The sequence below is a fragment of the Vibrio sp. 2134-1 genome (genome assembly GCF_033339495.1).
In genome coordinates this window covers 296,612-354,282 of record NZ_JAWOUS010000003.1, presented here as the reverse complement: position 1 = coordinate 354,282, position 57,671 = coordinate 296,612, and the positions used below count along the sequence as shown (strand labels likewise).

General features: G+C 45.7%; 37 protein-coding genes and 1 pseudogene (2 of these 38 running past the window's edge). 22 read left to right on the top strand and 16 right to left on the bottom strand.

Annotated features, from left to right (window positions below):
• Positions 1-447, bottom strand: a pseudogene (locus R7R78_RS06210) (hypothetical protein) (it extends 404 nt beyond the left edge of the window).
• Between the two features lie 991 nt (positions 448-1,438).
• Here R7R78_RS06210 and R7R78_RS06205 point away from each other — a divergent pair.
• Positions 1,439-2,833 carry a BspA family leucine-rich repeat surface protein gene (locus R7R78_RS06205; protein WP_053303747.1) on the top strand — a complete coding sequence of 465 codons (1,395 nt, stop codon included), beginning with the start codon at positions 1,439-1,441 and terminating at the stop codon, positions 2,831-2,833.
• Positions 2,834-3,073: 240 nt separating this feature from the next.
• On the opposite strand, the gene R7R78_RS06200 is transcribed toward R7R78_RS06205, so the two are convergent.
• Positions 3,074-3,319 (bottom strand): hypothetical protein, encoded by a 246-nt coding sequence (locus tag R7R78_RS06200; protein WP_033906842.1) that lies wholly within the window; start codon positions 3,317-3,319, stop codon positions 3,074-3,076.
• Between the two features lie 40 nt (positions 3,320-3,359).
• Positions 3,360-3,575, bottom strand: a complete 216-nt coding sequence (locus R7R78_RS06195; RefSeq protein WP_206952771.1) for a DUF3820 family protein — start codon at positions 3,573-3,575, stop codon at positions 3,360-3,362.
• A gap of 144 nt (positions 3,576-3,719) precedes the next feature.
• Between R7R78_RS06195 and R7R78_RS06190 the strand changes: the two genes are divergently transcribed.
• Positions 3,720-4,028, top strand: coding sequence for a cysteine-rich CWC family protein (locus R7R78_RS06190; RefSeq protein ID WP_080276966.1), 309 nt, complete (start codon positions 3,720-3,722; stop codon positions 4,026-4,028).
• A 38-nt stretch (positions 4,029-4,066) separates the two neighbouring features.
• Here R7R78_RS06190 and R7R78_RS06185 read toward each other — a convergent pair whose 3' ends face one another.
• Positions 4,067-4,411 (bottom strand): HopJ type III effector protein, encoded by a 345-nt coding sequence (locus tag R7R78_RS06185; RefSeq protein WP_005375560.1) that lies wholly within the window; start codon positions 4,409-4,411, stop codon positions 4,067-4,069.
• A gap of 199 nt (positions 4,412-4,610) precedes the next feature.
• On the opposite strand from R7R78_RS06185, the gene R7R78_RS06180 reads away from it, so the two are divergent.
• Complete coding sequence (locus R7R78_RS06180) at positions 4,611-6,380, top strand: choice-of-anchor I family protein (protein ID WP_225473278.1); 1,770 nt, start codon at positions 4,611-4,613, stop codon at positions 6,378-6,380.
• A 70-nt stretch (positions 6,381-6,450) separates the two neighbouring features.
• Here the strand turns inward: R7R78_RS06180 and R7R78_RS06175 are convergent, their stop codons facing one another.
• Positions 6,451-6,789 (bottom strand): 4a-hydroxytetrahydrobiopterin dehydratase, encoded by a 339-nt coding sequence (locus tag R7R78_RS06175; RefSeq protein WP_005375563.1) that lies wholly within the window; start codon positions 6,787-6,789, stop codon positions 6,451-6,453.
• Entirely contained in the window at positions 6,779-7,573 is a 795-nt protein-coding gene (gene phhA / locus R7R78_RS06170) for a phenylalanine 4-monooxygenase (RefSeq protein WP_005375564.1), read from the bottom strand. Before phhA ends, R7R78_RS06175 begins: the two co-directional genes overlap by 11 nt.
• A 222-nt stretch (positions 7,574-7,795) precedes the next feature.
• On the opposite strand from phhA, the gene R7R78_RS06165 reads away from it, so the two are divergent.
• Positions 7,796-9,769, top strand: a complete 1,974-nt coding sequence (locus R7R78_RS06165; RefSeq protein ID WP_225473277.1) for an acetoacetate--CoA ligase — start codon at positions 7,796-7,798, stop codon at positions 9,767-9,769.
• Positions 9,770-9,917: 148 nt separating this feature from the next.
• On the opposite strand, the gene R7R78_RS06160 is transcribed toward R7R78_RS06165, so the two are convergent.
• Positions 9,918-10,493, bottom strand: a complete 576-nt coding sequence (locus R7R78_RS06160) for a class I SAM-dependent DNA methyltransferase (protein WP_017821100.1) — start codon at positions 10,491-10,493, stop codon at positions 9,918-9,920.
• Positions 10,494-10,664: 171 nt separating this feature from the next.
• Here R7R78_RS06160 and R7R78_RS06155 point away from each other — a divergent pair, with 171 nt between their 5' ends.
• Both R7R78_RS06155 and R7R78_RS06150 read left to right on the top strand, forming a co-directional pair.
• Entirely contained in the window at positions 10,665-11,543 is an 879-nt protein-coding gene (locus R7R78_RS06155) for a LysR family transcriptional regulator (RefSeq protein ID WP_005375568.1), read from the top strand.
• Positions 11,544-11,719: 176 nt separating this feature from the next.
• Positions 11,720-12,613 (top strand): cation diffusion facilitator family transporter, encoded by an 894-nt coding sequence (locus tag R7R78_RS06150; protein ID WP_053303754.1) that lies wholly within the window; start codon positions 11,720-11,722, stop codon positions 12,611-12,613.
• 151 nt (positions 12,614-12,764) lie between these two features.
• Here the strand turns inward: R7R78_RS06150 and yddG are convergent, their stop codons facing one another.
• Complete coding sequence (gene yddG, locus R7R78_RS06145) at positions 12,765-13,667, bottom strand: aromatic amino acid DMT transporter YddG (protein WP_005389394.1); 903 nt, start codon at positions 13,665-13,667, stop codon at positions 12,765-12,767.
• A gap of 120 nt (positions 13,668-13,787) precedes the next feature.
• Here yddG and R7R78_RS06140 point away from each other — a divergent pair, with 120 nt between their 5' ends.
• The 5 genes from R7R78_RS06140 (at position 13,788) to R7R78_RS06120 (ending at position 18,065) form a co-directional block, all read left to right on the top strand.
• On the top strand, positions 13,788-13,937 hold the full coding sequence (locus R7R78_RS06140; RefSeq protein WP_017634379.1) for a hypothetical protein: 150 nt from the start codon (positions 13,788-13,790) through the stop codon (positions 13,935-13,937).
• Positions 13,938-13,949: 12 nt separating this feature from the next.
• A complete protein-coding gene (elbB, locus tag R7R78_RS06135) occupies positions 13,950-14,600 on the top strand; it encodes an isoprenoid biosynthesis glyoxalase ElbB (protein WP_017634378.1) in 651 nt (216 codons plus the stop codon).
• A gap of 333 nt (positions 14,601-14,933) precedes the next feature.
• The gene (yiaY, locus tag R7R78_RS06130; RefSeq protein ID WP_005442614.1) at positions 14,934-16,082 is read left to right on the top strand and encodes an L-threonine dehydrogenase; all 1,149 of its coding nucleotides are present in this window, start codon (positions 14,934-14,936) and stop codon (positions 16,080-16,082) included.
• Between the two features lie 149 nt (positions 16,083-16,231).
• Complete coding sequence (locus R7R78_RS06125; RefSeq protein WP_053303757.1) at positions 16,232-17,308, top strand: PQQ-dependent sugar dehydrogenase; 1,077 nt, start codon at positions 16,232-16,234, stop codon at positions 17,306-17,308.
• Between the two features lie 142 nt (positions 17,309-17,450).
• Entirely contained in the window at positions 17,451-18,065 is a 615-nt protein-coding gene (locus tag R7R78_RS06120; protein WP_017634376.1) for an HAD family hydrolase, read from the top strand.
• Between the two features lie 108 nt (positions 18,066-18,173).
• Here R7R78_RS06120 and R7R78_RS06115 read toward each other — a convergent pair whose 3' ends face one another.
• The 4 genes from R7R78_RS06115 to R7R78_RS06100 form a co-directional block, all read right to left on the bottom strand.
• The gene (locus R7R78_RS06115) at positions 18,174-18,653 is read right to left on the bottom strand and encodes a Dps family protein (protein ID WP_005388254.1); all 480 of its coding nucleotides are present in this window, start codon (positions 18,651-18,653) and stop codon (positions 18,174-18,176) included.
• Between the two features lie 300 nt (positions 18,654-18,953).
• Positions 18,954-20,954: a methyl-accepting chemotaxis protein gene (locus tag R7R78_RS06110; protein ID WP_054577124.1), complete on the bottom strand. Its 2,001-nt coding sequence runs from the start codon at positions 20,952-20,954 to the stop codon at positions 18,954-18,956.
• 121 nt (positions 20,955-21,075) lie between these two features.
• Complete coding sequence (locus tag R7R78_RS06105; RefSeq protein ID WP_005453713.1) at positions 21,076-21,429, bottom strand: hypothetical protein; 354 nt, start codon at positions 21,427-21,429, stop codon at positions 21,076-21,078.
• 432 nt (positions 21,430-21,861) lie between these two features.
• On the bottom strand, positions 21,862-42,261 hold the full coding sequence (locus R7R78_RS06100; RefSeq protein ID WP_225473276.1) for a tandem-95 repeat protein: 20,400 nt from the start codon (positions 42,259-42,261) through the stop codon (positions 21,862-21,864).
• Between the two features lie 182 nt (positions 42,262-42,443).
• On the opposite strand from R7R78_RS06100, the gene R7R78_RS06095 reads away from it, so the two are divergent.
• The 7 genes from R7R78_RS06095 (at position 42,444) to R7R78_RS06065 (ending at position 51,996) form a co-directional block, all read left to right on the top strand.
• Entirely contained in the window at positions 42,444-42,812 is a 369-nt protein-coding gene (locus R7R78_RS06095) for a hypothetical protein (protein ID WP_031777210.1), read from the top strand.
• A 9-nt stretch (positions 42,813-42,821) separates the two neighbouring features.
• Positions 42,822-44,171, top strand: coding sequence for an HlyD family type I secretion periplasmic adaptor subunit (locus R7R78_RS06090; RefSeq protein ID WP_033906830.1), 1,350 nt, complete (start codon positions 42,822-42,824; stop codon positions 44,169-44,171).
• A gap of 3 nt (positions 44,172-44,174) precedes the next feature.
• On the top strand, positions 44,175-46,406 hold the full coding sequence (locus R7R78_RS06085; protein ID WP_213897608.1) for a response regulator: 2,232 nt from the start codon (positions 44,175-44,177) through the stop codon (positions 46,404-46,406).
• Positions 46,381-47,805: a TolC family protein gene (locus R7R78_RS06080; RefSeq protein WP_062730940.1), complete on the top strand. Its 1,425-nt coding sequence runs from the start codon at positions 46,381-46,383 to the stop codon at positions 47,803-47,805. The genes R7R78_RS06085 and R7R78_RS06080 overlap by 26 nt, the downstream gene beginning before the upstream one ends.
• The gene (locus tag R7R78_RS06075) at positions 47,795-49,381 is read left to right on the top strand and encodes an ABC transporter transmembrane domain-containing protein (protein ID WP_213876058.1); all 1,587 of its coding nucleotides are present in this window, start codon (positions 47,795-47,797) and stop codon (positions 49,379-49,381) included. Before R7R78_RS06080 ends, R7R78_RS06075 begins: the two co-directional genes overlap by 11 nt.
• Positions 49,378-51,516: an ATP-binding cassette domain-containing protein gene (locus R7R78_RS06070; protein ID WP_053350479.1), complete on the top strand. Its 2,139-nt coding sequence runs from the start codon at positions 49,378-49,380 to the stop codon at positions 51,514-51,516. Before R7R78_RS06075 ends, R7R78_RS06070 begins: the two co-directional genes overlap by 4 nt.
• A 105-nt stretch (positions 51,517-51,621) precedes the next feature.
• Positions 51,622-51,996 (top strand): hypothetical protein, encoded by a 375-nt coding sequence (locus tag R7R78_RS06065; RefSeq protein WP_005375619.1) that lies wholly within the window; start codon positions 51,622-51,624, stop codon positions 51,994-51,996.
• A 26-nt stretch (positions 51,997-52,022) separates the two neighbouring features.
• Here the strand turns inward: R7R78_RS06065 and R7R78_RS06060 are convergent, their stop codons facing one another.
• The 3 genes from R7R78_RS06060 to R7R78_RS06050 all read right to left on the bottom strand — a co-directional run bounded on the left by R7R78_RS06060 (position 52,023) and on the right by R7R78_RS06050 (position 55,215).
• Positions 52,023-52,913 (bottom strand): RNA polymerase sigma factor RpoD/SigA, encoded by an 891-nt coding sequence (locus R7R78_RS06060; RefSeq protein WP_017635872.1) that lies wholly within the window; start codon positions 52,911-52,913, stop codon positions 52,023-52,025.
• 333 nt (positions 52,914-53,246) lie between these two features.
• Positions 53,247-54,689 (bottom strand): diguanylate cyclase domain-containing protein, encoded by a 1,443-nt coding sequence (locus R7R78_RS06055; protein ID WP_225473275.1) that lies wholly within the window; start codon positions 54,687-54,689, stop codon positions 53,247-53,249.
• A gap of 238 nt (positions 54,690-54,927) precedes the next feature.
• The gene (locus tag R7R78_RS06050; RefSeq protein ID WP_031781276.1) at positions 54,928-55,215 is read right to left on the bottom strand and encodes an alternative ribosome-rescue factor A; all 288 of its coding nucleotides are present in this window, start codon (positions 55,213-55,215) and stop codon (positions 54,928-54,930) included.
• A 365-nt stretch (positions 55,216-55,580) separates the two neighbouring features.
• Here R7R78_RS06050 and R7R78_RS06045 point away from each other — a divergent pair, with 365 nt between their 5' ends.
• The 4 genes from R7R78_RS06045 (at position 55,581) to R7R78_RS06030 (ending at position 57,425) form a co-directional block, all read left to right on the top strand.
• Entirely contained in the window at positions 55,581-55,790 is a 210-nt protein-coding gene (locus R7R78_RS06045; protein ID WP_005375625.1) for a cold-shock protein, read from the top strand.
• Between the two features lie 89 nt (positions 55,791-55,879).
• Positions 55,880-56,425, top strand: a complete 546-nt coding sequence (locus R7R78_RS06040; protein ID WP_005375627.1) for a YaeQ family protein — start codon at positions 55,880-55,882, stop codon at positions 56,423-56,425.
• Positions 56,412-56,954, top strand: a complete 543-nt coding sequence (locus R7R78_RS06035; RefSeq protein ID WP_005375629.1) for a hypothetical protein — start codon at positions 56,412-56,414, stop codon at positions 56,952-56,954. The genes R7R78_RS06040 and R7R78_RS06035 overlap by 14 nt, the downstream gene beginning before the upstream one ends.
• Positions 56,955-57,065: 111 nt before the next feature.
• On the top strand, positions 57,066-57,425 hold the full coding sequence (locus tag R7R78_RS06030; protein WP_005375631.1) for a glutaredoxin family protein: 360 nt from the start codon (positions 57,066-57,068) through the stop codon (positions 57,423-57,425).
• A 191-nt stretch (positions 57,426-57,616) separates the two neighbouring features.
• Here R7R78_RS06030 and R7R78_RS06025 read toward each other — a convergent pair whose 3' ends face one another.
• Positions 57,617-57,671, bottom strand: the final stretch of a protein-coding gene (locus R7R78_RS06025) for an OmpA family protein (RefSeq protein WP_213903491.1). It continues 572 nt past the right edge of the window; the window shows 55 of its 627 coding nt (coding positions 573-627); the start codon falls outside the window, past its right edge; its stop codon occupies positions 57,617-57,619.

Genomic DNA, 57,671 nt, shown 5'->3' with positions numbered 1-57,671 from the left:
AAGATCCGCCTTAATGTTCATATCCCCGAATTGCTTAGCAATAGACGCGGCGTCAAACATCGGCTCTGTGTGGTTGAACCATGATTTTGCTGCATTAATACTCGCAACCAGAATCGAGCCAAACGTTATGCAATATCTTGTGCGCATCTTCTAAATCAGTAATAAGTATATGTTGATGATTTTTAGCCATTTCATCTTCAAGTGAACACTGTTGCCCGGTAGAATCGCTCAGAATTTGAGGCGTTTTTAAACCTTGAGAGATTTGACCTAATCCAGCCTCTTGTCTATCTCTAAGAACCCTCTCTCTAATTTCTGTCCTTCGCTTTTCATCGCTCGCGGTATACCTCAACTCTTCCCTCTTCCTGCGCTCTCGACGTTGGCGAGCTACTCGTTCTCTAGTTGTTTCTTGTCTTTCTTTTTGGGCTACGGAGCGGATTCATATCTCATGGGAGTCGGTTTTACTGATAAATAAAAAGGATAATAACAATATTTTCAGTTATTTATCATCCTCAAAAAGATTACCTGATGATTTAACCAGTTAAATAGACAATTTGACAGACCAAACAGGCACAATGAAGGCTCAATAGTGTTGGGTTACATTCTATCGGATAACTTTTCGTAGGGTAAAATGAACGACACAGATCTTCTAGAGTGTTTGGTCTAGCGAGTTTTGGGGCACTTTTGCGTTAGAAGTTGCCCACGGTAAAATTTCTGGACAAAAGCGTTTTAGTTCACATGCTCCGCCTGACGTTACTTAATTTTGGCCTATAAAAAATTTTTATTCATTGCAAATGAATGAGCAATGACAATCATTCAGTTTTCCCTTAAAGCCAATCACACCAATATCTAGATCACTGATTTCTTAGCTTGCCACTGCTAGCGTGTGTGTTTCTTGATGTAAAACAGGAAATAACACACATGGCACTACCCACGCTCACCGAGGATAAAGGCAAAGCTTGACTCTTCAAGGTCATTACCTAAATACCAGAGCTAAATGCTTGTCTAATGAGGTTATTCTTGGATAGTGGAATGACAACACTAGAGATATACCGCATCCAAGTTCGTGATATTGTGAAGAAGAATGGACAGTTAACAAAATTCTTTGCGGTTAAAAGATGGTGAGCATCCTAGCATACTAATCGGTAGAAGCACTTTTGCAGTATGACTGGAACATAATGACGTGAACGTACCAATCATTCATTTGATGATTGGGGATAAGTCATTAGAAACAACATTGAGGCTAATATAAACAGATACTGTAAGTATGTTAGCCATTGCTGATATGGAGTTTAAAAATAAAACATATGCTGAACAGTTGTGTTGTAGTGGTCAACTAAAATTTAGAGGGGCACCTTGTATATGGAAAGCTTCGTCTGTTTTTTATAGTAGAATAGACATAATATACAACAGGTTAAGTTTTATTGAATAAGGGAAGATAATGCAGAAGTTACAGCCAATTCTTTTGATAGGATTATTTTTACTGGCAGGCTGCGAAAAAGAAGCTACCCCAACACATCCGCTTATGCGGCAAGAATTGGTTGAAATGATCAAAGCAGGTAGAGATGTAACTCAGGTAGATGTTTCTAAAATTAAAGATATGAGTAGACTTTTTGCTCATAGGCATACATTTAACCAAGATATCTCTAGATGGGATGTTAGTAACGTTACTAACATGTCCTATATGTTTCATGATGCTAAAGCGTTTAATCAGGATATCTCTGGATGGGATGTTAGTAACGTTACCAATATGACCAATATGTTTAGCCATACTCATTCTTTCAACCAGAACATATCGGGGTGGAATGTTAGTAATGTGACGGATATGACAGCCATGTTCTTTGCGGCTAGGACCTTTAATCAGGACTTGAGTGCTTGGAATGTCTTGAATGTGGCCAACTATATGACTTTCAATTACGATGATGATGAAATGACTTCAGCGCTGACGGATGAGCATAGACCCAAATTTCTTCCAATGAAGGTTACTGTCGATGATATTAAGGCGATGCTCTACTTCAAGGAGGATATATCAAACGTTGATACTTCTGAAATAACAGATATGAGTAAGCTTTTTTATGAAATGCATTCCTTTAACCAGGATATTTCTAATTGGGATGTTAGTAATGTAACCAACATGGCGGGAATGTTTTGGAAAGCAGACTCTTTTAATCAAGACCTATCAAAATGGAATGTCTCCAATGTGACCAATATGAGAACTATGTTCGGTGGTGCTAGCTCTTTTAACCAAGATATTTCAAACTGGAACGTTGGCAAGGTTGAGGATATGAATGGAATGTTTGCTAAGGCAAAGTCTTTCGATCAGGATATCTCAAGCTGGAATGTAAGCAAAGTCAAGACTATGGAAGGTATGTTTGCTAATGCTGTATCATTCGATCATAGCATAAATCTCTGGGATGTAAGTAATGTTGAAAATATGTCCTACATGTTTTATCTGGCGAGAAAATTCAACCAAGACTTATCAGAATGGGATACAACTAGTGTACGATATATGTCGTATATGTTTCATGGAGCGAGTAAATTTAATGGAGATATCTCATCTTGGAACACGGGTTCTGTGCACTACATGAAAGGTATGTTTTATCAAGCAGAGAATTTTAATCAAGACATCTCCAACTGGGATGTTACTGGAGTGAATAGTACTTATATTATGTTCTACGGAGCCAAATCTTTTAATCAGGACATAAGCAATTGGGATATAAGAAATATTAACTCAATGTGGGGAATGCTTCATGGTACAGAGTCCTTCTCTTATGATTTATCCGATTGGGCTCTTGATTCTATTTTATACGCAGATCCTGAAGAATCTACTCTTTAATCCTTTCTCTAGATTTCCTATAGTTAAATCACTGATAAAGCATGTACATTTGCGTGGATACTTATTTCTCTAAATAAGCGTTCTCAATTGTAAACGGTATAATCTAATTGGTACACACACCAAAAGGATACAGTGCTAGGACTGAATGGCCCAAAAAGAGTCAGCCTAACGGTCTGGCTCTTTTGAATGAAAAAATAGTCTGGTGGGAGAACTTGTAAGGCTGTGGCAGGTTACACTCACTTACTCCTTAGGCAGGTGACCAGTTTCCTTCGCAAGCTTTTGCATCGCCTCGGCAAACGTTGTTGTCCCGCCTTTAGCTTTAAGCTGTATTACCTTATATCCCAACTTTTCCAACGCTTGGCGCTCTGCCAAAACAGCTTTGTCATTGTGTTGGCTACCTTGAGCTGGCTGATGAATGTAGCATCCCTCTAGTTTACCATCTTCGACCAATTGGTGATGTTTCAGTGCATCGATATCAAAATTCATAATAAGTCTTTTCATTAAGAGTGGGAGTTTCTGTGGCTAGTTACATACGCTTCAAAGGCTTCACGACACCATCTAAGCCTTCAATTTTGAGCGCTAAACATAGCTTGAGCAAATCCCCTAGCTCGCCGCTTGGCCAGCCCTTTTTATCAAACCACAGTAAGTATTCTTCAGGCAGGTCGATTAACACTCGCCCTGCATATTTCCCAAATGGCATTTGCATTCTAGCGAGTTTAATGAGGTTTTCTTTTTCTAACATAAGTGACAGAGAGTTAAGGTAACTCGCCCAAGGGTAACACTGGTTCTCCCTCCTCACCAGCAAATCGCAGTCACGTTTATTTTTGGCGGCCTTGACTCGCTTTATGCTAGAGTACGCGGCATAAAAAATGAGAACGAGAAAGCAATGAAGTCACCTTGTCGAGCAGCATGTAAAAATAACGCCGGAATATGCTCTGGTTGTCACCGAACGATGGATGAAATCATCCAATGGAAAGACAAAACCGATCTCCAACGAGATGCGATTATCGAACAAATCGCAGGAGAAGATTCAACACACAGTTGTCCTGAATGCGGGACTCAAGCCCATTGTGATATCGCCGCAGGCAAAGAGACATGCTGGTGCTTTACTATTGAAACCCGTGATTTACCCAAGCCAAGCGCCAACCAGCTGTGTTTGTGCCGAAAATGTCTAGAAAAAAAGCCAGTCGCGTAATACGACTGGCTTACTGATCATCGTTTTCTGACTGGTGTTTATTTAGCGGTTAAAGCGGACGCTTCAAACTTAATGCCTTCCCACCCTGTCACCATAAAATTACGAATATTCTGGTGATCGCTGTTCTCTGGATGCTGCAATACATCTTCACGATAAAAACGGCCAAAGCAGGCTAGCGTCGCTTCTTTGTCTAGGTTGTTTAGCAAACCGAAAGCGAAGATCTTACACGAACCGTTGTTCTCGCCTGCATTGTTTTGTGTCTCACCATTTACAAAAGCGGTTGGCTCAAACGTATAGTTATCTTCGATCACCGCCATCGTTGCTTCAAATTCGACCTGCTCTGGTGACGCTGCCAATAAATCTAAAAACGATTTTAATTCCATTATTCCTCTATCCCTACCTCATCATATTGATGACACATTAGTTTCATAAAAAGCCAATATAAGAGTCATCAATCATACATATATTCAGAGCCTTACCAAATCACACGTCATTCAGCGCTCTATCATTCCAGTTGCGGAAATGGACAGCAGCATAAAACCCATGCTGATTGACAACCTATCGGATTGATAAGGAGATATCATGATCACCCCTTTAAAGGCAATCGGTGCACTCGCATTGTCATCACTTGCCATCGCGTGTTCATCACAACCCGAAGATACCGTGGCTTCATTCGCTACACAATGCAAACCTACCACTGCGCCCGTTGCTGGGGAAACTTCAATTCAAGGGTTAACGTTTATCGGGACATCCGTTGCTGATGCTCCATTCGACACATCGGCAGCTGAAATCGTCAGTTATGACGCCTGTACAGATAAGCTCTATGTGGTGAATGCTCAAGCAAAACGTATCGATGTAATGTCTATGGATGACAACGGCGTACCAACGCAAAGCGCATTCATTGATCTCAACAGCGCTGGCGAAGCAGCGGGCATTGAAATTGGCGCAGCAAACAGTGTCGCTGTATTCAATGGTTTGGTAGCAGTTGCGATTGAAAACAGTAATAAACAAGCGAATGGTATTGTTGGCTTGTACCGCTCCGGCGATTTGTCATTAGTCACGACTTTCCCAACAGGCGCATTGCCAGAAATGGTTGGCTTCTCAAAAGATGGCCGATACATCGCAACCGCTAATGAAGGAGAACCAAACAGCGATTACAGCATTGACCCTGAAGGTAGTATCACTTTGATCGATCTGAGCCTTGGTGTTACTCAAGCAGAAGTGACACAAATTGGCTTTAACGAATTTGATGGTTCACGAAAAGCAGAGCTCCCAATGAATGTGCGTATTTCGGGGCCAAACGCCACCGTCGCACAAGATCTAGAGCCTGAATACCTCACTTTTGCAGATAACGGTAAAATCTATGTCGCGCTACAAGAAAATAACGCCATGGCAATCGTCAATCCAGAGAGCAAATCGGTAGAAAAAATTGTTGGCTTAGGTGAGAAGTCTTGGTCGGGCGCTAAACTCGATGCATCCAACAAAGACAAAATCATTGGGAACTTGAAAAGCTACCCACAACTGGTTGGCTTATTTATGCCTGACACCATCGACAGCTACTCAGTGAATGGGAGTACTTACATCGTATCGGCAAATGAAGGCGACGGGCGTGAGTACGGATTCAAAACCACTCAAGAACTGTGCGACAAAGCTGGCTTTATGTGGGATGAAGACGATTACCTCGGTACAGATGAATATACATCTGAGCAAGGAACCTGTTTAAGCCATATTGATGAAGTGCGCGGTAAGAAGCTGAAAGTGGCAGCAGAACACCCATTGGCAGAGGCACTAAAAGACAACAAACAACTCGCGCGTTTAAAAGTGATTAAGCCGGAACAAACGCTTTCTGCACAAGAGAATGTTCAATCATTTGGCGCGCGTTCATTCTCGATTTGGGATGAAAACGGCAAGTTGGTCTTCGATAGTGGTGACGATTTCGCGACTATCGCGCTGCTGAATGAAGGCAAGAACTTCAACAGCACCAACGATAACAATAGTAGTGGGGATGACCGAAGTGATGATAAAGGTATTGAGCCAGAGGCGATTGAAGTAGCACAAATTAACGGTCGTCATTACACGTTTATCGGCTTGGAGCGTCAAGGCGGTATCATGATTTATGACATCACAGACCCGAAACAAGCGCAGTTTATGCATTACGTAAACCGCCGTGATTACAATCAGCCAGTATGTACAGAAGTCGAAGATGGCGAATGCATGAACGACACATACAATCCAAAAGCAGGCGATTTAGGTCCAGAGTCCATTAATTACTTTACCCGTAACGGTGGTCATTTTATCGTCGTTGGCAATGAGGTATCGGGCACGACATCCGTCTTCCGAATCAATCTATAAAGTAATGTAAAAGTCATTTAGAACCAAAACGCCCGACGTAAGCCGGGCGTTTTTTGTATGAGGTAATGTCCTACTCTGCCGATGCTAGCGCGTCACACTTTGATGCGCAGATAAAATCGTTTTTATGCAGACCTTTGATAGAGTGACTCCACCACGTTACGGTAACCTTACCCCACTCCAACAAAATAGAAGGATGGTGGAACTCATCTTCTGCCAGTTCCGCGATTTTGTTACTGAAAGCCCATGCTTGTTTGAAGTTCTTAAATTTATACACCTTTTCTAGTTGAGGTATGTCTTCTCTTTCAATGATCTGCCAATCAGACAATTGCAGCAGCAGAGATTGTTGTTCTTCTTTGCTTAGTGCAATGGCATCGATACTACAAGCTTCGCATTTTTGTTCATTCAACATGAGCAGGTTCCTTTGGTTCAAAAAGTGGAGGAAGCAGTCCAGCTTCAATCGCTAGATCGGCTTGTTTCAATAAATTTAACTGACTGATTTTAAAGAGCTGAGAAAAGTCATCAATCACGTAATACTTCGGTTGCATGATGTCGATACGATAAGGCGTTCTCAGCACTGTTTGTAATTCAAATGGGTCGCGAATTGCTGCATCACTCTCTAATGCGTAGAGGGTTTCGCCAGGAGATGAGAGAATACCACCACCGTAAATTTTGGTTTTGTCCCCTTCTTTCACCAAGCCAAACTCTACGGTAAACCAGTAGAGGCGAGCGAGATAGGCTCTTTGTTTTGGGGTAGCGGCTTGCCCTAGTTGACCATAATGCTCGGTAAATGCAGCAAAGTCTGGGTTGGTTAACATCGCGCAATGACCAAATATTTCGTGGAAGAAATCTGGCTCCTGTAAGTAATCGAACTCATCTCTTGTACGCAAGAATGTGGCGACTGGAAAGCGCTTATTACCGAGTAGATTAAAAAATCGGTCGAAATCAATAAGCGCGGGAACGGGCTCCACTTGCCAACCTGTTGTCTCCATCAAGACACGATTAATTTCTGGCAACTGAGGAACGCGGTCTTGAGGTAAATCAAGCAGCGTCAAACCGTGTAAATAAGCCTCACAAGCTCTGTTTTGGATCACACCCATTTGTCGTGTTACCAAATCTCGCCAAATGGCGTCTTCTTCACGGCTCCATTCAACCCTGCCTTCCTGGTTTACGGGTTTAGAACGATACTGGGTCATGGCTCATCTCCATTAACAAATCCTTTACATTAAGCCTATCTGTAGTCTTAAGAGCTTCCAATCCCTGCGCGATTTTCTCAGCATCATCCCGATGTAACATATTGTTTACAACTAATCGTAACTGCATGATTTTTATGACACGATATAATATCTGGCTTGTTTGACTTTATCGTGTATTCCTCTCAAACTAAAACCTGTTATCACTTTGTTATAGAGGGACCTATGCGCGAGAGCAGCAAAGTATGGCAACCGAGCGAAAGTCGTATCGAAGAAGCCAACATTACACAGTTTATTGAACACATTAATCGACAAGGAAATACCCTTGAAAGCTTCGCTGATCTGCATCAATGGTCACTCGATCATGTAGAAAAATTTTGGCAAGAAGTTTGGCTATTCTGCGACGTCATTGGCACTCAGGGAGAGACCATAAAAGAGCGAGCAGAAAGTCGCTGGCAGCAACCTGTTGAAAATAGGGATATAAAATGGTTCCCAAACGCGCAAATTAACTACGCCGAAAATTTGCTAACCTACGCGTGTCACCAACCCGATGATCTCGCGATTTGGTTTGAAAATGAACGTGAAGAAAAACAGACCTACACCTGGAAACAATTGTGCGAAGAAGTTTCGAGTGTGCAGCAATGGTTGAAAGAATGTGGAATTAAGCAAGGTGATGTCGTCGCTGGTTATTTACCTCACCTACCTCAAACGGTGGTAGCCATGCTAGCAACCAGTAGTTTGGGGGCGACCTGGACTTCCACCTCACCTGATTTTGGCGTCGAAAGCGTTTTGGAGCGCTTTGGTCAAGTGAAACCCAAAATCCTGTTTACTTGTGATGGCTATACATTCAATGGCAAAACTTTCGATATGTCTGAGAAAAACCAGCATATTGCGGATCATCTTGATGGTCTTAAACAAGTTTGCCAAATTAGCTACCTTAAACCACACATTTTTGAATGCGATGTCTGCACCCAAGATTGGCAAAACGTCCTGAATCAATACACCCCCGAAGCGCTGACTTTTACTCGTGTGAATTTTAACGATCCGCTATTTGTGCTCTATTCTTCAGGCACAACTGGCAAACCGAAATGCATCGTTCATTCCGTCGGCGGAACGGTGCTTAATCACTTGAAAGAGCATCAACTGCATTGCGATATTCAACCGAACGACCGAGTGTTTTACTACACAACCTGCGGCTGGATGATGTGGAACTGGCACGTTTCTTCACTCGCGAGCGGTGCATGTTTGGTGATTTTTGATGGTAGCCCTGTTTACCCCACTCATGATGTGCTCTGGGACCTCGCAGAACGAGCCGAAGTGACGCTGTTTGGAACCTCAGCAAAATACCTAGAGGCGCTGGAAAAAGCATCTTTTTCTCCGCAGAAAAGTGATGCATTTCCAAGTCTGAAAACCATTTGCTCAACGGGCTCTGTTCTGTATCCAGAACAGTTTGATTATGTCTATCAGCACATTAAAGAAGATGTACACCTCGCCTCGATTTCTGGCGGAACAGACATTTGTGGCTGCTTTGTATTAGGCAACCCTATTTCTCCCGTTTATCGGGGAGAGTGCCAATCAGCAGGGTTAGGGGTCGATGTCCGAGTCTTTAACCCACAAGGTAATAGCGTAATGGGAGCGCGCGGTGAGTTGGTTTGTGCCAATTCATTACCCAACTTCCCTGCTGGCTTTTGGAACGACACCGGTGAGAGATATCATCGTGCTTATTGGGATAAATTCGACAATATTTGGCACCACGGCGATGATGTTGAACAGACCCGCGTTGGGGGATACGTATTTTATGGTCGAAGTGATACCACGTTGAATCCTGGTGGCGTAAGAATCGGCACGGCCGAAATCTATCAGCAAGTGAACTGTATAGACGGTATTCTAGATTCGATCGCAGTAGGAAAAGAAGTCGATCGCAACGAACAAATATGGCTGTTTGTCCAATTAGTCAAAGGGGTAGAGCTCAATGACGAGATGATCGCTTCCATCAAAGCACAGCTAAAGTCTGCATGTTCTCCAAGGCATGTACCTAGTGCAATTTACGCAATAAGCGATATACCTAAGACACGCTCAGGAAAGCTGGTCGAGTTAGCCGTTAAGCAAGTCGTTAACAACCGAAGCGTCGAAAATTTAGGCGCAATAGCCAACCCTGAAGTGCTGGAGGAGATACGCAGGATAGTCGTCTCAAAATAACCTCCGAAGACTTAGTTGTTCGAGTATGTCCTTGCCTGCACCACGACGCTCGTTTAGAGCAAGTGAAGTTACATATACCCTCAGCAGATAAGAAAAAAGCGAGCTTGTTAGCTCGCTTTTGTCATTTTTTGTTCTTTATTCAGCGGTATTAGCGACGACCAAGCCCCATTAATACCGACATTGTTTTACCATCAGATGTAATGTCAAAAACGTGTTGCGATTCAACTTCAGTAAAGCCTGCTTCTTTCAGTGCACGCTCAGACTTCGCAAGGGTAAAACCGTCTTGTTCACATTCTGCAATCCAATCAAAATGAACAAAATAGCCGCCGTGGTTAAGTAGAGAATGCGAGATCGTTAATGACGCGTCTAAGTCTTCCACAAACGCTAAAACTGATGATGCAACCACCAAGTCGAACTGTCCACGAAACGCAGGGTGCTGAGCGACCAAGCCGCGAGATAATGCATCTACCACAGGTTCTACGTTGACGAGCTCTTTTTTATCGAGTTCCTCAATCATGGCTTCCGATGCGTCTAATGCTACGATGTCTTTAACCATCGGTGACAATCGTTGACTTAACTGCCCTGTTCCGCATCCAAAATCTAGTACTTTAATGCCATCAAGCTGAGTTAGCTGTTGTAACTGCTCAAACACCGACTGCGCAAATTGCTCTGTTGCTGGATTTGATTCCCAGTTTTTTGCTAAGCCGTCCCAATCTTGTGCCATCGTGGCCTCCATGTTCACTTTTTGTAACCCACATAGATTACCGCAAAACCGTTAAAAGACCATAGACTTATCTGGCGGATTCGCGTTTTTTTCGATAATCTTTCATGGCTTTGGGAGCGCATCTGCATAATACCCAAATTATTTGAATTCATTTATTGGTTGTGTCAAATCATGAACTTAACTCAAGTAGAAGCCTTCTGCACCATCGCTGAGTGTGGTTCTGTTTCTGAAGCGGCAAGGCAACTCGACTGCAATCGCACCAAACTCAGCATGTCGATTAAGGCATTAGAGAAAGATCTCGACGTTGAATTGTTTAACCGAACTGGCAACCAGCTCACCCTCTCTGAAGCTGGGAAAGCCATTTACAAAGATTGCGAACACCTACTTATCATCGCACAACGGGTCAGAAAGACCTGCGCTCAAATCTCGGAAGGGTTTAACGCGGAAGTTTGGGTAGCACGTGACGACTCCTTACCTGATGATCTCTGGCAAGAATTATCTCATACATTGAATAACCGCTTTCCTTCAACAACCTTCAACTTAATCTTGGCATCCAGTGGCGACTTAGCCAACTTGGTCAGTACCCACCAAGTAGATTTTGCTTTCGGCGTTGATTATGAGCGAGTAGACGATCCTCGTATCGTATATAACCCTTTAGGTAAGATACGTATGATGTCAGTATGCAGTGTAGAACACCGCCTAAGTAAGATGCGCCGTGTCTCAGACGAAGATCTACGTAGTCAGATGCAAGCACTAATGGTGTACCTAAATGAGAAAGACAACCCTGAACTGCAACCTTTCTCGACTCGATATATTGGTTTTTCGAGTTTTGACTACATGCTGAACACCATCTTAGAAGAAGACGCTTGGGGCGTGCTTCCAGAACCATTAATCCGCCATTACCTTCGTCAGCAGAAGCTCGCCGTTATCAAACACACATACGGATTGACGCAAGAAGACTACTGTATGTTTTCACCTAACGGCCATACTGAGCATCCAGCAATGACGTGGTTAGCAGATAAATTGAGCGAGTATTTATTTGACTTCTAAACATTTTATCAGTGAGCGTCAATTTTGTTGACACCTAAGAATCACAGTAAGTCTTTGTTTTATAATCACATAAATAAAAACGAATTTTTTTAGATTAGTTACTGGTCACTTTGTGGTTGCCTAAATTACCTTATGAGCGAAGAATAGTAAGGTATTAAAATTCAAAGGCATCTTTTATGTGTGACAGGACAAGCAAAAACGAAAACCGTATTCTAACCATTTCAGCCCTTTTGGCATCTGGGTTCGCTGCTGGTGGTATGGTACTTGGCTTGCTTGTAGGATCAATTGTCATCGTGTTTGACGGTGTTTACTCTTTGGTCAGCTTACTGTTAACTTTATTGTCACTGGCCGCTTCTTACTATATTAACAAGCCTTCAAAATCTGTATTCCCATTTGGAAAAGCGGTCTTAGAACCAATCGTTATTGCGATAAAAGCAGCCGTCATTTTAGTGGTTGTAAGCTTCTCTCTCTACTCTGCGATATCAGCATTGATGTCTGGAGGTCGCGAGGTCGATGCTTCTATTGCGACCTTATTCGGCATCGTGAATGTTATCGGTTGTGGTTACGCTTGGTGGTTTATGGCGAAACGCAGCCGCCGCTTCTCATCAGGCTTGATTGAAGCGGAGAAAAAACAGTGGCAAATGGATACTTTGTTGAGTGTGGCGGTGACCGTAGGATTTATCTCGGCTTGGGCTGTTTCACTAACGCCATTCTCTGAGTATGCGGTATATGCCGACCCCATGATGATGGTTTTAATGGGCTTTTACTTCCTCAAAGTACCGTTCGATATGCTAGTAGGTGCCTTACGTGAACTACTAATGATGGCACCAAGCAAAGAGCTGTGTCAGAGCGTTGGCAAAGATGTTCTTGAGATTGAAAAAGTAACTGAGCATCAATTGAAACTGGCTGGCGTAACGAAGGTGGGCCAAGAGCTACGAGTAAATGTGGACGTACATATTGATGACGACACATTGGAGCTTGATACACTAGAGCACACTCGTAAGCAGCTTATCAAGCGACTGTCGAAGCACAGATTCAAGCTTCAACTACACTTGAACGTCGCTTATTAGAGTGCCACCAAAGAGCCGTTAAAACTCAATAAAAAGCTCCCAATCTCGGGAGCTTTTTTAATTTTTTCGATTTAGTTTCTTCGTATTCGAATACAGCTCGCAAGGGAGATCTGTTCGTTGCTCACTTAAATTCTCTGATCTCGTTGGTAACTTACCCAGCCGCTTCGCGCTTCTCTTTGGTGACTAACCAACACATCAGCGAGCCCACCGTTACCATCACAACGCCCTGCCAAAAGCTATGGCTCAGAGTTACGCCAAGAATAATGGAAGAAAATAAAGCGGAAAAAATGGGTGTGAAGTAAGACAAGGTGGCGAGAAAAACCATATTGCCGCCAACGATCGCGATATTCCATAAACCATAACCACCAGCCATTAAAGCCGCAGAGGCCACTAAGTACCCCATCGCTTCCCAACTGAATGTCATTGGTGGCTCATCCGTAAACGCGTATTTGACCCAAAGCGAAACAGCTGTTGCAATAAAAAACAGGGTAATCGCATTATGTTTAGATTGCTGCCTTTGGGTTAAGTTGCAATAAAAAGCCCATATAACCGCGCCAGCGAAAGCCATAAAATACACCAGAGGGTTACTACTAACATTGGACATGATCTGAGTTATGGATAAGCCATTCTCACCGCTCACAGTCCAAGCAACCCCAACAAACGCCAGCGTAACTGCGGGATAAAGCAACCAGTTTGTTTTTTTATTGCTGCCAAGGACCGCAAATAAAACCGTCAGTGCGGGCCAAAGGTAATTGACAATCGACACCTCAATTGCCTGCGCGCGCGAGTTGGAATATCCCAAAGATAGAGCGAGAAATATTTCATAACAGACGAACATCGCACCACCAAGCGCAAGATACTTGGGAGAAAAGTAAGACAACTTTGGAATACCGACCACGATAAGAAGGAAAACAGAGCTAAGAGAGTACAACATGGCTGCCCCGCCTACAGGACCTAAACTCTCCGTAACCAACCTCGCGATGCCAAGCAGACAACTCCAAGAGAGAATCGCGATACAACCATAAAGTGTGAAACGAAATTGCACTGATTTCATGTGACCTACCACTCACGAATGCCAAAGGAAACGTCAGCTTAACTCAAAAATGATCAGGTTCAACGTACTGTTTTATAAAAATCAGTATAAAAATCATTCTATTAAGCCGTTGGAGTCGATATGAAACATTTTCTGCCCTCTAGTGTTATGCTTACACCCTTTGTTGTGCGCTACTATGATGAAGATGACAACGAGAGTGAAAACGTTAAAACACATTCGGAAACGCATGGTCTAGATAGCGAAGAGCAATCTAAGGAACGTTCAGAGTAAAGGAATCCAAACATGAAAAAAGTCGCAGTCATTTTAAGTGGTTCAGGCGTTTACGACGGTTCTGAGATCCACGAAGCAGTGTTGGCGCTCTACGCCATCGAGAAGGCAGGTGCAACTTGGCACTGCTTTGCACCTAACATTGACCAACTCCACGTCATCAATCACCTAACTGGTGACGAAATGGATGAAACACGTAACGTATTGATCGAATCAGCTCGTATTGCACGCGGAAATATTGACGATGTCGCCAAACTTAACGTCGATGAATACGATGCCCTACTGCTTCCAGGTGGGTTTGGTGCCGCGAAAAACTTAACCGACTTCGCCGTTTCAGGTGCAGAGTGCTCCATTAACACACACGTAGCTCAAGCTTGTCGCGCGTTTGCTAATGCGAAAAAACCAGCTGGCTATCTGTGTATTTCTCCTGTCATTATTCCGATGATTTATGAGCAAGGCGTGAAAGGAACGGTAGGCAACGATGAGGCAGTCTCAATAGCATTTAATCAAATGGGCGGTGAACACACCACGTGCCCTGTCGAAGACATCGTTTTTGATGAAAAACACCTCGTACTTTCAACCCCTGCTTACATGTTGGCAGAGAATATCTCTCAAGCGGCTTCAGGTATCGAAAAGTTAGTATCAAAACTGATTAAAATAGCTTAATTATTAGTAGTTAGCTTATAAAACACTTCCCTATCCCCATTGATAATTAAGTTATTAATGGGGATTTTTTATACTTTAGTCGAATTTAGAGATATATCCGCGTCAGAAGTCAATTTCTGCCAATCGTTTGCGTCCATAGTTTCATATTTGTTCTACTTTATATCAGTGTTGCACTTATACGCAGTGCAACAAGATCACTGTCACAGTTTTTCTCTTGCAAGTACCTCTAAGTGGGTAAACTTGCTTTAGATCAACTTCAATCTGGAAACGAATGTGCGACAGTAAATGGCAAATTAAGAAAGATTATTAAAAATAACGACGGAGCTATCCAATATGACAAGTGCATTTTTTATCCCTACGGTAAACCTAATGGGCGCTGGTTGTTTGAAAGACGCAGCAGACAGCATCCAATCTCAAGGCTTTAAAAAAGGTTTGATCGTTACGGATAAGATCCTTAACCAAATCGGTGTAGTCAAACAAGTTCAAGACCTTCTCACTGAGCGCGATGTAGCAACCGTTGTGTTTGATGGCACTCAACCAAATCCAACTATCAGCAACGTTAACGACGGCTTAGCACTTCTTACTGATAACGAATGTGACTTCGTTATCTCTCTAGGCGGCGGTTCACCACACGACTGTGCGAAAGGTATCGCGCTTGTTGCATCTAACGGCGGCAAAATCGCAGATTACGAAGGCGTAGACCAATCTGCAAAACCAATGATGCCACTTATCGCGATCAACACGACGGCAGGTACTGCATCTGAAATGACGCGTTTCTGCATCATCACTGACGAAGAGCGTCACATCAAGATGGCAATCGTTGATAAGCACACAACACCGCTTATCTCGGTAAACGATCCAGAGCTAATGCTCGCTAAACCTGCTTCGCTAACTGCGGCAACAGGTATGGATGCCCTAACTCACGCGATTGAAGCTTACGTATCTATCGCGGCAACACCAATCACTGATGCGGTAGCAATTAAAGCGATTGAGCTTATCCAAGCTTACCTACGCACAGCAGTGAAAAACGGTGAAGATCTAGAAGCTCGTGAACAAATGGCATACGCGCAGTTCATGGCGGGTATGGCATTCAACAACGCGTCTCTAGGTTACGTACACGCAATGGCACACCAGCTAGGTGGTTTCTATGACCTTCCGCACGGTGTTTGTAACGCGATTCTTCTACCTCACGTACAGCGTTACAACGCGCAAGTATGTCCTGAGCGTCTACGTGACGTAGCAAAAGCAATGGGCGTAAACGTAGAAGGCATGTCTGCTGAAGCAGGTGCAGCGGCAGCAATCGACGCTATCGTTACTCTAGCGAAAGATGTGGGTATCCCAGCAGGTATCAAAGAGCTTGGTGCGAAACTAGAAGACATCCCAACACTAGCAGACAACGCACTGAAAGACGCTTGTGGTTTCACTAACCCTAAACAAGCAACTCACGAAGAAATTTCTAAGATCTTCGAAGAAGCGATGTAATCTCGCTAACTAAACAATTCTCTAGCCTTAATTCAATCCCCGATCTCGTATCGGGGATTTTTTACATTCATATACAAGTGAATCTCTGCCAAACATAGTCTTTTAGTGTTAGCTTTTAAGTATTAACACGATTCATATTGGAAGGAACCATGAGAACGATTGCTGCTGCCCTACTCACTTGTTTATCCTTTTCTGCCAACGCTGCCGAATACCGCGCGAACGAGGTGGCGAATGGATTTCAGATCCCTTGGGGGATCGAGTTTTTAGATAACCAACGCGTTATTGTCAATGAAAAGAACGGTACGGTTTCGTTGCTGGATATCACCACAGGCAAACCTCAAAAGCTGTTTAACGTCCCCAATGTGAACACCAGTGGACAAGCCGGCTTATTGGATGTCGCGCGCGCACCGAATGCCGATACGCAAAACCCGCAACTCTTCTTTACCTACAGCAAGCGCACGAGCAAAGGCAATACGGTGGCGTTAGCGACGGCGCAATTGCAAAACAATCAGCTTGTAGGTTGGAACGATCTCTTTGTTGCTGATGCCATCACCGACACGGGTCGCCACTACGGCAGTCGAATTTCATTTATTGACGACAAAGTTTACTTCTCAATCGGTGACCGTGGCGAACGTGATAATGGCCAAGACACTCAAACCCATGCTGGCAGTATTGTGCGCCTTAACCTTGATGGTTCGGTTCCGCAAGACAACCCATTCAAACCTTCCCAAGCTCGTCCTGAGATATGGAGTTACGGGCACCGCAACCCACAAGGTATGTTTTACGACGAAGCAACAAAACAGCTGTGGTCGATTGAACATGGACCACGCGGTGGCGATGAAATTAATCTAATCAAGAAAGGCGCGAACTACGGCTGGGCAAAAGTCTCTCATGGTAAAGAATATTGGGGACCGTTGGACGTTGGGGAAGCTAAGTCGTTACCGGGAATGGAAGATCCCAAGCTGGTATACGTCCCTTCTATCGCGCCCAGTAATATGATTTTGTACCGTGGTGATAAATACCCAGAATTGGACGGGAAAATCCTCGCAGGCGCATTGAAACTGGCGCACATCAACGTGGTTTCTATTGATAATGGCAACCTTACCGAATCAAAAAGATTAATGGAGAATCTTGGTGAGCGAATAAGAGATATAACCATCAGCCCCGATGGTTATATCTACTTTTCTACCGACAGCGGCAAAATATTTCGTCTTGAGGAAAGGTAATCAAACACTAAAATCGTTAAGACTATTTAATTTGTGACGTACTAGTGATTTATTTTCGTACAATCTAAGCAGAAGAATCTAAACTTAACAATAACCTTTTGTTTTTTAAAACGATAGTTCGGTTAAGTTGTACGAGGTCATTATGATTCCATTCCCTTTACAGCTCGATAAAATTAAAGCCGTGGTGTTTGATTTAGACAACACCTTGGTGAGTTCTGATATGAACTTCGGCGAATTGCGACAACAGCTAGGTTGTCCGCAGAGTGAAGATCTATTGGATTTTGTCGACGCACTTGAGCATCCTCATCATCGAGAGCACGCTCATAACGTGATATTTGATTACGAGATTTCTGATGCTGAGCAGTCTGCTCCAATGATTGGCTGCCATGAATTGCTCGCCCACTTGCATCAAAATGAAATCAAAACCGCTATCGTGACGCGCAACTGCCAAATCGCCACGCAGCGCAAACTAGAACACAACCAAATCTCAGTGGAGCGAGTCATCACTCGTGAATGCTTCCCGCCCAAGCCAGACCCTTTGTCTCTGCAGGTATTAGCGAAAGAGTGGCGTTTGATGCCTGATGAAGTGCTTTATGTCGGCGATTACCTTTACGACTTACAGGCCGCGTATAACGCGCAGATGCCCTCTTGCCTTGTTCACCATGGGAATCAAGAAACCTTCAATGACTCAGCCTCGTTGGCGCTTAATGAACTCAGCGATTTATTGAGCCGTTTCCAATCCTTACCACGCAACTAAAGCACACATATAAAATACGCAAACAAAAAAAGGGGCACCAACGTGCCCCTTATGACTTATTCCCGATTGTTTCATGCGTTCCCAAGGATTACTTGGGTGATGCGCTGCTTAGCCTTGTAGGTAAGCGTTAAGCATCCACATTAATTTTTCTTGCTCACGGATGTAGTCACCCATCAATGCCGCTGTACCTTCGTCATCTGCTTCACCCGCGTTTTGTAGAATCTCACGCTGTTTTAGAAGTAGAACGCTAAAGCCTTGAACCAGACCTTGTACACACTCCTCACCAGAAGTCGCGTTTTGATGTTCTTTAATTTCACTTGCTTCCAAGTAGTTGCTGAATGCGTGCGCTGGCGTGTGACCCAAAGTTAGAATACGCTCTGCAAGCTCATCGATTTTTGTTTGTAGATCAGTATAGATCTCTTCAAATTTTACGTGCAGTTCGAAGAATTGCGCACCTTTAATGTTCCAGTGGTAACCGCGAGAGTTCATGTACAACACTTGGTAATGCGCTAGCAGTTGATTTAACTGTTGAGCTAGTTGTGCTGATTGTTCGCTGTCTAGACCAATTAGGCTTACTTGTTTGTTCATAATCTTGCTCCTAGAAGGATGATACCAATCGTAGTAACGAACGATTCTCTTACCAGGATTGGTATAAAGTTTAAAAATTCTTTTGCAGTATTTGCTGCCGATGGAGTCATATTACGACTCCGGCTCGGTGAAGAAAATTTGGTTTTAGCTATGATTTAAATAGCCAAATCCAATGAGCAAGTAGACGAATATCGGCGTATCATCCAACAAAAAGCCCCAATCCTTTTTGTGTAAAAAGAATTGGGGCTTTTTTACTATTTGGTTAACGTTCAAAAGTAGATGAACAGACGTAAACCTTATCTATGCCGTTTTGAAAGTTGCCATCTGTTGATTCAGCTCGGTAACTTGCTCTTTTACTTGCAATGATGTCTCTGATGCGCGTTGGCTGTTATTCGAAACCTCATCCACTGATTGAGTAATACCGGACATCAATCCAGTTATCGAATTGGTCGCATGAGATTGCTGCTCTGCCGCTGCCGCAAGCTCTGCCATTTGTTCATTCAAAGAACCAATTTGCTCGGTCGTGACGAGCAAACGAGTTACCGCTTTTTCAATGTGCTCAGCACCCTGCTCCGCAAGTGATTGACTGTGTTCAATCTCCTCAACCACCGAATTGGTCGAGCGTTGAATCGCATTGATGATGCCGTTGATTTCTGTCGTCGATTGAGTAGTGCGCGTCGCTAACATACGTACTTCGTCTGCCACGACCGCAAAACCTCGTCCTTGATCACCCGCACGCGCCGCTTCTATCGCCGCATTCAATGCCAATAAATTGGTTTGCTCTGCCAAGCCTTCAATCACTTCAGTAACTCGGCCAATGGCTTCGCTCTCTTTGCTTAGCTGTGTCACTTGCGTACTCGCGGTTTCAATGCTGCCGTGCAAGCTTTCCATGGTGACTTTGTTTTGCTCTAAAGCATCACGACCTTGTTCAATCTCGCCTTTTGAATCAGAAAGCTTCTGTACTGATTGATTGGCTTGATCTAGGGTGTTACGCGCGGCTAAAGCGATTTCATCCAATTGGCTTCCCATTTCAACAATGCTGGTCTGTTGCTGTTCAACATTCGATGAAGTGACTTGCGCCGATTCCAATAAAGCCCCCATGCTGGTATCCACTTGGTGCGCTTTCTCACTCACCCCTGCCACGATGCTCGCTAACGATTGGTTCATGCGGTTAATCGAATCGGTAAGGTCTGCCAATTCATCTTTCCCAACAACGGTGAGTGGAGGCTGAGAAACGTCTCCTGAAGCGATCGTCTTTGCACGCTCCGATAAGTTTTTCACTCGGCGACCAATGGTATTGCCCATGTATTTTGAAATCGCTACTGCGGCAAACAAAACCAATGCCGCAGCAATCAACATAGTGGTGAGTACGTTCTTGATCGACTGATTAATACCCTGTCCACTTTGATCAGCACGACTTTGCTGAGCCAATACGATCGTTTCTAAGCTTTGGTCTAGTGCATCCGCTGCTGGCAACAGTTCATTCGCCATTAACAAGTTTGATTCATTCCACTCTGGCGATTGACGCAATGCAATTACCTGCTCTGCTAAAGGAAAGTACAGTTGCTGCATTTCCTTAAACAGTGACCACAATGATTGGTCGTTATCAGTCAGTCTGTCGAGTTTACTGTCGATTTCCGCCACAGACTGATTGTGGTACTTAATCAAGTCATGGTATTTGTCTAGGTGATCTTGCTGCCCGTACAACAGGAAATCTCGCAGAGCAGACAGAGCATTGGCGAGCGAGGTATAACTGTCGGCGTAAACTTTAAACAAACGCTTTCTGTCTCCACCAAATGGGTTGCCTGACTCTTCATTGATTAAGCTTTGAAGCTGATCAAGTGCCACTTCTGCAATGGGTGCCGCTTCGTTAATAAAGAGGTTGTGCGCGGGTAAGTTCTCGTCACTGTGGCTAAGTTCAATCAGCTTGTTCAAAGAGACTTTGACCGCATCCCACTGGTTTTGAATCGCTTGAAAATCCTGTTCAGAGATCAAAGCCTGCAACGTCGGAAGCGACTCGTCTGTTGAAGCCATGATATTGCGTACGTCCTCACTGAGACGTGCGCTAGCCTCTTCATCGCCACCTAGCAACATGTAGGCTCGAATAGAAGACAGCGACGCTTGAACGGACTGTTGGATACCGCGACTGGTGTCGACGGTCGGTAAATCGGATTTAAGTAACGAAGAGGCGTATTGCTCTACGGTGGTGACGTTGCGATACGTGAATACCGCTGATGCCATAAAAAGTACGGCTAGCAGCACAAAACTGAGCTGCAACTTCCCTGATATCGTAAGGTTCATCCATAAACTCCTGACAACGATGAGCCTTAAATATAACGATGTTTACAAAAATGTTAAATACAGGTGTTAAAAGTTACTAAGAAAACCATGTAAACCACTATTTTAAGCCTATAAATAGGGCTTATTCGAAGTATGGTATGCGCTCACTACGTAAAATCAGATAATTAACGTAAGTGGTTTCTAAGCAGTCTTGCTCCCACAACGAGAGAATCCGCTTGGTGGCGAAGTAGTAATCTTTGTTACGCAGTAGCACGCCCACCGTACGGCTGAGCTGCTCAAAGCGCTGTTGCTCATTAGCAGAGATGTAATTGTCTTCATTCTGAATGATGGGCGCCAATCCATCGGCAAACCAATTGTTCAGAATTTCACGCATCTCAAGTTCTGACTCCGGCACATCCATACACGACAACTCACGATGCAGTGGCGGCGGTACTATGTACTTCGATGCTTTTGGCGAACTGACATAACGGTACATGTCGCTCCTCCTTGTAAATGACTCTTATACCCAAGTGACTTCAAGATGCAGGATTCAGAGCGTTGTCATTGATTCGGGGTCAAGGAAAACAACGCAGCGTAATAGTCAGCTCTTTCCAAGTTGTTTGACACAGAAACCGAGTCAATGACACGCTCCCGAAGGGCGAGCTGTCTTGGTTTGTATACTTTGTTGTCGATTCTTGATTTAGACCCACTAGACCTTTAAATCGCCGCCGCGTCTACAAACCAAGCCATTCTCGCTGAACCTAACATCTCGAGGTTACTTGGGTATAAACTAGCTAAGAATACTTTTTTCAATTTCCAAGTTTTTTTCTAGAGCTCATAGAAAGAAGACCAACAAAAAAGCCATGCAAAGTAGGCTCTGCATGGCTTTGGTTCGGGCAGCAATGACACTGCCCTCGTCTAGGACTGGTTACATTGAGCTTTGATCGAAATCGTTGCCTTGGTCAGTACCCGTTTGAGTATCCGAGTCGAAGCTGCCAGAGTCATCCGTGAAGTCAACACCTTGATCTTGACCTCCCGCACTTGTCCAGTCGCTGCCGCCAGATTCCATACCCGCCATGTCTGGTTGCTGATCTTGCGCAGAACCTTGCATGGTGTATTGATCATCGACTTCAACTTCAACTGTGCCACTCGCACCTTCTACCGCGCTGCCCAATTCGTCGTAACCTTGGAATTGGATTTCGCTCGTACCTTCGTAACCTTCTGGTAGGTCAACCGATACTGGTTGGTTCAGGTTGCCACTTAATGTGAAGCTGCCATCGCCATTATCCAGTGCGTTGCTTACTGATGCACCATCAGGTAGACCGGACATTTCTGCATAATCCACCGATTCGTTACCACTGACCTCATCTGGAACCGAGATAGAAATGGTATCGCCTGGCGCTGCAGTCACATCAGCTGCGCTCTCCTCTTCACTGTCTGCACCGTTTGCTGCTTGCTCTTCAGGCTGTTGCGCTTCGCCAACTTGCTGCTCTGATGATGCTTGAGCAGTTTGGATTTGTGGCTCGTCACTTTGCGCTGAATCGTCCGCAACTTGGATGCTCAGATTCTGAGTCGATACTTCACCGTTATCGTTGACCTGAACATCCATAGCTAAATTGCCATCGAAGTCATCGTTCGGCCAGTATGTCCACTCTTCATCACCTGATTTCGCGAAGAAACCTGCATCGTTTGCATCGGCGACATCCAACACTTCTGCTGAAGGGCTAATGCCAAGCTCATCAATCAACTGCGCTTCCGTTAGGGTTAGTGAACCATCATCAGCCAGTGCGTAGCCTTCGCTGGTTGTGGTTTCACCTTCACCTTGGATGTCGACATTAAAGAAGCTCTCAATGCGGTTTTCACCGTCAGTTGCAATGAAGCCAACTTGAACATCTCCGGTGTAGCCTTCTGCTGGTGTGAATTGGTAGTTACCTTGGTTATCGGTCTCTATCACACCTTGACCTTCCATTAGGCTCACTGATTCAATGCTCAAGCTGTCGCCTTCTGCATCGCTCAATGTCGATAGCATGTCGTCATTGGTGAACGACAAGGTGCCATCCGCTGCCATTTCTGTGGTAGAAATGCTGTCGATTTCTGGAGAAGCATTCTCTTGTGGTGCGTCTTCTTTCACGACCACGCCTGTTTGCTCATCATGAAGCACACCGTCTTTATCAATCACATAAGCGATATCCGCTTCACCAGTAAAGCCCGGTGCTGGATTGAATGTCCATGTGCCATCACCGTTATCGACAATCTCACCTTGGCTGCGATCAGCTAGGTGAACGAATTTCACTTCATCACCCGCGTCAGCGTCTACGTTTTCTGCCAATCCGATTAGGTCATCAGCGGTTAGGATAACTGGCTCACCCGCTAGGGTTTCGAAGTCACCTGAATCGATGCCATCTTCGAACTCTTCTGGCTCGTCACCGTAATCCACCGTTGTTGCGGTCACGGTTACGAAGAACTCGCCATTAAAGTCAGCCGGAGGCGTCATTTGCAGGTCTGAAATATCCCACTCGTTCAAATCGATGTATTGACCCGGTTCCGTAATGGTAATGGTGTTCACACCATCCGTAACTTCGAAGCCAACAGGGAAACCAGTCATCACTAGGTTACTTAACGTTTCTGAATCGTCGATTAGACCGACATTCAAGCCTAGGTGACCCGTTTCGTCCTCACCGAAGACTAACGGACCATCATGGTCGGTTGTGATGACTGCGCCATCCGCAACAGGGCGAACAAACACTGGTACATCAAGTACCGTCTCAAACTCACCGTCACTGACCACAACTTGCAAGTCAGAAACCCCTGCAAAATCGCCAGTCGGTGTGAATGTCCAAGTACCGTCACCGTTGTCTGTTACCTCACCACCATCTTCACCTTCTGCGGTGATAATGCGTGATACGACTAGGTTTTCAGTGTCGATATCGCCGAACAAGTTCATCAGGTCGCCAGCGTCGAAGGTGAATGCGCCATCCTCGTCGGTTGCCATAAAGGCATTACCCACATTGAATGGAGCATCGTTGACTGGAATAACATCCACATTCAACGAGCCTTCAACCACTTCTTCACCATCCGTCGCGGTATAGCCCAGTTCCACCAAACCATTGAAGTCTTGAGTGGTCACCAAGTGGTACATACCATCTGGTTGCTGGGTTAATGTCGCATTTGCAGGAGCACGAACCGTGATGCTTTCTACGCTGATTTCGTCACCATCAAGATCCGTAACTTGATCAGCGATGTAAGCTGGGTCAATCACCATGACCACATCTTCTTCGCCCTGCATCTGGATGGTTGGTGCTTCTGGTGCATCATTAACCGCTTCGATGTTTAGATTGCCTTCAACTGGCGTCACTAAATCACCATCGCTGACACCGAACGACATTGGCACATCACCATTGAAGTTCTCAGCCGGAGTGAATGACCAAGTGCCATCACCGTTGTCTAGCAAGTCACCGTATTGCTCATCAATCACTAGGTCGACAGCAGACAGTTCGTCGTAGGTGTTGTCGATGTCTGTTGCGTTAGCAAGCAACATGTCCTGCGTGATTAGAATGGTGGTATCTTCGGTGCCAGCAATATTCACTGGCGTTGATTGCGGCGCATCGTTAATTGGGTTCACCGTTAGGTCGACGCCCACTTCCACGCTCGCACCATCGTTATCAATCAAGTCGAAGCTTAGGTCGATATCGCCATTGAAGTTCGCATCAGGCGTAATCGTAAAGCTACCATCTTGGTTCTCAACAACGGTTGCATTGGCAACCGCGGTTAAGTTCACTGCTTCTAGATTATCGCTGTCTACGTCACCCGCTTGAGCCAGTAACTGCTCTTGACTCAATGTGATTGAACCGTCTTCATCGACGCTGTAAGCCAAGTCGCCAGATACCGGAGCATCGTTGACTGGCAATACATCAATGTTCGCGTTGGTTGTCGCAGTTGCACCGTCTTCATCAGCGACTACTACGTCTAGGCTTACGCCACCGTTGAAGTTTTCATTTGGCGCGAAGCTGTAAGTGCCATCGTCATTCGCCGTTAGAATGCCGTCGCTACCACTGTAAGAGACGCTTTCTAGGCTCACGTCGCCTTCCACGTCACTTGATTGCGCTAGCAGTTGCTCTTCCGTGAAGATAATGACTTCGTCTTCGTTAACGGAGTAGCTAGTCGCGCCTGCGATTGGTGGGTCGTTCACCTCAAGAACAGTAATGCCAGCGGTAGTTGAATCCGTCGCCCCGTCTTCATCGACTACGACAACATCTAGGCTGACTTCACCATTGAAGTTCTCGTTTGGCGAGAAGGTGTACGTACCGTCACCATTGTCTTGGAACACGCCATCTGCGCCACTGTAGCTCACACTATCAACCGAAACATCGCCTTCAATATCTGACGAATTCGCTAGTAATTGCTCATCGCTGATTGTGATCGAGTTGTCTTCGTGTACGGTGTAAGACGTGCTACCTGCCACGGGTGGATCGTTCTCTGGCGTCACACTCACATCGATATTCGCGGTCACGGTGTCCGTGCCATCGGAAACATCGAAGGTAAAGTTTACGTCGCCATTGAAGTTTTCGTTCGGTGCGAAGCTGTATGTGCCATCGCCATTGTCAGTTAGGACACCGTCCGCGCCAGTGTATGTGACACCTTCTACCGATAGGTCATCGCCATCGATATCGGTTGCACCATCCAACAGGTCTTGATCAGTAAAGGTCAACACGCCATCTTCACCAATGGTGAACGCTTGATCCTCAGGCTGCGGCAAGTCATTAACTGGGTTAACCGTTAGGTCAGCCGTTGCAACGATAGTATCGGTGCCATCGTTGATATCGAACGTGATATCAATGTCGCCATTGAAGTTCGCGTCAGGCGTAATGGTAAAGCTGCCATCGTCATTAGCCGTAACCGTCGCATCACCGTCAACCACTAGGTTAGATGCAGTTAGTGCATCACCTTCTACATCCGTTGCTTGTACCAACAATTGTTCTTGGCTTAGCGTGATTGAGTTGTCTTCATCGACGCTGTAAGCCAAGCCACCCGATACTGGAGCATCATTGATTGGCAGAACATCAATGTTTGCCGTCGTCGAAGCGGTCGCACCATCTTCGTCCACGACTACAACATCAAGATTCACTTCACCATTGAAGTTTTGATTTGGTGCAAAGCTGAACGTACCATCACCATTGTCGGTAAAGATACCTTCGCTGCCACTGTAGCTTACGCTATCTAGTGCTACCTCACCTTCAATATCGGAAGAGTTTGCCAACAACTGTTCTGCACTGATGGTGATAACTTCATCTTCATCAATGGTGTAACTGGTTGTGCCTGCGATTGGTGGGTCGTTCACTTCAAGAACGGTAATTCCCGCTGTTGTTGTATCAACCGCGCCGTCCTCGTCAACCACGACAACATCTAGGCTAACATCGCCTGTAAAGTTTTCGTTTGGTGAGAAGGTGTAAGTACCATCGCCATTAATTTCTAGCACACCATCGTTACCGCTGTAGCTCACGCTGCTGATCGCAACATCACCCTCGATATCAGACGAATTAGCCAGTAGTTGCTCGTCACTGATGGTGATTGAGTTGTCTTCATGCACCGTGTAAGACGTGCTGCCTGCAACCGGTGGATCGTTCTCTGGCGTAACACTCACATCGATATTCGCGGTCACGGTGTCCATGCCATCAGAAACATCGAATGTAAAGTTCACATCACCATTGAAGTTCTCGTTTGGAGCAAAGCTGTAGGTACCGTCACCGTTATCGGTTAGGACACCGTCCGCACCAGTGTAAGTGACACCTTCAACCGATAGGTCATCGCCATCGATATCCGTTGCGCCATCAAGTAGGTCTTGATCAGTGAAGGTCAAGACGCCATCTTCACCAATGGTGAACGCTTGATCCTCAGGCTGCGGTAAGTCATTAACTGGGTTAACCGTTAGGTCAGCCGTTGCAACGATAGTATCGGTGCCATCGTTGATATCGAACGTGATATCAATGTCGCCATTGAAGTTCGCGTCAGGCGTAATGGTAAAGCTACCATCGTCATTAGCCGTAACCGTCGCATCACCGTCAACCACTAGGTTAGAAGCAGTTAGTGCATCACCTTCTACATCCGTTGCTTGTGCCAACAATTGTTCTTGGCTTAGCGTGATTGAGTTGTCTTCGTCGACACCGTAAGCCAAGTCACCCGATACCGGAGCATCATTGATTGGCAGAACATCAATGTTTGCCGTCGTCGAAGCGGTCGCACCATCTTCGTCCACGACTACAACATCAAGGTTCACTTCACCATTGAAGTGTTGGTTTGGTGCAAAGCTGAACGTACCATCACCATTGTCGGTAAAGATACCTTCGCTGCCACTGTAGCTCACGCTATCTAGTGCTACCTCACCTTCAATATCGGAAGAGTTTGCCAACAACTGTTCTGCACTGATGGTGATGACTTCATCTTCATCAATGGTGTAACTGGTTGTGCCTGCGATTGGTGGATCGTTCACCTCAAGAACGGTAATACCCGCTGTTGTTGTATCAACCGCGCCGTCCTCGTCAACCACGACAACATCTAAGCTAACATCGCCTGTAAAGTTTTCGTTTGGTGAGAAGGTGTAAGTACCATCGCCATTAATTTCTAGCACACCGTCGTTACCGCTGTAGCTCACGCTGCTGATCGCAACATCACCCTCGATATCAGACGAATTAGCCAATAGTTGCTCGTCACTAATGGTGATCGAGTTGTCTTCATGCACTGTGTAGGACGTGCTGCCCGCCACCGGTGGATCGTTCTCTGGCGTCACACTCACATCAATGTTGGCAGAGGTCGTATCCGTACCGTCTGACACATCGAACGTAAAGTTCACGTCGCCATTGAAGTTCTCGTTCGGTGCGAAGCTGTAAGTGCCATCACCATTATCGGTTAGGACACCGTCTGCACCTGTGTAAGTCACGCCTTCAACTGTTAGGTCGTCACCTTCTACATCTGTCGCGCCTGTTAACAAGTCAGCATCGGTAAAGGTAAGAAGACCGTCCTCACCCACGGTGAACGCTTGATCTTGTGGCTCTGGAGCGTCATTGACTGGTGTTACTGTTAAGTCGAGACCAGCCGCGACCACTTCTTCCCCGTCAGTCACATCGTAGGTGAACTCGATATCACCGTAGAAGTTCTCGCTTGGAGTAATGGTGAAGCTGCCATCCTCGTTCATTTCAACCGTCGCATTTTCATCATTGGTGCTTAGGTTGATTGCGCTCAGATCGTCACCATCAATATCAACAGCGTGCTCCAGTAACTGCTCTTGAGTTAGCGTAATGCTGTTGTCTTCGGCAGTGACTGCGCTGATGTCACCCGTCACTTCTGGTGCATCATTGGTTGGGGAGATATGAATCGTCACATCTTGCGTCGCTGTCGCTGTTGTACCTGTATCCACATCCGTAGAGGTTGCATTCACGGTTAGCGTCACATCGCCATTGAAGTCTGCAGAAGGAATAAACTCTAGCCCTTCTAGCTCGCCTGGTTGTAGTGACCAAGTACCATCACCATTATCAACACCCGCTGATAATGAGCTGCCTTCTGGCACATCTTCAATCAAGATAGCGAGGTTTTCTGAACCATCGGTATCGGTCAATGCTGCATCGATATCAAGCGGCACTGGTGTATCTTCGGTACCAATGATTTGGTAATCCGCGTCCGCTACCGTGATTTCAATGTTGTCGATGCCGAATGACTCGTCAGGAATACTTTGGTTTAGCGTAGAACCAAAGCCTAACTGAAGCTGACCGTCTTCCACCGGAACGGTTAAGTTCACTTGGTGTGCTTGGTCATTCCAACCACTGAAGCCTTCACGTTGAGAGGCTCCGTGGATCACTTCACCCACTTCATTACCGTTAGAATCGTAAAGCGTTGTCGTACCATCTTGAGTACGGAACGCGGAGTTTTCCAAGGTGGTTAGTTGTTCGCCGCCGACAAAGATTTGGAACGACTCGCCATCCCAAGAATCGATTTCGTAGAAGCTAAATGAGATATTCACTTCATTGACATCGCTTGGGATCTCGTAGGTTTTGCTGACCGCTTCATCACCGCCAGTGCCACCAATACGACCCAGCATATCGCCCGTTTCGAAGCCTTGAGAGCTTTCAGTGTTCGCGTTCCAACCGTTCGAGCCAGACTCGAAGTTATCAGACGCAATCACCAAGTCTGAAGCAATAGACAGCTCTGGCATATCAACCACAGATTGAACATCAATGTTCGCTTCTGCTGGCACGGTTGCGGTGCCATCGTTGACGTCAAACGTCACGTTCACGTTGCCATCGAAGTTTTCATTCGGAGCGAAGGTGTACGTGCCGTCACCGTTATCAACCAAAGTACCGCTGTCAGAAGCAACGTTTTCAACCGTTAGGTTATCACCATCGATATCACCTGCATTTTGCAGCAGTTGCTCTTCGGTGAAGGTGAAGCTTGTGTCTTCTTGCGTGACGAACTGTGGCTGACCAACCGTTGGTAGGTCGTTCACTGGGTTCACAGTCAGATCGGCAGTGGCTTGAATGGTCGCATCGCCGTCCGTAATGTCGAAGCTCAGATCAATGTCGCCATTGAAGTCCGCATCCGGTGTGATAGTGAAGCTGCCGTCATTATTCGCAACAACGGTCGCATTGCCGTCAACAGTGAGGTTAGATGCCGTTAGGTCATCGCCATCCACGTCGCCGGCTTGAGCAAGAAGCTGCTCTTGGCTTAGCGTGATAGAACCGTCTTCATCCACGCTGTATGCCAAATCACCTGATACTGGCGCATCATTGATTGGCAATACATCGATGCTTGCATTGGTTGACGCAGTTGCACCGTCTTCATCAACAACGACAACATTTAGGCTAACATCACCGTTGAAGTTTTCGTTTGGTGCGAAGCTGAATGTACCGTCGCCGTTGTCAGTAAAGATACCGTCGGAGCCGCTGTAGCTGACGCTATCAATCGCGACATCACCTTCAACGTCAGAAGCATTCGCCAATAGCTGCTCAGAGCTAATGGTGATGACTTCATCTTCGTTCACTGAGTAGCTGGTCGCGCCTGCGATTGGTGGATCGTTCACCTCAAGTACCGTAATACCTGCGGTGGTTGAATCCGTCGCACCGTCTTCATCGACAACCACAACGTCAAGGCTCACTTCACCATTGAAGTTCTCGTTTGGCGAGAAGGTGTAAGTGCCGTCACCATTGTCTTGGAACACGCCATCTGCGCCACTGTAGCTGACACTATCAATCGCGACTTCGCCTTCGACGTCAGATGAGTTAGCCAATAACTGCTCGTTACTGATGGTGATCGAATTGTCTTCGTGTACGGTGTAAGACGTGCTGCCTGCCACTGGTGGATCATTCTCTGGCGTCACGCTTACGTCGATATTTGCGGTCACGGTATCCGTGCCGTCAGAAACATCGAAGGTAAAGTTCACGTCGCCATTGAAGTTCTCGTTTGGCGCGAAGCTGTAAGTGCCATCACCGTTGTCGGTTAGGACACCATCTGCACCAGTGTAGCTCACACCTTCTACCGATAGGTCATCGCCATCGATATCCGTTGCGCCATCAAGCAGATCTTCATCAGTGAACAGCAAGACGCCATCTTCACCAATGGTGAACGCTTGATCTTCTGGCTGTGGTAGGTCGTTAACTGGATTAACCGTCAGGTCAGCCGTTGCAACAATAGTGTCGCTGCCGTCGTTGATGTCGAACGTGATATCAATGTCGCCATTGAAGTTCGCATCAGGCGTAATGGTAAAGCTGCCATCATCGTTTGCCGTAACCGTTGCATCACCGTCAACCACTAGGTTAGTTGCGGTTAGCGCGTCCCCTTCTACATCCGATGCTTGAGCAAGAAGCTGCTCTTGGCTAAGTGTAATTGAATTGTCTTCATCGACACTGTAAGCCAAGTTGCCCGATACTGGTGCATCGTTGATTGGCAATACATCGATGTTTGCGTTAGTTGCCGCAGTTGCACCGTTTTCATCAACAACCACAACATCGAGGCTCACATCGCCATCGAAGTTGGCGTTTGGTGCGAAGCTGAATGTACCGTCACCGTTATCGGTAAAGATACCGTCGGAGCCGCTGTAGCTCACACTATCAATCGCAACTTCACCTTCAACGTCAGAAGCGTTCGCCAATAACTGCTCAGAGCTAATAATGATGACTTCGTCTTCGTTCACTGAGTAGCTGGTCGCGCCTGCGATTGGTGGATCGTTCACCTCAAGTACTGTAATACCTGCGGTAGCTGAATCCGTTGCACCGTCTTCATCGACCACGACAACATCTAGGCTCACTTCGCCATTGAAGTTCTCGTTTGGCGAGAAGGTGTACGTACCGTCACCATTGTCTTGGAACACACCATCTGTGCCGCTGTAGCTCACGCTATCAATCGCCACTTCGCCTTCTATATCAGACGAGTTAGCCAACAGCTGTTCGTTACTAATGGTGATCGAGTTGTCTTCATGCACTGTGTAAGATGTGCTACCTGCCACTGGTGGATCGTTCTCTGGTGTGACTGCCACATCGATATTCGCAGTCACGGTGTCCGTGCCATCGGAAACATCGAAGGTGAAGTTCACATCACCATTGAAGTTCTCATTCGGTGCGAAGCTATATGTACCATCGCCATTGTCAGTTAGGACACCGTCCGCGCCTGTGTAAGTGACACCTTCTACCGATAGATCATCGCCATCGATGTCCGTTGCACCATCCAACAGGTCTTGATCAGTGAAGGTCAACACACCATCTTCACCAATGGTGAACGCTTGATCTTGAGGCTGCGGCAAATCATTAACTGGGTTAACGGTTAGGTCCGCCGTTGCAACAATAGTGTCGCTGCCGTCGTTGATATCGAACGTGATATCAATGTCGCCATTAAAGTTCGCATCTGGCGTGATAGTGAAGCTACCATCGTCGTTTGCCGTAACCGTTGCATCACCGTCAACCACTAGGTTAGACGCAGTCAGCGCATCACCTTCTACATCCGATGCTTGAGCAAGTAGCTGCTCTTGGCTAAGTGTGATTGAGTTGTCTTCGTCGACGCTGTACGCCAAGTTACCCGAAATTGGTGCATCATTGATTGGTAAAACATCGACTGTGATGTAAGTATCGACCTCTGCGCCGTCTTCATCACGAATGGTCACATCCAACTGCACTTGACCATTGAAGTTTTGATTCGGTGCAAAGCTACAAGTACCATCGCCGTTTACTGAGAAGATGCCATCTGGACCGTCGTAGCTGATGCCAACTAGCTCAACATCCCCTTCAACATCCGAAGCATTCAGTAGCACTTGCGACTCACTAAAGGTCAGAACTTGGTCTTCATCGATAGTGTATGCAGTAGGACCTGCGATTGGTGGGTCATTTACCTCAATCACAGTAATGCCAGCAGTGGTAGAGTCCGTTGCACCATCTTCATCGACAACGACAACATCTAGGCTCACCTCGCCGCTGAAGTTCTCGTTTGGTGAGAAGGTGTAAGTACCATCACCATTGATTTCCAGCACACCATCGTTACCGCTGTAGCTCACGCTATCAATCAATACATCGCCTTCAATATCCGATGAGTTCGCTAATAGCTGTTCATCACTGATGGTAATCGAATTGTCTTCATGGACGGTGTAAGCCGTGCTGCCTGCAACCGGTGGATCGTTCTCTGGCGTAACTGTAACATCGATATTTGCCGTCACGGTATCCGTACCATCGGAAACATCGAAAGTGAAGTTCACGTCGCCATTGAAGTTCTCGTTTGGTGCGAAGCTATATGTGCCATCACCATTGTCAGTAAGAACACCATCTGCGCCTGTGTAAGTGACGCCCTCAACAGATAGGTCATCCCCTTCAATATCGGTAGCACCTGTTAGCAGATCCGCATCAGTAAAGGTCAGCACACCATCCTCACCAACGGTGAACGCTTGATCTTGTGGCTCTGGCGCATCATTGACTGGTGACACCAATAACTCAAGGTTGGTAGAGACAACATCATCGCCGTCAGACACATCGAACGTAAAGGTGATATCACCATTAAAGTCCGCATCTGGCGTTAAGGTGTAAGTACCGTCGCCATTGTCTGTGATGGTGATGTTTTCATCATCCGTTGCCAAATTCAGCGCTGTCAGTTGGTCTCCATCCAAGTCACGCGCATTAGCAAGCAAATCTTCTTGCGTAATTAGGATTGAACCATCTTCTTCAACCATCGCTGAAACAGGCAATGCTTCAGGCGCATGTTCAATGTGGGCACCTGTTGCATTGACATAGATGGTTTGAGAAACGGTTTCAGAATCATTATTTGATAGCTCTGTTGCCGTTGCCGTTACATTGATTTCTAGCTGTTGGTTAAAGTCTTCTGGCAATTGAATCTGTAGCTCTTGTTCAATTGCTGTGGTTGGAAGCGTTACAGAACCATCTGGACCGACTGTAACTTCACCGCTGTAGATCTGGCTGTTCACTTCACCTACATCAATGGTGAAGTTGAAGTCGGTGTAATCGGCATCGCCGCCACCGTAGAGATCTTCAAAGCCGTAAACCAGTTCACCGTCTTCGTTCACAGTAGTTCGGGTATGTTCAATGCCATCTTGGTTGAGCTCTGAGCTTGAACCTCCATGGAAGACTGCATCACCAAATTGGCTTTGAATCACGGTTTCAGAACCATCAGCACCCACAAACACGAGTTGTGGGTCGACCGTATCCATGTTCGCAGTAGAGCCATCTGCCGCACGGAACTCATACTGACCATCTTGCATGGATGCAAAGTCATTGAAGTTATGACCGTTAGGAATCAAGAATAGGTTGAAGCTTTCCCCTTCCGAGATTTGGAAGCTGAACTGATCTTGTCCCGGAATGAGGTCACCGCCTCCGCCAACTTGAGAGGCGTTTTCGTACACCACTTCAACGCCCGTGATATTGCCGTCTTCATCAACTTTGTAATAGCCAGCTGCGTTTTGGTAACCCGCGGTTTCACCTTCAAAGGTAACCGTGATTTCAGTATCGTTAAAACTGGTGATACCGTTGTCTTGATCGTTAAGTACCCCTTCGTTGTCGTAGCTGATCACCGAACCTTCTGGAACGCCATCAACGGTCACAGTCAGCGTTTCTGACAAGTCTTGGTCAACCAATGCTGCGGCGATGTTCACTTCAACAATACCGCCTGGCTCAACCAAGATCGCTTGGTCATCCACGTTTCGACCATCGCCATCAGTGATGACTAGGTCTGGCGCATCTGCCACGGCTTCGATAAGGACATTAATGTCTTGCTCAACTTCATCAGTGCCGTCAGAAACCGTAAAGCTGAACTGCAAGTCACCACTGAAGTGCTCTTCTGGTACGAAGCTAAATGTACCGTCACCGTTGTCCGTTACAGTACCTTCATCACCCGAGTAGTTAATGCTGGTAACGGTGAGGTCATCACCATCAATATCAATCGCGCCACTTAGCAGATCTTCTTGCGTGAACAGGATGCTGCCATCCTCTTCAATTTGGTACATGCCAGGCGCAACAATTGGAATGTCATTGACTGGATTCACCGTCAATGTCATTTCATTAGCAACACTTAGTTCACCGTCACTCACTTCATAAGTGAATGCAATGTCACCATTGAAGTTTTCCGACGGTGTCACCGTGAAGGTGCCGTCGCCGTTGTCCACGATAGAGGCATTCGGATCATTGGTTTCTAGTGCCGTTGCGTATAGTTCATCACCATCTTGATCGCTGGCGTTTTCAAGCAGCATTTCTTGTGTCACGAGGATAGAGCCATCCTCGTCCACGTCTGCCACGATTGGTGCTGCTTCTGGTGCGTCGTTGACGAACTCAACTTTCAAGTCGATGTTTGCCGCCACCACATCGGTGCCATCGCTCACATCAAACGTGAGGTCAACATTACCAAAGAAGCCCTGCTCTGGCGTTAACGTGTAAGTGCCATCGCCATTGTCTGTCACTTGAACCGTGTCGCTTAAACTCGTCACGTTAACAACAGACAGATCATCGCCTTCGATGTCCGTCGCTTGAGCCAGCAGCTCTGCTTCAGTAATCGTGATAGCCTCGCCATCTTCTGTAGTGAAGGACAAATCAGGTACATCTGGCAGGTCGTTCACTGGATTAACGGTGAGGTTTAGATCCGCGGCGACGGTTTCGATCGCGTCAGTTACGTCATAAGTAAATTCGATTTCACCAAAGAAGTTTTCGCTCGGTGTAATCGTAAAGCTACCATCAGCGTTCTCAACGATGGTTGCATTAGGATCGTTGGTCGACAGGTTCACCGCTTCAAGGTTGTCACCATCCACGTCCGTCGCGTTCGCCAACAAGTCTTCTTGAGTGATGGTAATTGAGCCATCTTCATCGACGACCGCATCAACAGGACCGCTGACCTCTGGACCTTCGTTGACGATCTCAACATCGATCTTCGCAGTGCTTGGTGCACTTGCTTGACCATCGCTGATGTCGAAGGTCAAGTTCACTTCACCGTAGAAGTTCGAAGTTGGCTCGAAGGTAAAGGTGTTGTCGCCGTTATCTGTCAACGTACCTTGTGACTGGTCAACAAGCAGCAGATTCTCGATATGCAGAATGTCGCCATCCACATCAGTCGCACCTGATAACAGGTCTTTTGCTTCGATGATGATGGTGCCGTTTTCTAGCATTTGAGTATGCAGCGGTGCACCAGGAACTGGCACATCGTTGACCGGAATAACGGTCAGATCTAGATGGGTATCGACTTCATCGGTGCCATCGAAGACTTTGTAGTCAATGTCGACTTCACCATTGAAGTTTTCATTCGGCATAAAGGTGTAAGTGCCGTCGCCATTGTCGACAAGCTCACCGTTGTCACCACTGTAAGAGATATCAGAGATAGACAGCGCATCGCCTTCTACATCACTTGCATTCGCAAGCAGGTCGTCCGCGCTAAACGTAATGCCCACATCCTCATCAGTCGACAATACAATCGGACCAGAAACGATTGGCGCATCGTTTACTGCTTCGAAGTTGATGTTGATGATGTTGTCGTCAGTGAGTTCACCATCCGTAACTTGGTAGCCAAGCTCAATCTCACCGTAGAAGTTCTCATCTGGTGTGACTGTCCATGTACCATCGCCGTTGTCGGTTAACGTAGCGTGCTCCGCGTTATCCCCCACCAGCTCTAGGTTTTGAATATCAAGTACATCACTATCGATATCACTCGCTTGTGCGAGAAGCTGCTCTTCTGTGATTACCACAGAGGCAAACTGCGTAGAACCTTCGGTATCAATGGTCACATTTGGTAGATCAGCAGTCAGTTCGATTTCACTGTCACCTTCACGGATATTCAATTCTACCGTTTCAGTGATTTCCGTGCCATCCACGCCAATAGATGTGAACACCGCTTCATCATGACAAGTTTGCGAAACCGTCATGTTTTGAACCACGTATGTACCGTTACCTTGAATCGTACCTAACTCAAAGTAAGACACCGGCTCGTTCACCGTTAGGGTGTAATCCGTCTCATAGCTACCACGATCTTCTTTGTGGTAAGTCATCGAATCGATCAAATCACCATCGGAGTTGAATGCGCGAATTTCGACTTCGGTAAAGTGGCGAGACTCTTCCATAAACCAGCCGCCTAGACCATCTAGGTGGAAGCTGATTTCGTTGATGTCTTGACCTTCAACGCTCACAGTCAGTTTTTCATCACCACTCAAGCCTTGGCGGTCAGTATCGCCAATACCGTGACCGATGTGTGTTTTACCATTCCACGCACCGAGTGGGTCATCATTACTTTGAACGGTAACTTTCAAATCACCATCAACAAACTCACGTGTGTAAGGGTCAACAGCAGTACCCCAATCATCGAGGCTAGCGTTGTCGTCAAAGGTACCAATTTGACTCGTATGCGTACCGTTCGCTAATGCATCATCATTTGGAATGAAGCGCACTTCCGTGTCTGCAGGAACCTCCTGCCCGACTTCTAGCTGTACCCATTCGTCATTTAGATTTGCTTCAATGATGCCGTTTTCAGGGGCTTGGTCGAGACGTAACGCAGGCTCTTCACGCAGAGAAACACCCACTGTTTGGTCTTCTTCCGCTTGAATAAAGATCTCGTCGCCCGCTTCTGGCGCATCGTTGACAGGGTTAACGGTCAGATCCAGCGTGGTCAAAACATCATTTTCGCCATCGCTGATGTTGTAAGTGAAGTCCAACTCACCGTTAAAGTTTTCGGTGTGCGTAATGGTGAAAGAACCATCGTCGTTGGCTACGATCGTCGCATCTGGGTCATTGGTTTGTAGATTGCTGGCAACAAGGTCATCACCTTCAATGTCTGTCGCATTCGCAAGCAATTGTTCTTGCGTGATGGTGATGGCGTTATCTTCATCCACTTCAGCTTGAATGCCTGACGTTTCTGGTGCGTCGTTCACCGCGATAACATCGATGCCTGCGGTTGTTGTATCCGTTGCACCATCTTGGTCGATGACCGTAACGTCGAGCGAAATGTTACCGTCAAAGTTCTCATTTGGCGTAAAGGTATATGTGCCGTCGCCATTGTCCACGAAGCTACCGTCGTTACCAGAGTAGCTAACATTCGCCAAGGCTACGTCGCCTTCCACATCAGAAGAGTTGGCTAACAACTGCTCGTCACTAATGGTGATTTGACCATCTTCTTGAACCGTGTAAGACGTAGAACCTGCCACCGGTGGATCGTTCACTGGTGTCACGCTGACATCAATGAATGCTGGTGTTGAACCTGTGCCGTCAGACACATCGAATGTGAACTGAACATCACCGTTGAAGTTCTCATTCGGCGCGAAGCTATAAGTGCCATCACCATTATCGGTAAGCACACCGTCCGCACCTGTGTAGAGTACGTTTTCGATAGACAGATCATCGCCGTCAATATCCGATGCGCCTTCCAATAGGTCTGCATCCGTGAACAGCAAGGTGCCATCTTCTTCTACCGTGAACTGTTGATCTTGCGCTTGTGGCAAGTCATTCACAGGATTAACCGTAATATCCAGACCAACTTGTACCGAGCCACCATCGTTATCAATGATATCGAAGGTCAGATCTAGGTCACCGTTGTAGTTTTCATCCGGAGTGATGGTGTAGCTGCCATCATCGTTGTATTGAATTGTCGCGTTGTCATCTGTCGATAGATTGATGGCTTCAAGGTTCTCGCTATCAATATCGCCCGCTTTGGCAAGCAACTGCTCTTGGCTTAACGTAATTGAGCTGTCTTCGTTGATGGTGTAAGCCAAATCGCCCGATACTGGTGGATCGTTGATTGGCAATACATCGACATTGATGTGCGTATCAACGGTTACCCCATTCTCATCTTGAATGGTCACATCCAACTGAACTTGGCCATTGAAGTTCTCGTTTGGCGCAAAGCTACAAGTACCATCGCCATTAACGGTAAAGATACCATCCGAGCCTTCATAGCTGATGCCAACAAGCTCTACATCGCCCTCGATATCAGATGCGTTGGCAAGAATTTGTGACTCACTGAATGTCAGTACTGAATCTTCGTCAACCGTGTAAGACGTTGGACCGGCAACTGGAGGGTCATTCACTTCAATGACCGTAATGCCTGCGGTCGTTTCGTCAATCGCACCTTGCTCATCCGCCACAATCACATCAAGGCTGATATCACCGCTGAAGTTCTCATTCGGCATGAAGGTGTAAGTGCCGTCACCGTTGTCTTGGAATACGCCATCGGTGCCTGAATAAGTCACGCTATCGATAGACACCGCACCTTCCACATCCGAAGAGTTAGCCAGAAGCTGCTCGTCAGAAATGGTAATCGCATTATCTTCATCAACCGTGTAAGACGTTGAACCCGCAACCGGAGGATCGTTCACTGGAGTGACGCTCACGTCCACATTGGCAGGTACGGTTTCAGTGCCGTCAGAAACACCAAAGCTAAAGCTGACATCACCGTTGAAGTTTTCGTTTGGTGCAAAGGTGTAAGTACCATCACCGTGGTCAGTCAGCACACCATCGCTGCCTGTGTAGCTAATGCCATCAACCGTTAAGTTATCACCATCAATATCGGTCGCGCCAGCAAGTAGGTCCGCGTCGGTAAACTGCAGCGTGCCGTCTTCTTCAACGCTGAACTGCTGGTCTTGAGGCACAGGAAGATCGTTAACTGGATTAACCGTTAGATCCGCCGTTGCTTGGATAGTGTCTGTGCCGTCCGTAATGTTGAATTGGATATCAATGTCACCATTAAAGTCCGCATCTGGTGTAATCGTGAAGCTGCCATCATCGTTCGCTGTAACGGTTGCGTTTCCATCGACAGTCAAATCGCTAGCAGTCAGGTCATCGCCTTCAATATCAGACGCTTGAGAAAGAAGCTGCTCTTGGCTGAGTGTAATCGCACCGTCTTCATCAACGCTATAAGCCAAATCACCCGATACTGGCGCATCATTGATTGGCAATACATTCACATTGATGACGGTATCAACTTCTGCTCCATCTTCATCTCGAATGGTGACATCAAGTTGAACTTGTCCGTTAAAGTTCTCGTTTGGCGCGAAGCTGCACGTGCCATCATCGTTAACGGTGAAAATGCCATCCGGACCATCGTAACTAATGCCAACAAGCTCTACATCACCTTCCACATCAGAGGCATTCAACAGCACTTGCGACTCACTAAACGTCAGAACTGAATCTTCATCAATAGTGTAAGAAGTTGGTCCAGCGACTGGTGGATCGTTCACTTCCAGTACTGTAATGCCAGCAGTGGTGACATCCGTTGCGCCTTCTTCATCAGCGACGACAACATCAAGCGTCACTTCACCATTAAAGTTTTCATTTGGAGAGAAGGTGTACGTACCGTCACCATTGATTTGCAACACACCATCGCTGCCAGAGTAGCTCACGCTATCAATCGAGACATCCCCTTCTAAATCCGAAGAATTTGCCAACAGTTGCACGTCAGAAATGGTAATAGAGTTGTCTTCGTGAACCGTGTAAGACGTTGAACCAGCCACCGGAGGATCATTCACCGGAGTGACACTCACATCTACATTCGCTGAAACCGTATCTGTGCCATCAGATACGTCGAAGCTGAAGTTTACATCGCCATTGAAGTTCTCATTTGGCGCAAAGCTATACGTGCCATCGCCATTGTCAGTTAGAACGCCGTCGGTGCCTTCATAGCTGATTCCCGTTACAGAAAGGTCATTGCCTTCAATGTCGGTAGCACCTGCAAGCAGATCCGCATCAGTAAATTGCAGTGTGCCGTCCTCTTCCACACTGAATTGTTGGTCTTGAGGAACCGGCAGATCGTTGATTGGATTAACGGTTAGGTCAGCGGTTGCTTGAACGGTATTCGTGCCATCTGAGATATCAAAGCTGATGTCGATATCACCATTAAAATCTGCGTCCGGCGTGATGGTGAAGCTACCATCGTCATTTTGAGTTACCGTCGCGTTGCCATCTACCGAAAGATTAGATGCCGTCAGTGCATCGCCTTCCACATCGGAAGCTTGCGACAACAACTGCTCTTGGCTCAAACGAATCGAGCCATCTTCGTCCACCGAGTAAGCAAGATTGCCAGACACTGGCGCATCATCGACTGGTGCAACACTGACATCAATGTTGGCAGAAACCGTATCTGTGCCGTCGGACACATCAAAGCTGAAGTTTACGTCACCATTGAAGTTTTCATTTGGTGCAAAAGTGTAAGTCCCATTACCGTTGTCGGTCAGGATGCCGTCACCACCGTCGTAGCTTACGCCCTCAACTGTTAGGTTATCGCCTTCAATATCCGTTGCGCCAGTAAGCAGGTCTGCGTCCGTAAAGATCAGCGTGCCATCTTCTTCCACGCTGAACTGTTGGTCTTGAGGAACAGGCAGATCGTTGATTGGATTAACGGTTAGGTCAGCGGTTGCTTGAACGGTATTCGTGCCATCTGAGATATCAAAGCTGATGTCGATATCACCATTAAAATCTGCGTCCGGCGTGATGGTGAAGCTACCATCGTCATTTTGAGTTACCGTCGCGTTGCCATCTACCGAAAGATTAGATGCCGTCAGTGCATCGCCTTCCACATCGGAAGCTTGCGACAACAACTGCTCTTGGCTCAAACGAATCGAGCCATCTTCATCCACCGAGTATGCAAGATTGCCAGATACTGGTGCATCGTCGACTGGCGTAACGCTTACATCAATGTTGGCAGAAACCGTATCCGTGCCGTCGGACACATCAAAGCTAAAGTTCACATCGCCATTGAAGTTTTCATTTGGCGCAAAAGTGTAAGTCCCATTACCGTTGTCGGTCAGGATGCCGTCGCCACCGTCGTAGCTTACGCCCTCAACTGTTAGGTTATCGCCTTCAATATCCGTTGCGCCAGCAAGCAGGTCAGCATCGGTGAAGATCAGCGTACCATCCTCTTCAATCTCAAAGGTTTTATCTTCCGGCACTGGTGCGTCATTGATTGGACGAACAGTTAAATCAATCGAGCTAGAAATGGTTTCTTGACCATCACTGATATCAAACGTTAAGTCGAGTTCACCATTAAAATCTGTATCAGGTGTGACGGTATAAGTGCCATCACCATTATCCACAACCGATGCATTAGCACCCACTTGCACGTTGAATGCGGCAAGATTATCGCCATCAACATCACTCGCGTACCCGAGAAGTTGTTCTTGAGTGAAGGTAATAGTGCCATCTTCATCCATGATGTATGCCAGATCTTGCCCTACTTCTGGCGCGTCATTTTCACCTTCGACTTTAATTTGGAACGTTTCGCTCGTAGTTTCGGAGTCGAAATCGTCTTCTACTTGCGTCGTGGTTTCTTCGCTGGTGTCTTGTACATCCACCGCGAAGCTCTCTTCAGTGGTTTCTGAATCTAGCTCGTCACCACCTTGAGAACCTTCAGAGTCTGAAGAAGCACTTGGCGCAGATGAAGTTTGTACCGCTTGTCCTTGCGCTTCATTGCCTTCTGCGTCCGAACCACCTTCAGAGCCAGAGGCATCACCACCACCGACCGCTTGGGCACCCGCCCCAGAATCCGAACCACCGCTGCCCAGAGCCTCGTCACCTGATTCTCCGCTAGAAGCTACACTATCAACAACATTGGATTGTGCAGCGTCAGAGTCGCTGCTACTTTCAGTATCCTCTTCTTGAACTGCGCCACCCGAGCTCACTGCTTCTTCTTCCGTACCCGCGCCACTAGGATTTTCTTCCATCGCACGATTGGCTTCATCAACAGCATCTGCACTTTCAGCACCAGTCGCTACAGTCGAAGAGACGGTCGACTGCTGTTTTTCTTCTTTTGTCCCCGTATCCTTCGTTTCTGTTTGCTCTACCGCATCGTTAAGCTTTTCATTGTCTTTTTCTTGATTAGTGTCGCCTGCCATTACAGCCTCCGTTGCTTTTAGCTAACTGATCGTATTTAGAGGCAGTAAAGGACACCATTTTTAGAAACCAACTTTTTTATACAACTTTTTTCATACCTTTCGAGTTCCATAAAAACAAAAAAATTTGAAAACCCAGTATAAAGATCCTTACTTGTTGTCATTAAAGCAATTAGTGCGGTGGGATAATGATAAATATGACAAATCTGTTGCGCTCAGTCGACAACAGCCATAAGGGGCTGCAATTGCTATTAGGCGATTTTTACCAAGATTTCAGTGATGCAGGGATTGATATTGAGATGCTGCATAAACAAAACCGTTTTGAAGCACTCAGATGTTATTCAAAAAGGCTAAAAACCATTCTCGTCTTGTTATGTGATGACGACTTACCACCAAAATTGGCAAAGCTTGAACACTTAAACAAACACCATTTCCCTGCTCCTAATGAATTGATTGAGGACGTTAAAACCGAGCTTAACAACGTAAACAAACAAATTAGCCAGCTGTTAAAAATCGAAAATTCAATCGATAGCCGCACAGGTAGTGAATCGTAGGGGTGGCTCATGAGTAATAAGCAAATAGAACATCACCTCAAAAAGGCGCTCGTTTCGAACAACGAAGCTTCGAAGGTAACAGCAGACGATACAATCGTGCTAGCCAGTGCAATGACCAGCGTACACAAAACCTTGCTGGTTATCTTTTTGCTTTCCATGGTGGCTATCGCCGTGGCATCTCAGGCTCGTATCGACATTGTGGTGTCGGTGCGCGGTGAGCTATTGCTCGAATCTGACATCGAAAAAGTGCAACACCTTGAAGGCGGTATTCTAGAAGAAATGCTAGTGCGCAAAGGCGAAGTGGTTTATGAAGGTCAGCCTATTGCACGCCTTCGCTCTCTGGATAGAAACACTCAACTTGATACGGTAAACACAGAGATCATTCAGCTTGAGCTAGACAAGATTCGTTACGAAAGCCTGCGCGATATGGTGGAACCCGATTTTTCTGCCTACATCGAAAAGTACCCAGAATTAGTGCAAGTCAACATGAATACCTGGCAGCAAGAGTTTTCTAAAAACCGTTCCAATGAAGAGTTGATCACTCACGATATCCAACATAAGAATTCGCTTATTGATTCAATGCTCAAGCGCCGTAAAAGCTCCGAGAACCAGCTCTCCTTGATACGCAAGCAGCTCAATATTAAGAACACCTTGTACAAAGAGGAAATGGCGTCTTACGTCGATGTTCTGAATATGCAGGTTCAAGAGTCAAACATGGTGCGTGAGATAGAAAACCTTGATGAGTCGGTCATGAATGAGCGCTTCCAACTCGACAAACTAGAGAAGCAGTACCGAGACTTGGTGGAGAATCGTAATGCCGAGTATCAAGCACAAATCATTCAAGCAAACAAGGACTTAAAGTTGAAACGTATATTACGTCCTCAACACTCAGATAAAGTGGATCGCCTCGTGGTTTACGCCCCTATTGACGGTGTAGTAGATAAAGTGCACTTCAACTTCCGCTCCGCTGTGATACCGCCAGGTGAAAGCATCGCGGACATTGCACCGATCAATAACGCCCTTCATGGAGAGGCGAAGATCCCGCGTAAAGACATGGGTTTTGTAGAAATCGGACAAGCGGTCAAAGTGAAGATGGATACCTACAACTTTGCCAAATACGGATTTTTGGAAGGTCGAATTGCATCGATCAGCCGTTCTTCTTATGAAGAAGAAGACGCTGAATTCTACCTCGCGGAAATCCAAATCAGTCAAAACTATCTAGAGCGCGGAGGCACACAATACAAGCTGTCCCCTTATATGGAGTTTACCGCAGACGTGAAAACAGGTTCACGCCGGGTTATCGAATACGCAGCGAAGCCGGTTATGTCGGCTATCGAAGACGCATTCGATGAGAGGTGATGGATGAGTAGCAAACCTTCTTACAATATTTCCGTTCCTGTTATGCGCCTAAGCATTGCTTTCAGCTTGATGCTGGCTGCCCTCGCCTTTTATTTGTATATCTCTTGGGACAAAGTGGATTCAGTCGAGAAAGTGCAAAACGCGCCTCTGTTGGTTCAAGCTCAACAGCTCAACCAAACTATCGAGTTTGATATTCAAACGCTTCAACGCTGTTTAAGCGCACGTTATTGCAGTACAACAGAGCTTGATTTTGAGGTTCTGAAAGACGAAATTGACCAATTTAAGTCGCTCGCGTCACTCAACAAAACCGAGTTTAGCTTGGTGGGCGCGACCGAATACACGCAGCTTGAACTGGCAATCAATCGGTTCTCAGACAGCCAAAAAACACGCGACGATGTGTTGGCACTGTACCTCTCGCTCACCAATAACTACCTACAAATGGACGACAACTACCGGACCATATTTAACAACCATGCGAGCGACCTAATGATGGAGAAAAACGAGTTCTTCATTTGGTTGTTTGTGGTCGTTGTCGTACTGGTTGGTATCGCAGTGCTATCGAACTTGGTGGCAATCCTTAAACTGAAAAAATCCAGCTCGAATGAGCGAGACATTGACCAAGAATTCGATGAGCTTTATCAAGAACTCAAACTACTGGATTTACAAAGGTTGGAAGAGTTGCTGAATGAAGTGAGCATCAATCCTAAGCAGCGTCAGATCTACTCACACCTAAAACTGATTTTCAGCAAACTCGAAGAGCAAAAACGCAATAACGATCTATACAAGCAGCTCTATGCTCTGATTGGTTACGAGATTCGTGGCATCACCAACACCATTAACGGCGGCGTGCAATATCTCGTTCAAGAGACCGATGAGAGCGGCGTGTTGATGGCGCAAGATATAACCTCGGCTGCCAATACCCTGTCTGAATTGGCAGAGAACTACAACCGACTCATTTCACAAGGGACCGAGAGCAAATCGAAAGAGTTTTCACTGCTGAATGTACTGTCTGAATTGATGATTCACATCAGTTCCAAAGTGCAGCGAAATGAAGGTGAGCTAGACTGCTTTATCTCAGATAACTTACCAAACCGTGTTGAAGGACAATCCACCAGCTTATTCTGGGTGTTGTTCCTACAGCTATCAAATGCCATCCAACTCAAAGCCGACAAGAAACTGTTTGTCACCATTGAATCAGGTGCGGCGTCAGACATTGAAAATACCCGCCTGACCATCAATCTAAACTTCTTAACCACGCTGGATGTGCCACTTGCCAAGCTCAATACCCTACACTGGAGCGACCATAAACAGCACACTGCAACCAAAGACGATTTGGCGAAAAGCGTGTTGAAAGATTATGGCTATTACGAGAGCCATTGGTATCAATCGGGCAATCAGGAACGTTTTCAAATTCAGCTCGATTTGAAAGCCAAAAGCTTCCACACCGAGAAAACTCGCTTCGACAATAAGCGTTTGTTGCTGTGTGCCAACTCTCAGCTGCGCATTGATGTGATGAACAAAATGCTGGTCAACTTAGGATTAGAGATCACACCAATTCGAACGCCGAACGAGCTCTTCTCTGCTGCAAAAACCTTTGGCGAATACGACGCCATCATGCTGACTGACACGTTCGAGCCAAACAAGCTGCCCTCACTGAGCAAAACAGTGAAATCGCAACTGCGCAATCACCCGAACACCAAGTTGCTGCTCTCGGTCACTAGCACTCAGCAAGCGCAAGAGAGCCATACCTTTGTCGACAAGATTCTGAACTCCCCAGCGATTCCGTATGAGTTTATCCCCAATCTTTTAGCAATCATGGAAGCGGAAGCCTCAGAAGATCAGATGGAGAACAGCTCATTCCTGATTGTGGAAGATGACCGTGTTCAACAGATTCTACTCAAACGTATTTTGAGCAAGCAAGAATACGAAGCCGACACCGTTGGCGATGGCGCAGACGCTGTTCAGCACTTCATGAATCAGCGCTCGGACATCATTTTTATGGACTGCATCATGCCTGGCATGGGCGGTATTGAAGCAACCAAACGCATTCGACAATACGAACAAGAGAGCGGACAAAACCCTTGCACCATCATAGGCGCGACAGCATTGACCAGCAGTAATGAACACCAAGCTTGTATCGAAGCTGGAATGGATTACGTGATCAGCAAACCTTATAAAAACGACGAAATCATCAAGGTGATCAACAAGTATGTGGCGGTACAGAAACTTAACTAGCTGCGTATTGGCAGCGCTTACATTGAGCAATGCTCCTTCGGCAATGGCGACCACCTTGCTTGAGGCGGTCAAACTCGGCTTGGAAAACAATTTATCTCTGCGCGCTAGTGACAAAGGCGTGGAAGAAAACGAATACAACATCGACATTAGCCGTTCTAAGTTCCTGCCTTCTTTAAACGGTGCCGCTGATACAACATGGAATGAAAACGAGACCATATTAACGGGAACACCAGATAAACGTTCAAGCTACAACTCAAATAGCTACAGCGTGTCTTTATCGCAATCGGTGTTTAACCTTGGCGACATCTTCAAATACGGCACCGCGAAGCTGGATTTCAACATTGAGGAAATCAAACACGAGAACAAAATCCAGAGCACCATTTCTGAAATCGCGACGCAATATTTCGAATACCTCAAAAACAACGCGCAAATCAAAGCCACCCAAGTAGAACTTAAATCGTCTGAAACACGTGAGCGCCAAATGCGTCGCAACGTGGAACTTGGCAACACTGCGGCGAGCGAGTTGTATGAGGTAATTGCCCAGAAAGAAGGCATTGCCAATCGCTTAAGAACCTTAGAGAAAGACCGGCGCGTAATTTTGAACGGTTTAGAGATTCAAGTTCAATACCCAGTCACCCCATCACAAGACATCTACGAAAGTGTTCCCTTGGAGGAAATCAGCGAATCCGAACAACGTGAGATTCTTGAACAAGCTTTGAAGCTCAATAACGACTTATTGGTTGCGAAGAAAACCGTCGAGCGCAGCCGAAGAGGCTTGAAAGAAAGCGGTTCAAACTTTGTGCCGACCGTATCGCTCTCTGCCAGTTACCGTTACGACGATGCGAACAACTATGACCGAACCGACCCAACCGCAACAGGGGACAGTAACTCGACCAGCGTCGGGTTGAACTTGAATGTGCCAATTTTCTCCGGCGGTTCGGATTACTACGGTTATCAAAAATCGTCGACTGCCATCGAGCGAACCGAGCTGCTGTACCAAGATTCATTGTTCGCGACGCGCAATAGCGTTAACACCTCAGTACTCAACATTAACGACTTCTCCCGCGCCATCAGCAGTTACGAGAACATCATCCGTGCCAACTACGCTTCCTACAAAGGCATTCAACGCGCCTATCAGCTTGGTACGCGAACCATTACCGACTTACTGGCAGCGGAAAGTAAACTGTTCAGCGCACTACGTGATTACGAGAGCGCGCGCTATGACTACATCATTGAATCGATCAATCTTGAGCAAATCAAAGGCATGCTATCGGTTCAATCTATAGAAAGCATCATGCAGTTGATGAGCGATATCGAAGGCAGAAGCAATCAAGACTTAGTTCCAAAACACCTTCTCTCTAAACCATCGATTAAGAAAGGAGGTCGCAATGCAAACTGAGCACTTTTCCCAGAAGATTAACTTTGCTGACAAGTGTTATCTGACTTTCTCAACGGTCATCTCAACACTGTTTGGTTTAGTGCTGCCCTTTTCGATTCTTATTATCTTTGACCGTGTTTTACCTAACCAAGCCAAAGACACGCTGTTTCTTCTGTTTGCCATTATCTTGGTCACCATCTTCCTCGACTATCACTTAAAGAATCAGGAAGAGAAGATTTCGTCGGTGATCATGAAGCAATTCGAAACCAACTTAACCAACAAGGTGTTTCAATCAATCTGTTTGGCTGAGATATCGAAGTTTCGTCGTCTAGAACCCGGTGAATACCTAGAGCGTATTGCGACCATTCCAGAGATTAAATCCTTCTTTGGCGGAGAATCTGTACGGGCATTGATCAACCTTGCCGTCAGTATACTGACCATTCTGATTATCGGTCTGATCAACATCTGGGCAGGGGTGACCATCTTGCTCGCCTCCATCATTTTGGCGGTGTTCGCACTCAGTCTTTCCAAGCAAAAAATCAACAGTCTAGAAAACAAATCCGACATCGAAGGCTTAACCACGTCGAAAATCATCGAGATCATCTCTAGCCCACTCGATATCAAAGCGCGCAATATGGAATATCGCGTTGAGAGCCTCATGACACAAATGGTGGAAGAGCGTGAAGTCGAGAACATCAAATACGAGCAAATCGAATCGAACTTCAGCCTTATCTTGTCGCTCATACAACAGCTCTCCATCGCTTGTGTGGTGGTGGTTTTGGCAACGGCAGTTATCAACATGCAATCTAGCCAAGGCATCATGGCTGCTATCATCATGCTTACCAACCGCTACTTCGCGCCATACCAGCAAGTAATGCGCACGGTGAGCCGCTGGGAGTTGAACAAGCTTCATATTCAACGTATCGCCGAGTTGCTTGAGCTTGCGGCATCTGTAGAACAACAAAATGACACGACAGAAGTCGAGCGCATCTCGGTGAAGTATTCGGAAAAACAACGCATCGAGTTTGAACGCGGTCAGGCTTACTTGCTGACGGGGAAAAGCGGCACAGGCAAAACCCACCTCGCCAATTGCATTACGCGGCAAAACACCGACAGCAAGCTCGATATTCAAATCAACGAGACACCACTTGATGACGTCAATTACAACGTCTGGCGAAATAGCGTGCTCATGGTCGACAAAACCAGTTCATTCGTCGAAGGCACCATCATCGACAACCTGACTTGTTTTCGCCCGAGCTTAAATAACACCGCATTTGCACTTTGCGAAACCATGAACATCAAAGCACAAATCGATGCCCTTCCCGCTGGTTTTTACACCGAACTTAAAGGACATTTACGCAATCCATTCTCGCGCCAAGTCGCTTATGCCTTGTTGTTAGTGCGTGCCTTACTCGCGAACAAACGTGTGTTGATCTTCGACGACATCGACTGTGTTTATGATGACGACTTTGCTCGATTGGTTTTGACCAGCACCGCCTATCGCGCCAACGACAAAATCCTCATCATCGTCAGCAACAAGATGGACAAGCTCAATCATCGCCTCAAACGCGTCAAACTTACCGGAGGTGACCAATGAGTATTTTGGTTGATTTTAATAATGTCCCTCAGCGCTTGTTGGACTTTGAGGCTCGCAGTTATGACGAGCGATACAATGAGTCACCTTTGATTCGTGGTTTAGCTTACACCCTCATAGCGCTTGAATGGGAAGGCACACCTTCTATCCTCAGCGACGCTTTTATCCCTAAACCAAAAGACAGCGACAGTTTTATCGCTACGATTGAACGCCTTGGTTACCGTTGTGACGTCACCAAACTAAAAACGTTGGAGCACATCGAGGGGCATCCTCATCCTTGTTTTATCGAGATAGAAAACCTCACTGCGATTTTCTTGGGCACTAAAGACGGCAAACTGATCCTGTTTGATTACACAAATAACAACACCATTGAATACCCGCTCTGCAAGAAGCCGTGCTTGTTGGTCTCGATCAGCGAATACTCCCGCTTATTCCGAGAACCGCCACCTGAATCTCAAGACCGCAGTAACTGGATTAAATACGCGTTTTATCGCTACAACAATGAACTCAAAAGCCTGATTATTCTCAGCTTCGTGGTCAGCATTCTCGGCGCACTCCAGCCCTTTTTTATTATGAGTGTGTACAACTTCGCCTTAACCTCTAGCTCGCAAGCCACGCTTTATTGGCTCACGTTATTTGCTGTGATTGTTGGGTTCTCGGAATACTTTTTCAAGAAAATGCGGGTCAACATCATCGCCACATCAGGAAAGGATTTGGCGGTGCATATTTCTCAAAACGTAATATCCAAACTGTTGTGGCTTCCTTATTCGATGACATCTACCGCTGGTGTCTCTTCTCAGTTAGCACGATTGAAGGACATCGACACTTTCCGCCGTTTGGTAACCGCAGAGTCAACATTAAGCTACTTCGACATGCCGTTTGTTATCGTATTCATTATTGCCATTGCTCTTATGTCTGGTACCGCAGCGCTAGTCGTTATGGCGGGGTTGATTCTAATGTTGGTGTTCTGTGTTTATTCTCGTTACATCTACTCGCAAGCCACGTCCAAGAGCTCTCGCGCCAACGCCATGGTTTCTTACCAATGGAATGAGATTCTTCGTGGTATAAAAACCATCCAAGGCTTGCCATTATTGCGTGTTATCCAGTCCCGCTTTAGCGCATCGCATTTACAAAGCACCAACGATGCAGAACATGTTTCAGTGACTAATAGCAGGGTTCAGGCAGCAGGCGGGAGTTTGATTCAGGTTATTGGTACCGCAAGTATCGTCGCGGCCGTTATCGGCGTGATGGACGGCACCTCCGATGCAGGTGCAATGCTTGCTACCGTAATTTTAGTCTGGAAGGCGTTGGGGCCTATTATGGGCATCTACAACTCTATTTCTAAGTTCCAATCCATTAAGGCGTCTTCTGCGCAAATCAATAACCTTATGGCGATGAATGACGATAAGCTAACGTTAGAGAAAAGCCCCCCTATTCGCCTATTTCAAGGTAGTATCGTCGGCTCTGGTGTGAGCCATCGTTATAGTGGTGCGGCAACAGGCTTAACTAATCTTGGTTTTAAAATTCCACCGGGCGCAAAAGTTGTGATTTGTGGACCAACAGGTTGCGGTAAAACGACGCTCATTTCTATTATCGCTGGGCTAGAGGAACGCTATCAAGGCTCAGTTTCGGTGGACGGTTATAACATCAAACAGTTCAACAGTTACCGCTATCGAACCTCGATTAACTACATCCCGTTTAACCTGCATATTTTTGAAGGCTCCTTGGAGACTAACTTCATCTTGCATAATGGATTAATCCCAACAGAAAAAATGCGTGAAATGGTGAGTTTCTTTGAGCTCGATACATGGTTGCCACAAGGCCTGGACACTCAATTGAGCGTTGATATCTGTAAAAGTTTACCAAATGGTATTCAACAAAGACTACGGCTCGCATTAGGGCTAGGCAACTGCGAACAATCTTTGATTATCATTGACGAGCCATTTAATGGTGCAGAGCAAGAAAACTCGCACTACTTCAAGCGGTTATTCAGCGATAAACTACTCAATAAGACCGTTATTTTCTCAACGAATGATCCGGGCATGATCTCTACATCCAATATGAGCTTAGTCTTGGAGCCAGATGGCAACCTGAAGTATTTCGGGTTAACCGATAAGTACTTAAAAAGTCTAAGTTAAGTTCGGAATGTGGTGTGGTTCATCATTCATACTTGAGCACGGTCATTGACAAAAATGTAAACGATGAGACTATTTACTCTGTAAGCGCGTACACTAAGGAATCCGATGTATACATTTGTTGCAGACAAATTGGATGTGGTTTATTTATCAACAATACCAGAAAACTACCAGTTACAAGACTTCGACGTGCCTGAAGAAGAACTCGAAATTCGTGAAATTGTAGAGGTATGGTATGAGTGTGCGTTTCTTCCTGACTTTAACCTTCAACACATCGACATCGAAAACAAAACTGCTTTGGTCGAGACACAAGCGCAAGTCGTAAACAACTACACAAGTACGCTCGCTTTTTTACTCAAAAGTCGTACTTATCGCGCAGCACTTAACCGATTATTGAGTGTATGGAGATTGGAGGCAGCAGCTAAAGCACAGCTTGAGCTGCTGTTACTTACGGAAGAACAGAGTAGCAAGCCAGTAAATTAATCAGCTAGGATAAGGGGCTAAAAATCTTAAACCCAACCATCGAATCGGAGACGTTTCTGCACGCGTTCAACCGCCTCTATCTGCATCTGACGAACACGCTCGTTAGACACGTTTAACAACAGGCCTATTTCCGACAAGGTTTTCACTCTCTGGTCAAATAATCCGAATCGATGGATCAAGACTTTCTGCAACTTAGTTGGCAAAGTTTTAATAATATTTTCAATGGCTTGAGTAAAGCACTGGTTTTCACAGTCTTGTTGTGGATCTGGCGTGTACTCACTTTCACACAGTTCAAGAACAAATGGAACACGATGTAGGTCCGCAGTGGTCGATACATCAATAAAACCACTTAGAGCAACAAGTTCATCTATACGTTCTGCTTTCACCCCTGAGCAGCGTGAGAGTTCAGAAATAGACAACTCCTTGCTCTCACTTTTTGACGCATCTAGCTTTTTTAAAGCCAGGCTATTTATCTCTTTGCACACATGAGCAGGTAAACGTACCGTGCGGCCATTGTTCATTAATGCCGCTTCTATATTCTCGCGAATCCACCATACCGCATAAGTAGAAAAACGGTAGCCTGGCTCAGGATCGAACTTATCGACCGCTTTTATCAAACCAATGTTACCTTCTTCTATTAAATCGAGCAGAGTAAAGTTATTGCCTGGCCGTTTGAGGTAGCCTTTTGCGATTTTCACAACAAGTCGAAGATTAGACTCAATCAACATTTCGCGCGCTTCTTCATCACCAGCTCGATTAAGTTTGGCGTAATGCAACTCCTCTTCACGAGACAACAAATCAATGCCCACAATATCTTTGAGATAGTGAGCATAAGGGTCTTTCCCAACTGACAACGATTCTTTCATTGACAGTTCATCCGTGACAGCTCGGAACCTAGCAAAGCATTCGTTGTTCATTCCCCGTCCTTCTCAAGCCAACTTATTTCTTATCTTCTTTAATTGTTTTTGTACAACACTGTATGCATCATGCTTTATATGCATTACTTTACACTGAGTGTAGACAGGGGTTCTGATCTTTACCAAGAAATCGCTTATCACTTTGAAACAATTACTGCTTCTATGATAAAAACGTGAGCAGGTGGGGGGTTATATATATGAAAGTGCAAGTATTTGTACGCAAATTGGCCTCAAAGAAAACAACGCAACGTGATCGTCAACGCTTACCACCTTACTCTGACTAAAACTTTGAGGCTTGAGGATGGTTTGAAGTATCAGTTGAATTAGCGAGATCTAATTCACTTGACGAAGCGCAGGTTGAAGCTGACAGTCTGTTATAACTTGGAAAACTGCACGATTCTTTCCTTCAGACTTACCTTGATACATCAACTCGTCAGCATCTTGCAAGCTCACGATGTGGGTAAACTCAGGATAGTAAGCACAGCCCAAACTGATACTCAAATGAATTGCTTGTCCGCCCAGTATAACAGGCTGATCGTAAACTGCTTTACAGAGCATATTGGCAAAATTGAGTGCTTCTCGCTCTGACAGAGAAGACGTAACGAGTGCGAACTCTTCTCCTCCAATTCTCGCCAATGTCATTCGGTCATCAGTCATCGACTTAGCGGCTTCTGCGATGGCAACTATTGCTCGGTCTCCAGCAAGGTGGCCATATCGATCATTGATTGATTTAAAATCATCAATATCAAACACCATCACCGTTAAGTTTCGCTTCAAATGATTCAGTAGCGCCAATTGCTCAATCAGGTGTCTACGGTTGTATAGCTTTGTGAGAGAATCCGTCAACGTCATCTCCAGCAATTGCTGATTGGCAATCGTTAATTGCCTTGTCCGAAGAGCAACCATACGTTTGAGGGCAAAAATATGATAAAGCGTTGCGACCGCCATAATGAAAATAGCAATAGGGAAAAGATAAAGTGGATAAACCGTTTTCACCACACTCCAACGGGTGAGGATCCGCTCACGATCCGTATCGATGACTTTTTCAAACGCTCTTGATACCTCTAAAATGGAAGTTGCACTGTGCATTCCTGCTGCAATCCGAAGATCTTTACTATATAAGCTAATTGTCGGGACAAACATACCCGCTCCCGGCGTGGTTGCCATATAAAAGTTAGCAACTTGCAGGTCTGCAACGAAGTACAGCACCTTTTTATCGACGGCGGCTTGTATCATCGAATCATTGTTAATGTATTCTGCGATAGGTGCATTCGGGTAATTCGTCTGAACAAACTCAGACTCGTAACTTCCTTTAACAACGCCAATTGGCAGCGTCATTTCGCCAGTTAAAACACTCCTGATATCAACCGAAAGTACATCTTTATTTACGTACAATTTGGTTTGGATAGGCATTATGACTGCGCCAAAGTCCATATACTTCGCTCTTTCGGGCGAGTAGACAAGTCCTCCGTGAAAGTCAGCCTTACCCTCTTTTACGGCTTGCAAAGAAGCATCCCAATCCAAAAGGAGAAACTGAACGTCGATTTGGTTGTTCGCCGCGTACTCTTTCCAAAAGTCGATTAAAATACCTTTAGGTTCACCATCTGGGCTAAGGTAAGAGAGCGGCTTCCACGCTTTGGAGTTAGCAACAATTAAAGAATGAGACTCTGATTTGTGCGCATGCGCCATCGGACAAATGGACAGCCACACTAGTAATAAAGAAGCACACGCTTTTTTACATTTGCAACCATAAGTACCATAACTCGTCGATGACATACCTACTTCTCACCAGTCTTTTTAAACCATAATCTCGGCTGTTTGATTAGACTAAAGATATAGTAGAGTTGCATAAGACAGGAAGTGACGCTTATTGATATGAATCTAACTTAGTAAGTTTTAGTACTTAATTGGTACTTTCAACGCTTGGTTCGCTGAAGCACTTGGTTCGCTGAAGCAGTTGAAGCAGTTGAAGCAGTTGAAGCAGTTGAAGCAGTACATGATAAATTAGGAAAACTTATCTGGTACTAAAAAATTGAATATCATCAGTTTTGCAAACACCTAGTACCAATAAAAAAGCCCTATTCAAAATCCACCTTGGGGAGAACTTTGAATAGGGCTCTTTGCCTTTATGCTTCATTTTACGGCTGAAGCTACCTTTACCTTTTTTCGCTTTAACGACTCGTGTTTGGAACAGCTGACTGGTAACAACCGCTTTTAACGCGTTGTCTTTGATTTCACCTCTGCCGAAGTCGGTCTCATGTTGTGAGCCACTCGGTTGAGGACTGATTTTACGCTTTGCCATAAATCCTCCTTAATGGTCGAACCAGATTGGACAATAATTATATAAATAAGTCAAATTTATAGATTTAGTTGAATTTTATGCTAAAAAACTTCACATCACCGTCATTTATTTGAAATTTAATCAAAAACATGCTGGTTAAATAGTGACTAAATACAAATATTTGTCCAAAAAGCACTAATATATGTTGACTCTTCGTGGAATTAACCTAGACTCAAACACGGCTAGAAAGAAAGTTCTTTGTTTTCACATTTCGTTGGATTACTTGTAACCCGTCGTCCTGTGGTACGCAATAGCAATTTATTTTTCCACGCTATAAGCGCCGTTGAGGCGAAAGATTACATTATTTAGATATTTAGGAAATAGACATGTCTAACACAGCTACTGGCACAGTTAAGTGGTTCAACGAAACTAAAGGCTTCGGTTTCATTCAACAAGAAAACGGTCCTGACGTATTTGCTCACTTCTCTGCAATCACTGGTGACGGCTTCCGTACTCTAGTTGAAGGCCAGAAAGTAGAATTTGTTATCTCTCAAGGTCAAAAAGGCCCTCAAGCAGAGCAAATCAAAGTACTTTAATTCTTAAAGAATTTGATACGATAGCCAGCTTTTAAAGCTGGCTATTTTTTTGCCTAAAACTTATTTTGCCAACAAAACGATATAAATCTATGGCTCTTAAACCAACCATTTACAAATTTCGTATCGCCATTTCCGATATGAATAATGACTATTACGATTCTAAAAATCTAACTATCGCCCTTCACCCTTCTGAAAAGCCGCAACGAATGTTGGCTCGCATTCTAGCTTACTGTTTAAATGCTCAAAGCAATCTGGAGTTTACAAAAGGACTCTCTACGATTGAAGAGCCTGATTTATGGCATGTTGGCGATGATCAAAGCATTACTCACTGGATTGAAATTGGCGAACCAGAACCAGACAGAATTAAGAAAGCTTCTCGCCTAGCAAAGCATGTAAAAGTTTACACTTATAACACCAAAGCGGCTGTCTGGTGGGATAAAATGTCAGGAAAGTTCTCAATGCTTCCCGTCAACGTAGAGAGCTTTGACTATGACGCTATCGACTTGATTTGTCAGCACCTTGACCGAGGTACTAGCCTTTCTGTTATGATTACTGGCAGCTCAATTTTTGTTGATATCAATGATCAGCATATCGAAGTAACGGTGAAGGAACTAAAAAACCATGACGTCTCTTAGTGAACTGAGTCAAGAGATGGGATTTGAAGAAATCCCCTTTGTTAAAGAACATAAAGCAGCAAAGCGACGTTGGTTAAAAGAACAGTCACAACTATTTACAAAAGTTTGTGAGAACAAACCCACAACAGCACCTACTCTTCACCTGCTTGGCCTTTTGACCAAATCACATATTGAAGCAAGTGCTAACTACGAGCAACATGCTCACTCTACCCAGCGTATGCAGCAAGTTCTGACTGACTCCTTGGGTAATGAGCACGCGGATAAGTTTACTAACCAATCTGCTGAAGACCTAATCTTAGTCACCCACCTTTGGTTATACACGCAAGGCTATTTAAATATGGATTTCAGCTTGGCGCACGATCATGCTGAGCAGACTCAAAATACATTGCAGCACGAGCTTGTCATAAAACGCATGGACGTTGATGCATTCAGAACCGAACTCATGCAAAGTTTTTATCAAGGTAAGGAAGCCCGTCCGGCTTCAGCAAGTGGCTTTTGGGGTTGGTTTAAACGTCTATTTTCCGCATAAAATACATGGTTTTATCCATTTCAAACAACTGATAGACTTCACGCTCAGTGCAACAAGCATCATGATTGCATTCTTAAAGGACAGTTACCCAATGAACATCAAGGGATCATTATGAAGTTTATCCGTTGGATTTTAGGCAAGGTTATCTTATTGCTGAACGCGGTGTTCTCACCTCGTGGTATTAAGCGCACCGCAGAAGAACAGCAACGTATTGATGAAAAAGCGAAACAATACGCACTTTACCAATTTGAAGCCTGCCCTTTTTGCGTAAAGGTCCGCCGTGCAATGAAGCGTCAATCGGTGAACATTGAGCTACGTGATGCAAAAAATAACCCGACTCATCGAGCTGAACTAGAGCAAGGTGGTGGGCGAGTTAAAGTCCCTTGCCTTCGTATCGAAAAAGATGGCGAAACACAGTGGTTATACGAGTCATCGGACATCGTCGCTTACGTTGAAAAAGAATTTGCCTAAGTTCCCCCTATGAACATTGGCGGATGTAAAAGAGGCACCTAACGGTGCCTCTTTTCTATTTTTTCTAGCTAGATGTTGCCGTGCGAGCTTTCCTTATTCAGTCTTCTTGCTCAACTCCGAACTTAAACTCCACTAAGCAAATAACGAGTATGCGAGAACAACACAACGAAGATTACCGCCCAACGTCTGCGTTATTCATCCACGATCAATGTTAGCTCTACGCGCCGATTGCAAGCTTTACCACTT

Bases quoted from the DNA above. Each gene is read 5' to 3' on its own strand.
- R7R78_RS06205 (WP_053303747.1), top strand. From the start codon at position 1,439: ATGCAGAAGTTACAGCCAATTCTTTTGATAGGATTATTTTTACTGGCA.
- R7R78_RS06200 (WP_033906842.1), bottom strand. From the start codon at position 3,319: ATGAATTTTGATATCGATGCACTGAAACATCACCAATTGGTCGAAGAT.
- R7R78_RS06195 (WP_206952771.1), bottom strand. From the start codon at position 3,575: ATGTTAGAAAAAGAAAACCTCATTAAACTCGCTAGAATGCAAATGCCA.
- R7R78_RS06190 (WP_080276966.1), top strand. From the start codon at position 3,720: ATGAAGTCACCTTGTCGAGCAGCATGTAAAAATAACGCCGGAATATGC.
- R7R78_RS06185 (WP_005375560.1), bottom strand. From the start codon at position 4,411: ATGGAATTAAAATCGTTTTTAGATTTATTGGCAGCGTCACCAGAGCAG.
- R7R78_RS06180 (WP_225473278.1), top strand. From the start codon at position 4,611: ATGATCACCCCTTTAAAGGCAATCGGTGCACTCGCATTGTCATCACTT.
- R7R78_RS06175 (WP_005375563.1), bottom strand. From the start codon at position 6,789: ATGTTGAATGAACAAAAATGCGAAGCTTGTAGTATCGATGCCATTGCA.
- phhA (WP_005375564.1), bottom strand. From the start codon at position 7,573: ATGACCCAGTATCGTTCTAAACCCGTAAACCAGGAAGGCAGGGTTGAA.
- R7R78_RS06165 (WP_225473277.1), top strand. From the start codon at position 7,796: ATGCGCGAGAGCAGCAAAGTATGGCAACCGAGCGAAAGTCGTATCGAA.
- R7R78_RS06160 (WP_017821100.1), bottom strand. From the start codon at position 10,493: ATGGCACAAGATTGGGACGGCTTAGCAAAAAACTGGGAATCAAATCCA.
- R7R78_RS06155 (WP_005375568.1), top strand. From the start codon at position 10,665: ATGAACTTAACTCAAGTAGAAGCCTTCTGCACCATCGCTGAGTGTGGT.
- R7R78_RS06150 (WP_053303754.1), top strand. From the start codon at position 11,720: ATGTGTGACAGGACAAGCAAAAACGAAAACCGTATTCTAACCATTTCA.
- yddG (WP_005389394.1), bottom strand. From the start codon at position 13,667: ATGAAATCAGTGCAATTTCGTTTCACACTTTATGGTTGTATCGCGATT.
- R7R78_RS06140 (WP_017634379.1), top strand. From the start codon at position 13,788: ATGAAACATTTTCTGCCCTCTAGTGTTATGCTTACACCCTTTGTTGTG.
- elbB (WP_017634378.1), top strand. From the start codon at position 13,950: ATGAAAAAAGTCGCAGTCATTTTAAGTGGTTCAGGCGTTTACGACGGT.
- yiaY (WP_005442614.1), top strand. From the start codon at position 14,934: ATGACAAGTGCATTTTTTATCCCTACGGTAAACCTAATGGGCGCTGGT.
- R7R78_RS06125 (WP_053303757.1), top strand. From the start codon at position 16,232: ATGAGAACGATTGCTGCTGCCCTACTCACTTGTTTATCCTTTTCTGCC.
- R7R78_RS06120 (WP_017634376.1), top strand. From the start codon at position 17,451: ATGATTCCATTCCCTTTACAGCTCGATAAAATTAAAGCCGTGGTGTTT.
- R7R78_RS06115 (WP_005388254.1), bottom strand. From the start codon at position 18,653: ATGAACAAACAAGTAAGCCTAATTGGTCTAGACAGCGAACAATCAGCA.
- R7R78_RS06110 (WP_054577124.1), bottom strand. From the start codon at position 20,954: ATGAACCTTACGATATCAGGGAAGTTGCAGCTCAGTTTTGTGCTGCTA.
- R7R78_RS06105 (WP_005453713.1), bottom strand. From the start codon at position 21,429: ATGTACCGTTATGTCAGTTCGCCAAAAGCATCGAAGTACATAGTACCG.
- R7R78_RS06100 (WP_225473276.1), bottom strand. From the start codon at position 42,261: ATGGCAGGCGACACTAATCAAGAAAAAGACAATGAAAAGCTTAACGAT.
- R7R78_RS06090 (WP_033906830.1), top strand. From the start codon at position 42,822: ATGAGTAATAAGCAAATAGAACATCACCTCAAAAAGGCGCTCGTTTCG.
- R7R78_RS06085 (WP_213897608.1), top strand. From the start codon at position 44,175: ATGAGTAGCAAACCTTCTTACAATATTTCCGTTCCTGTTATGCGCCTA.
- R7R78_RS06080 (WP_062730940.1), top strand. From the start codon at position 46,381: ATGTGGCGGTACAGAAACTTAACTAGCTGCGTATTGGCAGCGCTTACA.
- R7R78_RS06075 (WP_213876058.1), top strand. From the start codon at position 47,795: ATGCAAACTGAGCACTTTTCCCAGAAGATTAACTTTGCTGACAAGTGT.
- R7R78_RS06070 (WP_053350479.1), top strand. From the start codon at position 49,378: ATGAGTATTTTGGTTGATTTTAATAATGTCCCTCAGCGCTTGTTGGAC.
- R7R78_RS06065 (WP_005375619.1), top strand. From the start codon at position 51,622: ATGTATACATTTGTTGCAGACAAATTGGATGTGGTTTATTTATCAACA.
- R7R78_RS06060 (WP_017635872.1), bottom strand. From the start codon at position 52,913: ATGAACAACGAATGCTTTGCTAGGTTCCGAGCTGTCACGGATGAACTG.
- R7R78_RS06055 (WP_225473275.1), bottom strand. From the start codon at position 54,689: ATGTCATCGACGAGTTATGGTACTTATGGTTGCAAATGTAAAAAAGCG.
- R7R78_RS06050 (WP_031781276.1), bottom strand. From the start codon at position 55,215: ATGGCAAAGCGTAAAATCAGTCCTCAACCGAGTGGCTCACAACATGAG.
- R7R78_RS06045 (WP_005375625.1), top strand. From the start codon at position 55,581: ATGTCTAACACAGCTACTGGCACAGTTAAGTGGTTCAACGAAACTAAA.
- R7R78_RS06040 (WP_005375627.1), top strand. From the start codon at position 55,880: ATGGCTCTTAAACCAACCATTTACAAATTTCGTATCGCCATTTCCGAT.
- R7R78_RS06035 (WP_005375629.1), top strand. From the start codon at position 56,412: ATGACGTCTCTTAGTGAACTGAGTCAAGAGATGGGATTTGAAGAAATC.
- R7R78_RS06030 (WP_005375631.1), top strand. From the start codon at position 57,066: ATGAAGTTTATCCGTTGGATTTTAGGCAAGGTTATCTTATTGCTGAAC.